This is a genomic window from Nocardioides sp. Z21_20 (assembly GCF_059766585.1).
This window is the reverse complement of sequence record NZ_JCBAJX010000005.1, coordinates 1-55,727: the sequence shown is the minus strand read 5'-3', so window position 1 is coordinate 55,727 and position 55,727 is coordinate 1. Positions and strand designations below refer to the sequence as shown.

Genomic DNA, 55,727 nt, shown 5'->3' with positions numbered 1-55,727 from the left:
CGGGTGGTGCGCAACACCACCGTCTCGGCGCGCGAGGCGACGTACGTCGAGGCCGCGCGAGCGATCGGGGCGCCCCCGTTCACGATCATGCGCAAGTACCTGTTCGGCAACGTGGTGCAGTCGGTGCCGGTGCTCGGCACGCTGAACGCCGCCGACGCGCTGGGCACGCTGGCCGCGCTCGGGTTCCTCGGCCTGGGCATCCAGTCCAACGAGGCCTCCGAGTGGGGCTACGACCTGAGCCGCGCCCTGGATGACGCCGCCGCCGGCAGCTGGTGGCCGGCGCTGTTCCCCGGCCTGGCGATCGTGCTGCTGATCACCGCCCTGACGCTGGTCGGCGAGGGCCTCAACGAGACGGTGAACCCCGCGCTGCGCCGGCGCAGGCTGCGCCCCGTGCAGCTGCCGGCGACCGACGACACGAAGGTGACCCCGTGAGCGACCTGACTCTCACCTCCGACTCCGGCTCCGCCCCGGAGACCGGTCCCGACGCCGACCCTGTGCTCGACGTACGTGACCTGCGGGTCTGGTACGGCACCGAGCGCGGCCCCGTGCAGGCCGTGAACAAGGTGAGCTTCGAGATCCGCAAGGGCGAGATCCTCGGTCTGGTCGGGGAGTCCGGCTGCGGCAAGTCCACCCTGGGCCGCGGCCTGGTGGGTCTGCTGCCCGACGGGGCGGTGCGCGACGGCGAGCTCCACTTCCGCGGGCGCGACATGCTCTCGCTGCGCAAGAAGGAGCAGCACGCGATGCGGGGCAAGGACCTCGCGATGATCTTCCAGGAGCCGCTGACCCGGCTCAACCCGCTGATGCGGATCTCGGAGCACTTCGCCGAGACCCTGCGCACCCACGTGAAGGGGATCAGCAAGGAGGAGATCGAGCAGCGCTCGATGGAGGCGCTGCGGCTGATGGGCATCCCGCCCACCCGCTACCGCGCCTACCCGCACGAGTTCTCCGGCGGCATGCGCCAGCGGGTGATGATCGCGCTCGCCCTCGTGCTGCGCCCGGCCTTCGTGGTCGCCGACGAGCCGACCACCGCCCTGGACGTGCTGGTCGAGGCGCAGATCATCCGCATCCTGCACGACCTGCGCAGCACCTACGAGACGTCGCTGCTGCTGATCACCCACAACCTCGGCATCATCGCGGAGGCCTGCGACCGGGTCGCGGTGATGTACGCCGGGGAGATCGTGGAGATCGGCGACGCCCGCGAGGTCTTCTCCCGCCCCCAGCACCCCTACACCCGTGAACTGCTGCGCAGCACCATCTCGCTGCGCACCACCGGCCTGAACTTCATCGACGGGGCCCCGCCGGACCTCGTGGAGCCCCCGTCGGGCTGCTACTTCCACCCCCGCTGTCCCGACGCGATGCAGGTCTGCGCCACCCGGCACCCGGTCCAGCGCGTGCACGACTCGGGCACCCGCGCCGCCTGCTGGGCCGCCGACCTGCGCGACGGCCAGGTGGACCTCACCGACCACGAACGCGCACCCCTGGTGCGGGAGGAGATCTCCGTTGCCGACGAAGCCTGAGCCACCCGTGACCACTCGCGTGGAGACGCGCTCGGACGCCGTCGTCGACGTCCAGGACCTCTCCGTGCACTTCGAGCTGCGCGGCGGCGCGCTGAGCCGGCTGCTGGGCCTCAAGACGCGTGCGGTGAAGGCCGTGGACGGCGTCTCCTTCAACCTCCGGCGCGGCGAGGTGCTCGGGCTGGTCGGGGAGTCCGGCAGCGGCAAGTCCACGCTCGGCCGGGCGCTGCTCGGGCTGGTGCCGGCGACCAGCGGGAGCATCACCTACCACGACGCCGGGCGTGGGGAGCGGGTCGTCTCCACCATGCGGGGCCGCGAGCTGCGCGAGCTGCGGACCAACCTGCAGATGGTGTTCCAGGACCCGCACGCCGCGCTGAACCCGTCGATGACCATCGAGGACGCCGTCGGACACCCGCTGGTGATCCACAAGATCGCCCAGGGCGAGGAGCTGCGCCGACGCGTGGCCCACGCCCTGGAGCGGGTCGGGCTGGCCCCGGTGGAGCGATTCCTGTCCAAGTACCCCTCGGACCTGTCGGGCGGGCAGAAGCAGCGGGCGGTGATCGCGCGGGCGATCATCCTCGACCCCGAGGTGCTCGTCGCCGACGAGCCGGTCTCGATGCTGGACATGAGCGTGCGCGCCAAGATCCTGCAGCTGATGCTGGACCTCAAGCGCGACCTGGGACTCACCTACATCTACATCACCCACGACCTGGCCAGCGCCAAGTACTTCTGCGACCGGATCGCGATCATGTACCTGGGTCGCGTGGTGGAGATCGGGCCGACCGAGGAGATCTTCCGCAACCCCCGCCACCCCTACACCAAGGCGCTGCTCAAGGCGATCCCGGAGCCGGACCCGGAGCTGATGGTGGCCCGCGACCTGCCCCGCGGGGAGATCCCCGACGCGGCCAACCCGCCGCTGGGCTGCAGCTTCCACCCGCGCTGCCCCGAGGCGACGCCCGCCTGCGGGTGGGAGGCGCGCGACCTCAAGACGCTCCTCGAGGAGCACTGGACCCGCCGCCCGGAGGCCTTCGAGGCCGAGCAGTCGCTGGTCGGCAACCTCGAGGTGCTGGACCGGCCCAGCCAGGTGGCACGGCTCGGGCGCGGCGGCGCCGGCGAGGTCCGCGGGCTGCTGGAGCGGATCCGCGCGGAGAACGCCGACGAGCCGCTGTGGGGAGGGGTCGACCGGATCGAGGACCACGGCGCGGGAGTGGACGTGCACTTCCACGAGGGGGTGGACCCGCGGCTGCGGCGGGCGGGCACCGTCGACGTGGCCTGCGTGCTCTACCCGACGCCGGACTCGCCGCCGGACCCGGTGAGCGGCACCGGCGCCGACTGAGCCACCTCCACCACGGCGGCCTCGGGGGTGGTCGGGGGCAGCGGCGGGGGAGTGCCCCCGAACTCGGGGCAGAGCGCCTGGTGGGCACACCAGGCGCACAGCGCGCTGCGCCGCGGCTGCCAGTCCCCGGTCTCCTCCGCGTGGCGGATCGCGCGCCAGATCGCCTCCACCTTGCGCTCGGTGGCCAGCAGCTCGGCCTCGTCGGGCACGTGGCGCAGGATCTCGCCGCTGCCCAGGTAGACCAGCTGCAGCATCGCCGGGACCACCCCGCGGGTGCGCCACAGCACCAGCGCGTAGAAGCGCATCTGGAACAGCGCCTTCGCCTCGAACGCCTCGCTGGGGGCCCGGCCGGTCTTGTAGTCGACCACGCGCACCAGCCCGTCCGTGGAGACGTCGAGCCGATCCACGAACCCGCGCAGCAGCAGGCGCGAGTCGAGCACCGTCTCGACGTACAGCTCCCGCTCAGCCGGCTCCAGGCGCCGGGGGTCCTCCAGGGTGAAGTAGCGCTCCAGCACCTCGCGGCACCCGGCCAGCCACCCGGCCAGCTCCGGGCCCTCCTCGCCGAGCATCGCGGCGAGCTCGGGCTCGGCCTCCCGCAGGCCCGCCCACGCCGGATCGAGCATCCGGGCGGCCTGCTCAGGGGTGCGCTCGGCGGCCGGCAGGTCGAAGAGGTCCTCGAGCACCTTGTGCACCACGGTGCCGCGCACGGCGTCCGGCGAGGGCGGCTCGGGGAGCCGGTCCACGGTGCGGAAGCGGTAGAGCAGCGGGCAGGTCAGGAAGTCCCCGGCGCGGCTGGGGGAGAGCGCGCCGAGCACCTCGACGCCGTCGACCGGCGTCGAGACCAGATCCGCTGGGGAGTCGTGCGGGGCGCTCATGGCAAAAACCCTAGGCGAGGGCGCCGACAGTGCGGTCGGCTAGCCTCGGCAGCGTGCCTCCTGAAGCCCCCAGCTCCGCTCCGCACCGCCCCCCGGGAACCCTGCGGATCGGCACCATCGCGGGCAGCGACGTCCTGGTCTCCTCCTCGTGGTTCCTGATCGCCGGCCTGATCGCGGTGGTGATGGCGCCCGCCATCGAGCAGGCACAGCCCGGCCTCGGCGCCTGGAAGTACGTCGCCGGAGCGACCTTCGCCGTGGTCCTCTACGGATCGGTGCTCCTGCACGAGGCCTCCCACGCGCTGATGGCGCGCCGCCAGGGCTTCGCCGTACGCGCCATCACCCTGCACTTCCTGGGCGGCGCGACCGAGATCCAGGGCGAGTCGCGCACACCGCGCCAGGAGTTCCTGATCGCCGTCGTCGGCCCACTCACCTCGATCGCGATCGGGCTGCTCGCCCTCGCCGCGGTGCCGGTGACCCCGGACGGGCTGCTGCGCCTGGTGCTGCAGGGGCTGATCGTCGCCAACCTGCTGGTGGGCGTGCTCAACCTGGTTCCCGGCCTGCCCCTGGACGGGGGGCGCGTGCTCAAGGCGGCCGTGTGGCAGCTGACCGGCGACATGCACCGGGGCACGGTCGCCGCCGGATGGGGCGGGCGCCTCGCCGCGCTCGCGGTGCTGCTGTGGCCCGCCGCGCAGCCGGCCGTGCTGGGTCGCGACCCCGACGTCTTCGACTACGTGATCGCGTTCGTGATCGCGCTCTTCCTGTGGACCGGGGCGACCGCGTCGATCGCCTCCGCCCGGATGCGGGCACGGCTGCCGCAGCTGGTGGCCCGCGACATCGCCCGCCGTACGGTCACCGTGCCCGACGACCTCTCGGTGGCCGAGGCGGTACGCCGCGCGCAGGAGGCGCAGGCGGGCAGCGTCGTGACCGTCGCCGGCACGGACACGCCGGTGGGGATCCTCAGCGAGGCGGCCCTGCTCGCGACCCCCGAGGAGCGGCGTCCCTGGCTGCCGGTCTCCAGCATCTCGCGCAGCCTCGAGGCCGGGCTCACCCTGCCCGCCGGGCTGTCGGGGGAGCAGCTGGTGGTCGCCCTGGGGCGCACCCCGGCGTCGGAGTACCTCGTCGTCGACGACGACGGTCGGTTGTTCGGCGTGCTCAGCACCGCCGACGTCGATAGGGCGTTCCGCAGCACCCGCCGATAGTCTTCCGCGCATGCTCGAGGACACCCCGGACCCCCAGACGACGGACCAGGAGGCTCCCGACCAGGAGGCCCCGGACCAGCGCGCGCCGCACGAGAACGCTCCCTGGGAGGACGTCGCCCCCGAGGCCTGGTCGGGGGTGCACCGCGGTCCGCTGCGCGAGGGCGAGTGGGTGCGCCTGGTCGACCAGAAGGGCCGGCGCCACAACATTCGCCTGGAGGCCGGCAAGAGCTTCCACACCAACCGCGGCGGGATGGCGCACGACGACCTGATCGGGCGCGACGAGGGGTTCACCATCACCTCGACGGCCGGCGGCCAGTACCTCGTGTTCCGCCCGCTGCTCTCGGAGTTCGTGGTCTCGATGCCCCGCGGCGCGGCGGTCGTCTACCCCAAGGACAGCGCCCAGATCGTGGCGATGGCCGACATCTTCCCCGGCGCCCACGTCGTCGAGGCCGGCGTCGGCTCCGGCGCGCTCACCTGCTCCCTGCTGCGTGCCGTCGGCCCGCACGGGCGGGTCACCTCCTACGAGCGCCGCGAGGAGTTCGCCGACGTGGCCCGGCGCAACGTCACCCAGTTCTTCGGCGGCGACCACCCGGCGTGGAGCCTCGAGCTCGGCGACCTGGCCGAGGCGCTGCCGGCCTCCGGCGCCCGCGTCGACCGGATCATCCTCGACATGCTCGCGCCCTGGGAGTGCGTCGACGCGGTCGCCGGCGCCCTGGTGCCCGGCGGCATCGTGTGCGCCTACGTGGCGACCACCACGCAGCTGAGCCGGATCGTGGAGACGCTGCGCGCCCACGGCGGCTTCACCGAGCCGCAGGCCTGGGAGTCGCTGGTGCGCGACTGGCACGTCGAGGGGCTGGCCGTGCGGCCGGGACACAAGATGATCGGCCACACGGCGTTCCTGGTCACCGCGCGGCGGATGTCGGCCGGCCAGAGCGCCCCGGTCAAGCGTCGACGCCCCGCTCCCGGCGCCTACGGCGTCGACTACAGCGGTCCCCGCCCGGCCGACCTGCCCCCGCAGGTGGTCGAGGAGCCCTCCTGGGACTGACGCCGCGCGCGTCCCTTCCGTTCCTGGAGGACAGCGGTAGGGTCGCTGGAACACACAGGAGGTGACGCTCATGTCGGCATCGGACAGTGCTTCCAACTTCGGTCGCGGCCGCGAGGAGCTCCTCAGCCAGGTGCGGTTCCTGGAGGCGGAGGTCACCGACCTGCGCCGGCGCCTCGCTGACGGCCCCGCTCACTCACGGGGCATCGAGCTCCGGCTCGCCGACACGCAGCGCTCGCTGGCGGCGGTCACCAGCCAGAACGAGCGGCTGGCCCACACGCTGCGCGAGGCCCGCGACCAGATCCTCAAGCTCAAGGAGGAGGTCGACCGGCTGGCGCAGCCGCCGGCTGGCTTCGGCACCTTCCTGGCCCGCAACGACGACGACTCCGTGGACGTGTTCACCGGCGGGCGCAAGCTGCGGGTCAACGTCAGCCCCTCGGTCGAGCTCGACGAGCTGCGCCGCGGCCAGGAGGTGATGCTCAACGAGGCGCTGAACGTGGTCGCCGCCTTCGACTTCGAGCAGGTCGGCGAGGTGGTGATGCTCAAGGAGCTGATGGCCGACGGCGACCGGGTGCTGGTCATCGCCAACGCCGACGAGGAGCGCGTGGTGCGCCTCGCCGAGCCGCTGCGCACCGAGACGCTGCGCGCCGGCGACTCGCTGCTGCTCGACGCCCGCGCCGGCTACGTCTACGAGAAGGTGCCCAAGTCCGAGGTCGAGGAGCTCGTCCTGGAGGAGGTCCCCGACATCGACTACTCGCGCATCGGCGGGCTGGTCGCTCAGATCGACCAGATCCGCGACGCGGTGGAGCTGCCCTACCTGCACCCCGAGCTGTTCCTCGAGCACGAGCTCAAGCCGCCCAAGGGCGTCCTGCTCTACGGGCCGCCCGGCTGCGGGAAGACGCTGATCGCCAAGGCGGTGGCCAACTCGCTGGCCAAGAAGGTCGCCGCCCGCACCGGGCAGGAGGGGAAGTCCTACTTCCTCAACATCAAGGGCCCCGAGCTGCTCAACAAGTACGTCGGGGAGACCGAGCGCCACATCCGGCTGGTCTTCCAGCGGGCCCGGGAGAAGGCCAGCATGGGCACCCCGGTGATCGTCTTCTTCGACGAGATGGACTCGCTGTTCCGCACCCGCGGATCGGGCGTCTCCTCCGACGTCGAGAACACCATCGTGCCGCAGCTGCTCAGCGAGATCGACGGCGTCGAGGCGCTGGAGAACGTGCTGGTCATCGGCGCCTCCAACCGCGAGGACATGATCGATCCGGCGATCCTGCGGCCCGGGCGGCTGGACGTGAAGATCAAGATCGAGCGTCCCGACGCGGAGTCGGCACGCGACATCTTCAGCAAGTACCTGACCTCCCACCTGCCGCTGCACACCGACGACCTCGCCGAGTTCGGCGGCGACCGCGAGGCGTGCACGGCCGGGATGATCCAGGCCACCGTCGAGCGGATGTACACCGAGACCGAGGAGAACCGCTTCCTCGAGGTCACCTACGCCAACGGCGACAAGGAGGTCCTGTACTTCAAGGACTTCAACTCCGGGGCGATGATCCAGAACATCGTGGACCGCGCGAAGAAGATGGCGATCAAGGACCTGCTCGAGCACCAGCAGAAGGGCCTGCGCGTCCAGCACATGCTCCAGGCCTGCGTCGACGAGTTCAAGGAGAACGAGGACCTGCCCAACACCACCAACCCCGACGACTGGGCGCGGATCTCGGGCAAGAAGGGCGAGCGGATCGTCTTCATCCGCACGCTCATCACCGGCAAGCAGGGCACCGAGCCCGGCCGGTCCATCGACACCGTCTCCAACACCGGCCAGTACCTCTGAGCCGCGGTCAGTCGGCCGGGCGCACCGCCCGGCCGACCGACCCGAACGTCCACGGCCGCAGCAGCGCCGGGCCCGGTAGGTAGAGCTGCTCCAGGTCGACGACGTCGAAACCCGCCTCGCCCAGCAGGGCCGGGACGTCGCGGGTCAGGTGGCAGCCGGCGAAGGCCCGCCGCTGGAACGGTTCGAGCCGGCGCTGCCAGCCGCGCACGGCGTCGTCGGGCGCCTGCCCGTGCTCGAGGAAGTGCAGCGCACCGCCCGGCGCCAGCACCCGGCGCACCTCGGCCAGCGCACGCAGCGGGTCGGGGATCGTGCACAGCGTGAACGTCGAGAGCGCGCTGTCGCAGGACCCGGTCTGCTCGGTGAGCGACTGGCCGTCCAGTCCGGAGCGCTGCACGGACACGCCGCTGGCGGCGCGCCGCGACGCCGAGCGGCGCCACCCCAGGTGCGAGGGATCGACGGCCGCGACCTCGCTCACCGCCTCGGGCAGCCAGGCCAGGTTCAACCCCGACCCGAAGCCCAGCTCCAGGACCCGGCCGCGCAGCCCCCGGCACACCCGCCGGCGCCAGGTCGCCACCTCGTCGCCGCTGAGCGAGGCGTCGGTCAGCCGGGGCACCACGTGGTCGGTCCAGGCACCCATCCGGCGCTCCTCGGTGAGTCGTTGTTGAGCCATCCCCACGGTAGTTCGTTTGCCCCGTGGCAGACACGGGTAGGTCGCCCACGGATGCCGCGGGCTACCGGCGGCCGGGAGGAGGCTGGACTCGTGCTCAAGATCCTGGCGATCGTCCTCGTCGTGCTCGCGATGCTCTACGTCACCAAGATGGTGATGAGCCGTCGGTAGGCTCTGTCCATGAGCGTGCGCCGCGTCATGGGAACCGAGGTCGAGTACGGCATCTCCGTGCCGGGTCAGCCCAGCGCCAACCCGATGGTCGCCTCCTCGCAGGTCGTCAACGCCTATGCGTCGGCCACCGTCAAGGCCCGTCGGGCGCGGTGGGACTTCGAGGAGGAGTCGCCGCTGCGCGACGCCCGCGGCTTCGACCTGTCGAGGGCCGCCGCCGACGCCTCGCAGCTCACCGACGAGGACCTCGGCCTGGCCAACGTGATCCTGACCAACGGGGCCCGGCTCTACGTCGACCACGCGCACCCGGAGTACTCGACCCCCGAGGTCACCACCCCGCTCGACGTGGTGCGCTGGGACAAGGCCGGCGAGCTGGTGATGCTCGATGCGGCGCGGCGCGCGGGGCAGCTGCCGAACGGCTCGCCGATCGTGCTCTACAAGAACAACACCGACAACAAGGGCGCCTCCTACGGCACCCACGAGAACTACCTGATGCGGCGCGCCACGCGCTTCGCCGACATCGTGCGCCACCTGACGCCGTTCTTCGTCAGCCGCCAGGTGGTCACCGGCGCCGGGCGGGTCGGGATCGGGCAGGACGGCCGCGAGCACGGCTTCCAGATCAGCCAGCGCGCCGACTACTTCGAGGTCGAGGTCGGGCTGGAGACCACCCTGAAGCGGCCGATCATCAACACCCGCGACGAGCCGCACGCCGACCCCGAGAAGTACCGGCGCCTGCACGTCATCATCGGCGACGCCAACCTGGCCGAGATCTCGACGTACCTCAAGGTGGGCACCACGTCGCTGGTGCTGGCGATGATCGAGGACGGCTTCATCGACCGCGATCTCAGCGTCGAGCGGCCCGTCGCGGCGCTGCGCGCGGTCTCCCACGACCCGACGCTGCGCCACCTGGTGCGCCTGAACGACGGCCGCACGCTGACCGCGGTCCAGCTGCAGATGGAGTACCTCGACCTGGCCCGCAAGTACGTCGAGGACCGCTACGGCGACCAGGTCGACGCGCAGACCGCCGACGTGCTGGCCCGCTGGGAGTCGGTGCTGACCCGCCTCGAGCAGGACCCGATGCTGTGCGCCGGGGAGCTGGACTGGGTGGCCAAGCTCAAGCTGCTCCAGCAGTACCGCGACCGCGACGGGCTCGACTGGGACGACGCCAAGCTGCACCTCATCGACCTGCAGTACGCCGACATCCGCCCGGAGAAGGGCCTGTACCAGCGTCTGGTCCGCGCCGGGCGCATCGAGCGGCTGCTCGGGGACGCCGAGGTCGTCGAGGCCATGCACGAGCCGCCGCACGACACCCGGGCCTTCTTCCGCGGGCGCTGCCTGGAGAAGTACGCCGCGCACGTGGCCGCCGCCTCCTGGGACTCGGTCATCTTCGACCTGCCCGGTCGCGAGTCGCTGCAGCGGATCCCGACCGTCGACCCGCTGCGCGGCACCCGGGCGCACGTCGGGGAGCTCCTCGACCGCTGTGAGAACGCCCAGCAGCTGATCTCGGCGCTGACGCGCTGAGTCACCGACCCCCAAAGCTCACCGACCCTGGATAGGGTCGGTGGCGACCCCTCACCAAGGAGGACCCCGTGGCCCAGGAGCACAAGCAGCCCCGCAAGTCGACCGAGAGCGAGGCGAAGGCCGAGGAGGCCGTCGAGAGCGACGTCGCCGAGCGCAAGGAGGCCCTCGACGACGACGTGGACGCCATCCTCGACGAGATCGACGACGTCCTGGAGACCAACGCCGAGGACTTCGTGAAGTCGTTCATCCAGAAGGGCGGCGAGTGAGCTCAGTGAGCGACAGCCCCCGCCTCCCCGCGGCCTACCTGATGCCCGGGACGTCCTCGTTCTCGGACTTCCTCGCCGACCAGGCACCCGACCTGCTGCCCTCGCGTCGCGCCGTACCTCAGGGCAACGCGGGCGACCTCGCGCCCCACGGCACCACGATCGTCGCGGCCACCTTCCCCGGCGGGGTGCTGATGGCCGGTGACCGGCGGGCCACGATGGGCAACATCATCGCCCAGCGCGACATCCAGAAGGTGTTCCCCACCGACGAGTACTCCTGCGTCGGCATCGCCGGCACCGCCGGGCTCGCGGTGGAGATGGTGCGCCTGTTCCAGACCGAGCTCGAGCACTACGAGAAGATCGAGGGCACCACGCTGTCGATGGACGGCAAGTCCAACCGGCTGGCGGCGTTGATCCGCTCCAACCTCGGGATGGCCATGCAGGGCCTGGCGGTGGTGCCGCTGTTCGCGGGCTACGACCTGCACACCGAGCAGGGGCGGATCTTCAGCTACGACGTCACCGGCGGACGCTACGAGGAGACCGCGTTCCACTCGGTGGGGTCGGGCTCGCTGTTCGCCCGCGGGTCGCTGAAGAAGCTCTACCGCGACGACCTCACCGCCGAGGAGTGCGTCACGGCCGCCCTCCAGGCTCTCTACGACGCCGCCGACGACGACTCCGCCACCGGTGGGCCCGACATCGCGCGGCGGATCTTCCCCGTGGTGCACGTGGTGACCGCCGACGGGGGCCGCCGGCTGCCCGACGACGAGGTGGCGACCATCGCCGACCGCGTGATCGCCGGGCGGATGAACCGCCCCGATGGCCCCTCCGCGGGCCTGGTCTGAGAGGGAGCCACCATGAGCATGCCGTTCTACGTCTCGCCCGAGCAGATGATGAAGGACCGCGCCGACTTCGCCCGCAAGGGCATCGCGCGCGGCCGGTCGGTGGTCTGCGTGCAGTACGCCGACGGGGTCCTGTTCGTCTCCGAGAACCCCTCCGAGGCGCTGCACAAGGTCTCCGAGATCTACGACCGGATCGCCTTCGCCGCGGTCGGGCGCTACAACGAGTTCGAGAACCTGCGCATCGCCGGGGTCCGGCTGGCCGACATGCGCGGCTACGCCTACGACCGGGGCGACGTGACCGGGCGGGGCCTGGCCAACGCCTACGCCCAGACGCTGGGCACGATCTTCTCCAGCGGGGGCGAGAAGCCCTACGAGGTCGAGCTGTTCGTCGCCGAGATCGGTCACGCGCCGGCCGAGGACCAGATCTACCGGCTCACCTACGACGGGCAGGTCGCCGACGAGCACGGGTACGCGGTGATGGGCGGCGCCGCCGACGTGGTCGCGGGCCACCTCAAGGAGCACTACCGCGAGGGCGGCTCGTTGCAGGACGCCGTGCGGCTCGCGGTGGCGGCGCTGGGGCACTCGGAGTCCAACGACCGGGTGATCCCGATCGAGGACCTCGAGGTGGCCGTGCTCGATCGGACCCGCAGCCAGCCGCGCAAGTTCGCCCGGCTGCGTCCCGCGCGGGTCGTCGAGCTGCTCGGCGAGCGCGGCGCCGTCTCGCCCTCCGAGGCCGGCGACGACACGCCGGCCACGGGCGGTGCCGACACCCCGGCCACGGGCGGGCCGGACACGCCGGTGGCGCCCCCGGTGGCCCCCGAGATCGACCCGGGTGACCCGCTGTCGTGACCGAGCTGCCGCCGGCCCGGCCCGACTGGGTGCCGGTGGGGGAGGACCGCGTCGCCTACGACGGCTTCGTCCGGGTCCTGCACCGCCGGCTGCGTCTCCCCGACGGGCGCGAGGCGCTGTGGGACATCGTCGACACGCCGGCCACCGTCGCCGTGCTGGCGCTCACCCCCGACGACCACGTGGTGATGGTGCGCCAGTACCGGCCGGGCCCCGCCCGCCAGGTCCTCTCCCTGCCCGGCGGCATCGTCGACCCCGGCGAGGACCCCGCGAGCGCCGCCGCCCGGGAGCTGCGCGAGGAGACCGGCTACGGCTGCGAGCGCGTCGAGGTGGTCGCCTCCACGATGTCCGGCAACGGGACGGGGCCCCGCTACGCCGCGATCGCGCGGGGCTGCGTCGCGTCGTACGACCAGCGCCTCGACGAGTTCGAGGACTGCGAGCCCGTCCTGCTCGACCTGCCCACCCTGCGCGCCGAGCTGCGCGCCGGCCGTCTCGGCGTCACCGAGCAGACCTACCTGGCCCTGGACCACGCCGGCCTCCTCTGACCCCTCGCACGCTCCGCCCCGCAGGCTCGGCCCCGCCTCGCCTCGCACGCTCGGCCCCGCCGTTTGGTCCCCAACGGATGACTTTCGGCGCCTCCCGATGCCGTTTGTGACCAATCGGCGTGTGTACGAAACCGCCCGGCGGCCGTGGGCGGCTCGACGTGAGGATCGTTATCCACAGGGTGGGGGTTGGGGGTGTCGGTGGGTGCGGGTGAGACCGATGCTCGCCTGTATGAACGAGGAACCAGCAGCCGACATCGGGGCCGTCCGCGGCGACATCCGGGCGGTCGGCTACCGCCGGGTGGGACACGGCCTGTACCTGCCGGTGCTGCCCGGGGCCGGGCCCGAGGAGGAGACGATCCGGGAGCTGCACGCGTGGCGGTTGGTACTGCCCCAGGGCGCCGTCTTCACCCACCTCACCGCCGCGCGGCTGCTGGGCTGGAGCCTGCCGCGGCTGCCCGAGCGTGTCCCGGTCTTCGCGGCCGTGCAGCACGATGACCCGCGCCCCCGGCGCCCCGCGCTCGTGTGCTCTCGGCTGGCCCGCGCCGCCGAGGTCCAGGAGCATCGAGGGGTCCCGATCGACACGGTCGAGGAGATCCTGCTGCGTGCCGCCCGAGACCTGTCCCTGCTGGATCTCGTCGTCCTGGTGGACGCCGCCCTGCACGCCGGACACACCACCCCCGAGCGCCTGCTGGCACTGTGCAACGCGGCGCCGCGTCCCGGCGTACGGCGACTGCGCCGCGCGGTGCGCTTGTCCGACGCGCGCTCGGAGTCGGCGTGGGAGACGCTCCTGCGGATCTTCCACGTCCTGGTCCGGATCGCGGTCGAACCACAGTTCGAGGTGTTCGACGACGACGGCCTGTTCGTCGCCCGCGCGGACCTGCTGGTCGTCGGCACCTGGTTCCTCCATGAGTACGACGGGGGTGTGCACCGCACGCCGGAGGTGCAAGCGGCCGACCTGCGCCGCGAACGTCGCCTCAGCGGCACGCCGTACCGCCGTCGCGCCTTCACCGCCGACGAGCTCCTCAACCGGCCCACGAGCGTGCTCCAGGAGATCGACCACGCCCTCGGGCGAAAGCACCTGCCCGCCCGGGTCCAGCCCTGGCGGCGGCTGGTGGGGGAGTCCTGCTGGTCGCCGGCGGGCAGGGCTCGCCTGGAGAACCGCTGGCGGAAGGTCAACGGGGTCCCCGATTGGGCACAGACGGCATGACTCGAGCCGGATTTCGCGCCGTTGGGGACCAAACGGCAGCCACCGACGCAGGAGGACGCGGGCGATGTACGCCGCGTGCTAGGTGAGGGGGCCTAGGGTGGCGAAATGGACCGCCGCATCTTCGGTATCGAGAACGAGTACGGGGTCACGTGCACGTTCCGGGGGCAGAGACGCCTTTCGCCGGACGAGGTTGCCCGCTACCTGTTCCGCAAGGTGGTGAGCTGGGGGCGCAGCAGCAACGTGTTCCTGCGCAACGGGGCCCGGCTCTACCTCGACGTGGGCAGCCACCCGGAGTACGCCACGCCCGAGTGCGACGACATCATCGAGCTGGTCACCCACGACAAGGCCGGCGAGCGTGTCCTCGAGGGGCTGCTTCTCGACGCGGAGCAGCGCCTGCACGACGAGGGCATCGCCGGTGACATCTACCTGTTCAAGAACAACACCGACTCCGCCGGCAACTCCTACGGCTGCCACGAGAACTACCTGGTGGGTCGCGCCGGCGAGTTCAGCCGGCTGGCCGACGTCCTGATCCCGTTCCTGGTGACCCGCCAGATCATGGTGGGGGCCGGCAAGATCACCCAGACGCCCCGCGGGGCGACGTACTCGGTCTCCCAGCGCGCCGAGCACATCTGGGAGGGCGTCTCCAGCGCGACGACCCGCAGCCGGCCGATCATCAACACCCGCGACGAGCCGCACGCCGACGCCGAGAAGTACCGCCGCCTGCACGTGATCGTCGGCGACTCGAACATGAGCGAGACCACCACGATGCTCAAGCTCGCCAGCTGCGACCTGGTGCTGCGGATGATCGAGGAGGGCGTGGTGATGCGCGACCTCACCATGGAGAACCCGATCCGGGCGATCCGCGAGATCTCGCACGACCCGAGCGGGCGCCGCAAGATCCGCCTCGCGAACGGGCGCGAGGCCAGCGCGCTGGAGATCCAGGGGGAGTACCTGGCCAAGGCCCGCGACTTCGTCGACCGCCGCGAGCTCAGCACGCCGGTCATCGAGCGGGCGCTGGACCTGTGGGAGCGCACCCTGAAGGCCGTGGACTCCGACGACCTGGGCCTCGTCGACACCGAGATCGACTGGGTCATCAAGTGGAAGCTGATCGAGCAGTACCGCGCCAAGCACAACCTCGCGCTGGGCCACGCCCGGATCGCCCAGATCGATCTGGCCTACCACGACATCCACCGTGATCGCGGGCTGTACTACCTGCTCGAGAAGCGAGGCAAGGTCGCCCGGGTGACCAGCGACCTGCGCGTCTTCGAGGCCAAGTCGGTGCCGCCGCAGACCACGCGGGCTCGGCTGCGCGGCGAGTTCATCAAGCACGCCCAGGAGCGACGCCGCGACTTCACCGTGGACTGGGTCCACCTCAAGCTCAACGACCAAGCCCAGCGCACCGTGCTGTGCAAGGACCCGTTCAAGGCCTACGACGAGCGGGTGCAGCGCCTGATCGACGGGATGTGAGCCGCCGGCCCCGTCCGTTACGGGGCGCCGGATAAGGTGACGACGCCGTTCGCGGCTGACCCGAACCCCGTTTGTCTGGAAGGTAGTCCCCACGTGCGTCGTCGTCCCGGTCGTCTGCTGGCTGTCCCGCTCGCGCTGAGCCTGGCCCTCGGCCTCGCCTCCTGCGGCGAGGAGGAGGAGCCCGGCGCAGCGCTGGACACCGTCAAGGTCTCCGACGACTTCGGCACCGCCCCCGAGGTCACCTGGGACGGTCGCCTGGAGGCCGAGAAGCTCGAGTCGGAGGTCCTCGTCGAGGGCAAGGGCGCGAAGCTGGGCGAGGGCGACGGCGTCTTCGCGCACCTTTGGCTGGGCAACGGCTACACCTCCAAGCAGACGCTGAGCACCTGGGACTCGCAGGTGCCGACCATCCTCTCGATCTCCGACAACCTGCCCGCCTTCCTGCTGGAGGCCCTCGAGGGCCGCAGCATCGGCTCGCGGATCGTCGTCGCCGCGCCGCCCAAGGACGCCTACGGTGAGCAGGGCAACGCCTCGCTCGGCCTGGGCAACGGCGACAGCGTCCTGGTCGTCGTCGACCTCGTCGACCCGGTGCTCTCCGCCCCCGAGGGCGCCGCGCAGAAGGCCCCGGCGACCATGCCGAAGGTGGTCGAGGCCGAGGGCTCGGTCACCGACCTCGACTTCGCCGGCCTCAAGCGGCCCTCCTCGCAGCTGCAGGCCACGACGCTGGTCGCCGGCACCGGCGAGAAGGTCAAGAAGGGCGACGTGATCGCCGTCGACTACTTCGGCAAGGTCTTCGGCGGCAAGAAGCCCTTCGACGAGACCTACACCCGCGAGCCGTACGCCGCCCCGATCGGCGAGGGCGGGTTCGTCAAGGGCTGGGACCTCAAGCTGGTGGGCGTCCCGGTCGGCAGCCGGGTGCTGCTCGCGGTCCCGCCGAAGTTCGGGTACGGCGCCAAGGGCCGCGGCGACATCAAGGGCACCGACACGATGTACTTCGTGGTCGACATCCTGGGCACCACCGACAAGACGGCGGCCCCGGCGGCCCCCGAGGACCCCGCGTCCTCCCCGGCCACGCCCCCCGAGCAGAACGACGACTCCACGCAGTAGTCTCCGCGTCGCCCCGCTGGTCGACAGCGGGGCGACACCACACGCAGGGAAGGGAAGCCGCCATGGCGACGGCGAAGTCGGAGCGGTTGCTCAACCTGCTGATCATGCTGCTGGTCCAGCGCCACTACGTGCCCAAGGATCGGATCCGGGCGATCCTCTACCCCGACGCGAGCACCGACGCCTTCGAGAAGATGTTCGAGCGCGACAAGGAGGAGCTGCGCAGCCTCGGGGTCCCGATCGAGGTGGGCAGCCTGGACGCGTTCTTCGAGGAGCCGGGCTACCGGATCCGTCCCGACGCGTTCGCCCTGCCCGAGATCCGCTTCGAGGCCGACGAGGCCGCGGTGATCGGTCTGGCCACCCGGGTGTGGGAGCACGCCCGCCTCGCCGAGGCCACCTCCGAGGCCCTGAAGAAGCTCGCGGCCGCGGGGCTGCCGGTCGACATCACCGCCCTGGACATCGTGGAGCCGCGGCTGAGCGCCGACGAGCCCGCCTTCGACGCCTTCTGGGAGGCCACCCAGGAGCGCATCCCGGTCTCCTTCGCCTACCGCCGGGCCGGGGCCACCGAGGCCACCACCCGCCATCTCCAGCCGTGGGGGGTGGTCCGCTCCTCGGGGCGCTGGTACGCCGTGGGCCTCGACACCGACCGTGGCGAGGAGCGGGTCTTCCGGCTCTCCCGGGTGGTCGGTCGCGTGCTGCACGACGGACCGCCCCGCTCGTACGCCGTACCGGCCGGCACCGACGTCGGCGCCCTGACCCGTCGCCTGGCGCCCGCCCCGGTCGCCGAGCACGCGGTGGTGCTGGTGCGCGCCGACGCCGGTCACGCCCTGCGCCGGCACGCGATCAGCATCACCCCGGGCGTCGAGGGCCCCGACACCCGCTCGACCTGGGACGAGGTCGTCCTGGGCCAGTCCGGCCCCGACATCGCCGACGAGCTGCTCAGCCACGGCCCCGACGTGTACGTCGTGTCGCCGCCGCGGCTGCGCGAGGAGGTGGTCGCCCGGCTCTCCGCGGTCGTGGCGCGCCAGGTCCCCGGAGGTGCCGCATGAGCCAGCCCCCCGTGCAGCCCAACGCCCGCGAGCAGGTGGCCCGGCTGCTGACGCTCGTGCCCTACCTGCACGCCCACGACGAGGTCCGCCTGGAGGAGGCCGCCGCGGCACTCGGGGTGGAGCCCGCACAGCTGGTGCGCGACCTCAAGGTACTGCTGATGTGCGGCCTGCCCGGCGGCTATCCCGACGACCTGATCGACGTGGACCTCGACGCCCTGGAGGGCCCGGAGGGCGACGGGGTGATCCGGGTGTTCAACGCCGACTACCTGGCCCGTCCGCTGCGCCTGACCACCACCGAGGCCACCGCGCTGATCGTGGCCCTGCGCGCGCTGCGCAACGGGGCCGGAGACGACACCCGGGTGATCGTGGACCGGGCGCTGGCCAAGCTCGAGGCCGCCACCGCCCAGGGCAGCGCCGCCGCGCTGATCGACCCGGGCAGCGACCCCGCCGAGGCCGAGCTGACCCGGCTCAGGGCCGCCCTGGAGGACGCCGTCGCCCGGGGCCGCCAGGTCCGGCTGACCTACTACGTGCCGGCGCGCGACGAGGAGTCCGAGCGCACCGTGGACCCCCGCGGGGTGCTCAGCGCGCACGGGCACTCCTACCTCGACGCCTGGTGCCACAGCGCCGAGGCGCCGCGGCTGTTCCGGCTCGACCGGGTGCACCACGCATCCGTCCTCGACACACCGGTCCGCACCGCCACCCAGGCGCCGCGTGACCTGTCCGCGGGGCTGTTCCAGCCGGCCGCCGGCACCACCCCGGTGACGCTGCGCCTGGCTCCGGCGGCGCGCTGGGTTCCGGAGTACTACCCGGTCGAGGCGGTGCGCCCCCAGGACGACGGGTCGCTGGAGATCGACCTGCTCGTGGCCGACCACCGGTGGCTGCGCCGGCTGCTGCTGCGGCTGGCCCCGCACGCGCGGGTGGTGACCCCCGCCGAGCTCAGCGACGACTTCCTGGAGCAGGGCCGACAGGCCCTCGGGCTGTACAGCTCGGGCGCGTAGGATGATCACTACCCGCAGCACTCCTAGGTGAGGACGCCATGACCACCCCCCTGATCTCCGCCCCCGGCCCGACCGAGCTGATCCTGATCGTCCTGGTCATCGTCCTGCTCTTCGGCGCGAAGAAGCTCCCCGAGCTCGCCCGCGGCACCGGTCGCGCCCTGCGCATCTTCAAGGCCGAGACCAAGGGGCTGATGGACGACGACGAGCTCTCCGACGATGACCGCCCGACCGGCGAGCTGCCGGCCTCGCAGCGCCGGCAGACCCCGCCCCCTGCCGTCACCGACCCGCAGCCGTCGGACGCCCGTCCCGACACCCAGAACCTCTGAGCACCCGTCCGCGGACGGCGTCGAGCTGAGCCACGCCCGTGTCTGTCACCGGTCTCGTCCAGCTCTTCGCGGGCAAGCCGCGCCATCCCGTCGGCCCCGACGGCCGGATGGCACTCTCGGATCACCTGCGTGAGCTGCGCGCCCGGCTGCTGAAGATCGCGGTCTTCCTCGTCTGCGGCCTGGTCGTGTCGCTGTTCTTCTTCGACCCCATCTTCGACCTCGTGCTGACCCCCTACGAGCGGGCCAGCGCGGCGCTGGGCGAGGACGTCGACACCGAGGCCACCATCGGCGGCGTGGGTGGTCCGCTGATGCTGCAGCTGAAGCTGTGCGGGGTGGTCAGCCTGGTCGCCACCAGTCCGCTGTGGCTCTACCAGATCTGGGCGTTCATCCTGCCCGGGCTGCACCGCCACGAGCGCAAGTGGAGCCGGGTCTTCGCCGCCGTCGCCGGTCCGCTGTTCCTGATCGGCGTGGCGGTGGGCTACTGGACCCTGCCCAAGGGCCTGGAGGTGCTGATCGGGTTCACCCAGGACTCGCTGGTCAACCTGGTCGACTTCGGTGACTACCTCAGCTTCTTCACCCGCACGCTGCTGGTCTTCGGCATCGCCTTCGAGATCCCGGTCTTCGTGATCCTGCTCAACCTGGTCGGGGTGCTGCCCGGTCGCGCCCTGGGCACCTACCGGCCGTGGATCGTGATCGGCACGTTCGTCTTCGCCGCCGTGGCGACCCCCTCCACCGACCCGTTCTCGATGCTGTTCCTGGCCCTGCCGATGCTGGGGCTCTTCGTCCTCTCCGAGATCATCGTGCGGATCCTGGACCGGCGGCGCGGGCGCCGCAACACGCTGGCCACGGTCGGCGACGACGAGCTGTCGGCCCTGTGACGGGCGCCCTCCCCGAGGAGGTCGACCCGTTCGACCTGCCCGACTGGCTCGGCGTCGGCGACGTCACCTGGACCACCGAGGTGGGGGTGCGCACCGCCGGGCACCTGGTCTCGGGGCGGCTCACCGGCGTCGAGGATGACCGGGCCTGCGACCTGCCGTGCGACCTGCTGGCCGTGGACGAGGCCTACCCGGCCCCGGTGGCCGCCGACGACGTGCGGCGTCGTACCCACCAGGCCTGGCGGCACGGCCAGGTGTACCTGGTGGAGCGGGAGGGCCGGCTCACGCTCGCGCTGCCCGGGTCCGACCTCGACGCTGACCGTGCCCTCGACGCGATCAGCCGGCTGGCCCGCGCCGTCGGAGCCTCGCCGGAGCGCTACGCCGTGCTGCTGCGGATCGGCACCTCCTCGCCGCGGCGTCCAGGGGCCGCCGGATAGTCTCGCCTGCGTGGCCGTGCAAACGCGAGAGATCGCACTCCTGACGAACCCGGCCGCGGGCCGGGGGCGCGGGCGCCGGCTCCGCGACGCCGCGCTCGACCGGCTGCGCAGCTCCGGGCTCGCGGTGCGCGACCTGCAGGGCCGTGACGCCGACGAGGCCCTCGACCTGGCCCGGGGCTGCGTCAGCGACGGCGTGGAGGCGCTGGTCGTCTGCGGCGGCGACGGGCTGGTGCACGTCGGGGTGCAGGCGGTCGCCGGGACGCCGGTGGCGCTGGGCATCATCCCGGCCGGCTCGGGCAACGACGCGGCGCGCGCGCTGGGGATCGCCACCGGCGACCCGTCCGCAGCGGTGGACCGGGTGATCGCCTCGCGCACCCGCCAGGTCGACCTCGCCCGGTGCGGCACGCGCTACTTCCTCACCGTGCTCGCCGCCGGCTTCGACGCGGTGGTCAACGAACGGGCCAACTCGATGACCTGGCCGCAGGGCCAGATGCGCTACAACCTCGCCACGCTCGCCGAGCTGCGCACCTTCCGGCCGCTGTCCTACAGCCTGGACCTCGACGGCGCGGCCCGCCGGGTCAACGCGATGCTGGTCTCGGTCGGCAACGGTCCGTCGTTCGGCGGTGGGCTGCGCATCGCCGAGGGCGCCTTGCTCGATGACGGCATGCTCGATGTCGTGATCATCAAGCCGGTCAGCAAGGTCGAGCTGGTCCGCACCTACCCGAGGCTGTTCCGGGGTACCCACGTCACGCACCCGCGCTACGAGCACCACCGGGTGCGGCAGGTGACCGTGGCCGCCCCGGGGATCGTCGCCTACGCCGACGGCGAGCGCTTCGGTCCCCTTCCCCTGACGATCGAGTGCGCGCCCGGCGCGCTGAAAGTGCTGGCATGACTGACGACAAGACCGCCGCGGAGCGCTACGCCGACTTCCGCGTCTGGCAGCGCCACCCGGTGCTGCGCGAGTTCACCGGGCTCTACGACTTCGAGCTCGACGACTACCAGCTGCGCGCCTGCCGCGAGGTCGAGGACGGGCGCGGGGTGCTGGTCGCCGCGCCCACCGGCTCGGGCAAGACCATCGTCGGCGAGTTCGCGATCCACCTCGCGCTGCAGACCGGACGCAAGGCCTTCTACACCACCCCGATCAAGGCGCTGTCGAACCAGAAGTACTCCGACCTGGTCAAGCGCTACGGCGCCGACCAGGTCGGGCTGCTCACCGGCGACAACAGCGTCAACGGCGAGGCGCCGATCGTGGTGATGACCACCGAGGTGCTGCGCAACATGCTGTACGCCGGCTCCCGGACGCTGAGCGGTCTGGGCTTCGTGGTGATGGACGAGGTCCACTACCTCGCCGACCGGATGCGCGGGGCGGTGTGGGAGGAGGTCATCATCCACCTGCCCGAGTCGGTCGCGCTGATCTCGCTGTCGGCGACGGTCTCCAACGCCGAGGAGTTCGGCGAGTGGCTCGAGACCGTGCGCGGGGACACCACCACGATCGTGGAGGAGAAGCGCCCGGTCCCGCTCTACCAGCACGTGATGCTCGGGCGGCGGCTGCTGGACCTGTTCGCCGACTCCGACGTCGACGCCAAGGCCGGCTTCGTGAAGGAGGGCGCGCCGGTCAACAACGAGCTGGTCAAGATCGCCCGCGACGAGTGGGCCGCGACCCGGATCAAGGACCGGCGCTCTCCGCGCGGACGCAGCAACGCCCGCGGCCGCGACGACAAGTCCGGCGGGGGGCGCCCGATCGGCAACGGACGACGGGTGTGGATCCCCAGCCGGGTCGACGTCGTGGAGCGCCTGGAGCGCGACGGGCTGCTGCCGGCGATCAACTTCATCTTCAGCCGGGTCGGCTGCGACGCGGCCGTCACCCAGTGCCTCAACGCCAACCTGCGGCTGACCACGCCCGAGGAGCGCGACACGATCTACGCGTTCGTCGAGGCCAAGTGCGCCCACCTGCCGCGCGAGGACCTGCAGGTGCTCGGCTACCACGAGTTCCTCGACGCGCTGACGCGCGGCATCGCGGCCCACCACGCCGGGATGCTGCCCACGTTCAAGGAGTGCGTCGAGGAGCTCTTCCAGCAGGGGCTGTGCCGCATCGTCTTCGCCACCGAGACGCTCGCGCTGGGCATCAACATGCCCGCGCGCACCGTGGTCATCGAGAAGCTCAGCAAGTGGAACGGCGAGACGCACGCTGACCTCTCGCCGGGGGAGTACACCCAGCTCACCGGGCGCGCCGGGCGCCGCGGCCTGGACGTCGAGGGCCACGGCGTCGTGCTGTGGCAGCCGGGGATGAACCCGCGCGAGCTGGCCGGCCTGGCCTCCACCCGCACCTATCCGCTGAAGTCGTCGTTCCGCCCGTCGTACAACATGGCCGTCAACCTCGTGCACCAGTTCGGCCGGGAGCGCGCCCGCAGCCTGCTCGAGTCCTCGTTCGCGCAGTTCCAGGCCGACCGGGCCGTGGTCGGGATGGCCCGCCAGCTGCGCAAGAGCGAGGAGGCGCTGGACGGCTACCGCGAGGCCGCCACCTGCCACCTGGGCGACTTCATGGAGTACGCCGGGCTGCGCCGTGCGATCAACGACGCCGAGAAGGGGGCCGCGCGGGCCCGCCGGCTGGATCGTCGCGAGGAGGCACTGACCTCGCTGAGCAAGCTGCACCCCGGCGACGTCATCGCGGTGCCGACCGGCAAGTACGCCGGGTACGCCGTGGTCATCGACCCCGGCCTGACCGGCGAGGAGCCGCGCCCCTACGTGGTCACCAGCGACCGCCAGGCGCGCCGGCTGGCGATGGTCGACTTCCCCACCCCGGTGCAGGCGCTCTCGCGGGTGCGGGTGCCGCGCAACTTCAACGCGCGCAACCCGCAGATGCGCCGCGACCTGGCCGCCACGCTGCGCTCGGCCACGCACGGGCTGGACCCGCAGCCGCCGCGGAGCAGGTCGGCGCGCGGCGACACCCTGGCCGTGACCCGCCAGGACGCGGAGATCGAGCGGTTGCGCGCCGAGCTGCGCGCGCACCCGTGCCACGAGTGCCCCGAGCGCGAGGACCACGCACGCTGGGCCGAGCGCTGGTTCAAGCTCGACCGTGACGCCAACACCCTGCGGCGCCGCGTGGAGCAGCGCACCAACACGGTGGCCCGGCAGTTCGACCGGGTCTGCGAGGTGCTGACCGCGCTGGACTACCTCGAGGGCGACACCGTCACCGAGCGGGGCCGGCACCTGCAGCGGATCTACAACGACATGGACCTCGTCGCCGCCGAGGCGCTGCGCCAGGGGACGTGGGAGGGGCTGGACGGCTCCGGGCTGGCCGCCGCCCTCTCGGTCCTGGTCTACGAGACCCGACGCGCCGACGACTCCGCCACGCCGCGGGTGCCCGGCGGCGCCATCCAGGACGCGATCGCCCAGACCGTGCACCTGTGGGCCGGCCTCGACGCACTGGAGAAGCAGCACCGGCTGGACTACCTGCGCGAGCCCGACCTCGGCTTCGCCTGGGCCGCGTACCGGTGGGCCGAGGGCGACGAGCTCGACGACGTGCTCACCGCCACCGGGTTGGCCGCCGGCGACTTCGTCCGGTGGGTCAAGCAGCTGCTCGACCTGGCCGGCCAGGTCGCCGACGCCGCCGGCGACGACGCCGCGCTGCGCAGCACCGCCCGCGAGACGGTCAAGCGCCTACGCCGCGGCGTGGTCGCCTACTCAGCCCTCACCGACTAACCCAACTCAGCACAACCCCCGCGCCGAGTCGGCGTGAACTCGCGCGCAGAGGGCGCCGAGTCGGCGTGGGCTCGCGCGCAGAGGGCGCCGAGTCGGCGTGAGCTGGCTCAGCCGGCGACGGCCCGAGCGATCGCGTCGTCGATGCTCAGGTCCCCGGAGACGAGCTCCCACTGGTGCCCGGCGGTGGCGGGGCTGTCCAGGGCAGCGGCGACGACGGCGGCGACGTCCGCGCGCGGGACGCTGCCCCGCTCGACGCGCTCGGCGAGAGTGACGCGTCCGGTGCCGGGCTCGTCCACGAGGGCGCCGGGCCGGATGATCGTCCACTCCAGCGGGCTCTCGCGCAGCGCCGCGTCGGCGTCGCGCTTCGCCTCGACGTACGCCCGCCAGACCGGGGCGGTGTCCTCGGGGATCGACTCGTCGACGCCGATCGCCGAGACCTGGACCAGGCGACCGATGCCGGCCTTGTGGGCGCCCTCGATCGACTTGAGCGAGCCCTCGAGGTCGACCGTGCGCTTGCGCTCGATGTTCCCGTCGGGTCCGCCGCCGGCGGCGAAGACCACCGCGTCGCAGCCCGAGAACGCCTCGGCGAACGCCGTGGCGTCGTCGCGCTCGATGTCGAGGATGCGCACCTGCGCGCCGAGCGCCTCGAGCTCGGGGCGGTACTCCTCCTTGCGGACCAGCGCCACCGGCGTGTGACCGGCGGCGACGAGGAGGGGGTGGAGGTGGAGGGCCACCTGGCCGTGGCCGCCGACGATCGCGATGTGAGTCATGACCTCCAACGTACGCGCCGGGCAAGCACCGCCCCGGTCAGTGGCGAGAGCGAGAGCTCAGCCTTGCAGCGCCTCCACCAGCCGTACGGCGGAGCTGCCGAGCCCCCACCGCTCGTCGAGCGCGACGACGCGGTCGGGGTCGCGAGGGGTGCGGGGCAGGGTCAGGTCGGGGCCGGCGAGGTCGAGGTCACGCACCACCGCGACCACCTGGGGCGCGACCGCGAGGTAGTCGGCGGCAGCCTTGATCTTGCCCCGCGGCCCCGGGCCCATCTCACTGGCCGGGTCCTGCGCGGCCGCCACGATCGTGTCGATGTCGCCGAAGCGCCCCAGCAGGGTGGCGGCGGTCTTGTCGCCCACGCCGGCGACCCCGGGCAGGCCGTCGGAGGAGTCACCGCGCAGCGTCGCGAAGTCGGCGTACTGCCGGGCGTGGACGCCGTACTTGGCCCAGACCCAGTCGTCGGTCACCCGCTCGTGCTTGCCGACCCCGCGCGCGGTGTAAAGCACCCGCACCTGAGCCTCGTCGTCGACGAGCTGGAAGAGGTCCCGGTCGCCGGTGACGATGTCCACGGGCATGCCCGCGCCCGTCGCCAGGGTGCCGATGACGTCGTCGGCCTCGTGCTCGTCGGCGCCGACCACGGCCAGGCCGAAGGCGTCGAGGACCTCCAGGATCACCGGGATCTGCACCTGCAGCGGATCGGGGACCTCCTCCACGTCGGGGTCGCCGGGCACCTCCTCGACCACCCGGTGCGCCTTGTAGGTCGGCAGCAGGTCGACGCGCCACTGAGGGCGCCAGTCGTTGTCCCAGCAGCAGGCCAGGTGGGTGGGCTGGTACTCGGTGACGAGGCGGGCGATGAAGTCCATCAGCCCGCGCACCGCGTTCACCGGCGTTCCGTCCGGCGCCTTGATCGTGTCGGGCATCCCGAAGAAGGCACGGAAGTACAGGCTCGCGGTGTCGAGCAGCATCAGCCGCTGCGGGGACTCAGTCATGGCCGAAGCCTAGGCCTGCGCTCCGACGCTCGCAGCCCCGCGGCGGCCCACGGTGGCCACCCACCGGTGGACCCCGGTGCCGAGGGGGCCAAGTGCCGCTAGTGTGCGAGCGTGGAAGAGACCGACCGGCAGATCCTGACATTGCTGGCAACCGACGGCCGGATGTCCTACACCGACCTCGGGAAGGCCACCGGCCTGTCCACGTCCGCGGTGCACCAGCGCGTGAAACGCCTCGAGCAGCGTGGCCTGATCCTGGGCTACGGCGCGACGATCAACCACGCCGAGATCGGCCTGCCGCTGACGGCGTTCATCTCGATCCGGCCGATCGACCCCTCCCAGCCCGACGACTGCCCCGAGCGGCTGCTGGGGATCGAGGAGATCGAGTCGTGCTGGTCGGTGGCGGGGGAGGAGTCCTACATCCTCAAGATCCGCGTCGCCACGCCACTGGCCCTCGAGGACCTGCTGTCGCGGATCCGGTCGGCGGCCAACGTGGCCACCCGGACCACGATCGTGCTGTCCACGCCGTACGAGAACCGGTCCGTCCTCTGAGGCTCGGCCGCGTCTGTCCCGGCCTGGCTGTCGGTTTCCCCGGCCGACCGGGGAAGCCTGAACTGGGCGGGCGAAACTTCGCCTGACAAGTTCAGCGGTTGCCCTGTGGATCAGGCGATCCGCGACAGCGGGAACAGCATCGCCCGGAGTCGCTGCGCGGTCCGCTCGGGGTGCTCCAGGTCCCACCAGGTGATCCGGATGCAGCGCCAGCCGGTGACCTCGCAGAGCCGCTCCTCACGGCGCTTCTCACGGATCACCAGATTGGCGGCGCTCTCGCCGCCCGCCAGCGGCCCGGCGTACTTCACCGCCCCGTCGAACTCGAGGAAGACTCCGAGCTCCGGCCACGCGAAATCCACTCGCCCGACGATCTCGCCGTGCGCGTCACGCACCACGAACTGCGGCACGGGCGACGGCAGAGAGAAGCGTCGCAGCAGGTCCAAGGTGCGGCTCTCGCCCACGGACTCGACGCGCTCGTCACACAGCGCGAGCACGAGACCGGTGTGCAGGGTCTCAGGCCACCTCTCCATGGCGGCATAACGCGCCAGGAGATCCGCGCGGGTGGTGGCACCACTGTGCAGCAGCGAGTTGACCACCACGAGGCTCCGCTCGACGTCGGCCACCGTGGTGACCTCCAGGGCGGCCCGCGTGGCGGAGGTGCAGCGGATCCCGTCCCGCTCGACCACGTCCCCGTCCAGAATCCTGCCCCGGTGCTGGCGCACCCCGGCCTCGCGACGCCCGGTCCTCCCGTCGAGACGGGTCAGATGCACCTCCTGGAGCGGGAGATCCCAGGCGTCGCAGCCGTGGAAGGGCAGGCTGCTGGTGTGGGACAGCACCACCTGCGCGCGGGCCGTGCGGACGGCCGCGCGGCCCAGCAGCCCGTGTCGCTGCAACGGCGTCGCCTCGGTCCAGAACGGCGCGAGAGTGTAGGCGCCGTGACGCACGTGGATCCACGCCCCGGCCCGCACCTCCCGGGCGATGGCGCGGTCGTGGTAGCCCAGGGCGATCGCCTCGCGCCGCAGGAAGACGCCGTGCCGGCGACAGATTGCCTCGAGGGAGCTGTTCATCCCCCGACTGTCGCGCCTCGACGCTCACCTCACGACGCGGTGGTGCCGCCCTGTGGAGCACGGCGGGTGACGAGGTCCCTGTGGACGCTCACCGGGCCGCCGGGCGTCGCCGTACCCAGCGATGGGCCCGTGCACCTGTCAATCACTGATGTTGTCGGGCGAAGTTTCGGCCGACAACATCAGCGTTCCCCGGCCGACCGGGGATTCCACCCCCCGAGAGCGGCCGCGCCAAGAACGGCCCCGCTCAGCGAGCCTGCAGCGCAGCGGTACGCCGGGAGCCCTGGGCGGCGTCGGCGGCACGTACGGCGGTCTCGTCGCGCCGGCTGTGCTCGGCCCACCACGCCTGGCCCTCGGCGGGCAGGGTGTGGATCGGGTCGTAGTACTGGTAGGTCCGGGTGAGCGCCTCGTCGTCGAGGGACTCGATCGAGGTGCGGTAGTTCTTGGTCCACCCTGAGATCCCGCGGACGGTGTCGTACTCGGTGAGCTGGTGGACCCAGCGCTTGCCGACGAACGGCACGTCGCACACGATCCGCGGCGTCGCGAAGCCGGGCAGGTAGCCCATGATGTGGTGCTGGAGGCGCTGGGCATCGGCGACCGAGACCCGCCAGTGCTCCGAGAACGGGATCATGTCGCACATGTAGAAGTAGTAGGGCATGATCTGCGCGCCGTCGAGGAGTCGGAAGCACAGGTCGAGCAGCGTGTGCGGGTCGGCGTTGACCCCGTCCAGCAGCACCCCCTGGTTGCGTACGTCGCGCACCCCGGCCTCGAGCATCGCCCGGCTCGCGTCCGCCACCAGCGGCGTGATCGAGTTGGCGTGGTTGGCGTGGGTGTGGATCGCCAGCGAGACCCCGCGGGCGTGGGCGGTGCGCGCCACCCGCTCGACCCCGGCGCGCACCTCGTCCTGCAGCCAGTGCTGGGGCAGACCCACCAGCGCCTTCGTGGCCAGCCGGATGTCGCGGATGTTGTCGATCTCCAGCAGCCGGGTCAGGAAGTCCTCCAGGCGCGGCCAGGGCATGTTGGCCACGTCGCCACCGGAGACGACGACGTCGCGGACCTGCGGCGAGCGGCGCAGGTACTCCATCATCGCGTCGAGTCGGTCCACCGGCTTGGCGGAGAACTTCAGCTTCTCGATCACCGGGGTGGAGTTGCCCACCAGGTCCATCCGGGTGCAGTGCCCGCAGTACTGCGGGCAGGTGGGCAGCAGCTCGGCGAGCACCTTGGTGGGGTAGCGGTGGGTGAGCCCCTCGGCCACCCACATGTCGTGCTCGTGCAGGGAGTCGCGCGCGGCGTGCGGGTGCGAGGGCCAGTCGGTACGACGGTCGGAGAACACCGGCAGCATGTAGTGGCGCACCGGGTCGGCGTACAGCGCCTCGGTGAGCGAGCCGGGCCCTGCAGGCACCGCGTGGGGCACCATCGTGTTCATCATCTGCGGCGGCACCAGCATCGACATCGTCGCGCGCTCGGCCTGGTCGCGCTCGAGGTCGGCGTAGAAGCGCTCGTCGACCAGGTCGCCCAGCAGCGCCCGCAGCTGGCGCACGTTCTTGACGCAGTGCGCGCGCTGCCACTGCACCGAGGCCCACTCCTCGGCGGTGACGCCGCGCCAGCCCGGGAACCTGGTCCAGTCGGGCTCGACGAGCTCCACGCGCCGGTAGGGGTAGGGCTGGCCGTCGAGGGTCATGGTGGCTCCTGTGCGGTGGAGGGTTCGCCGGCGCTGTGGCCGGTTGTGTGGCGTACGCGACATCTGCCAAAGTAGGCGGATTAACTGACGCTAGTCCAGCACATAACCGTAGGATTTCCGGCGAAACCCGCTGATTTATGGAGGAATGGCCGTGCAGCCCGTCATCGTGAGCGATCCCCTCGGCCTCCACCGCGTCCTGGAGCCGCCCGGGTCCCTGCCGCAGGCCGCCCAGCGACTCGACACCCGCCGCGAGCTGTGGCCCGACGAGGTGCGGATCCGCGTGGAGCGGCTGAACCTCGACGCGGCCTCCTACCGCCAGCTGGCGAGCCGCCACACCGACGCCACCGGGTCGCTCGACGCCGATAGCCTGCGCGCCGAGGTGCTCGCGATCATCGCCGGGCGGGGCAAGATGCAGAACCCCGAGACCGGCTCCGGGGGGATGCTCGTCGGCGTCGTCGAGGAGGTGGGGGAGCGCTCTGCGCTCGGCCTCGCCGTCGGCGACCGGGTCGCCACCCTGGTCTCCCTGACGCTGACGCCGCTGGTCGTCGAGGACCGACTGGCGCGCTGGGACGGGCGCGGTGAGCAGGTCCCCTGCGACGGCTACGCCGTGCTGTTCGGGCGCTCCATCGCGGCCCGGCTGCCCGAGGACCTGTCCGCCGAGCTCTCGCTGGCGGTGATGGACGTGTGTGGCGCGCCGGCGCTGACGGCCCGTGTGGTGGGTCAGTACGACGCACCGACGGTCGCGGTCATCGGCGGGGCCGGGAAGTCCGGCTCGCTGAGCCTGGCCGCCGCCCGCGAGGCCGGCGCCGCCCGCACGGTGGGAGTGGTGCCGACCCAGGCCGAGGCCGAGCTGCTGCGCGACGCGGGCCTGGCCGACGAGGTCGTGGTCGCCGACGCGCGGGACCCGATCGCGCTGCGCGACGCGGTCCGGGCGGCGGGCGGCCCGGCCGACGTGAGCGTGGTCTGCGTCGACGTGCCGGGCTGCGAGGGCGGAGCCGTGCTGGCCACCGCCGACGGCGGCACGGTCGTCTTCTTCTCGATGGCCACGTCGTTCTCCGCCGCCGCCCTGGGCGCGGAGGGGGTGGCCGCCGACGTCACCATGCTGATCGGTAACGGCTACGTGCCCGGCCACGCGGCGTACGCGCTGGAACTGTTGCGCCGCACCGACGGCGTCCGGAGCCTGTTCGAGCGCCGCCTCGCCGCCGAGACGACCGAGACGACCGAGACGACCGATGCGGCCGATGCGGCCGAGACCGCGCCCGCCCAGAGCACGGAGATCCCCGCATGAGCAAGCTCGACCTCGACCCGGGCACCGTCGCCCGGGCCCGCGACCTGGCGGCCCGGGTGGGGCGCCCCATCGTGGATCTCGCCCAGCAGCACACCACCGTGGCGGTGGAGCGCGCGACCCTGCGCCTGGCCGGGTTGGGTGGCGCCGACGCCGACGGCATCCCCTGGGCCAACCGCCTGCTCGACTGCGTGCGCGGCGACCTGGCCGAGGACGGCGGGCTCGCGCACGGCGTGGCGCTGCCGGTCTGGGACGCGATCGTCCGCGGCGAGGCCCCCGACCTGGCCGTCCTCGCCGAGAAGGCGTCCGCCGGCTCCGTGCGGTTCCGGCTGCCCGCGGGCCGCGACGCCGAGCGGGCGCGCGCCGCGGCCCGGGTCGGCGTGCAGGCCGGCCTACGACGCATCGACGCGCGCCGCACCGAGCGCGAGCAGTTCGTCGCCGGGGTCGGCGACGCGCCACGCACCCCGTGGATCTACCTGATCGTGGCGACCGGTGACATCCACGAGGACATCCCGCAGGCCCAGCAGGCGGCCCGCGAGGGCGCCGACGTGATCGCGGTGATCCGCTCCACCGGGCAGAGCCTGCTGGACTACGTCCCCGAGGGGGCCACCCGCGAGGGCTTCGCCGGCACCTACGCCACCCAGGAGAACTTCCGGCTGATGCGGGCGGCGCTGGACGAGACCAGCCGCGAGCTGGGCCGCTACGTCCGGCTGACCAACTACGCCTCCGGGCTGTGCATGCCGGAGATCGCGGTGCTCGCCGGGCTCGAGCGTCTCGACATGATGCTCAACGACTCGATGTACGGGATCCTCTTCCGCGACATCAACCCGGTGCGGACCTTCGTCGACCAGCGCTTCAGCCGCCAGGTCCACGCCCGCGCGGGGATCATCATCAACACCGGCGAGGACAACTACCTGACCACCGCCGACGCGATCGAGGCCGCGCACACGGTCACCACCAGCCAGCTGCTCAACGAGTTCTTCGCCAAGGAGGCCGGCCTCGAGGACTGGCAGCTGGGCCTGGGGCACGCTTTCGAGATCGACCCCGACGTGCCCGACTCGTTCCGCCTCGAGCTCGCCCACGCCCTGCTCGCGCGCGAGCTGTTCCCCGACGCGCCCCTGAAGTGGATGCCGCCCACCCGGCACATGAGTGGCGACGTGTTCCGCGGGCACCTGCTCGACGGCTTCTTCAACCTGGCCGGCGCGCTGACCGGTCAGGGCATCCTGCTGGTCGGGATGATGACCGAGGCGGTGGTCACCCCGTGGCTCTCCGACCGCGACCTGGCGCTGCAGAACGTGCGCTACGTGCTGCAGGCGGCCGGCAGCCTGCACGAGGACTTCCACCCGGCTCCCGGCGGTGTCATCGTGAGCCGCGCCCACCAGGTCCTGGGGGAGTCCCTGGAGCTGATGGAGCGCATCCTCGAGCACGATGACGGCCTCCTCGACGCCATCGCCGACGGCACCTTCGGGCTGATGAAGCGCCCCGCCGACGCCGGGCGCGGCCTCGACGGTGTCGCCGTCAAGTCGGAGATCTACCACAACCCCGCCACCGAGCTGCTGGAGGAGCGATGAGCATCGTCCGTCCCTACGGGGACACCTCAGGGGACGGCATGGTGCAGATGTCGTTCACGCTGCCGCTGCCCCACGACAAGGTCGCCGAGGGGGCGGCGGTCCAGCTGGCCAACAAGATGGGCATGGATCCCGCGCTGGTGGCGCACGCGCGGCCGCTCGGTGCCGGCTTCACGTTCTTCGTGGTCTACGGCCGGGTCAACCACCTGGTGGACACCAGCAAGGTGGAGGTGGTCGAGCGCGACTACCCGCTGCTGACCCCCAAGGAGGTGAACGCGGCGGTCAAGGAGCGCCTGGCCCGGCGCCTGGTGGTGGTCGGTGGCTGCATCGGCAGCGACGCGCACACGGTCGGCATCGACGCGATCCTCAACATCAAGGGCTTCGCCGGGGAGAAGGGGCTGGAGTACTACCGCGAGATCAAGGTGGTGAACCTCGGGGCGCAGGTCTCGGTGCCGCACCTCGTCGAGCGTGCGCAGGCCGAGCAGGCCGACGCCGTGCTGGTCTCCCAGGTCGTCACCCAGCGCGACGCCCACCTGCTCAACACCCGCGAGATGTCGGCCGCCTTCCGGGAGGCCTACCCCGTCGAGCGGCGCCCGCTGCTGGTGGTCGGCGGCCCGCGCTTCGACGAGCGGATGGCCGGCGAGCTCGGGGTCGACCGGGTGTTCTCCCGGGGCACCACGCCGGGCGAGGTCGCCAGCTTCCTGGTGCACCGGGTGACGACGAGGATGGCCTCATGAGCAGCGCACCGAGCCCGGTCCCTGGCCTGCGGGTCACCCACCGCCGCTACGTCCCCTACTCCCACGCCCACTACGCCGGCAACCTCGTCGACGGCGCCTACTCCCTCGGCCTGTTCGGGGACGTGGCCACGGAGATGTGCATCCTCACCGACTCCGACGAGGGACTGTTCGCGTCGTACGACGACGTGCAGTTCCGCGCCCCGGTCCGGGCCGGGGACGTGCTGGAGGTGAGCGCCGAGCTGATCCGGGTGGGTCGACGCTCGCGGGTGATGTCGTTCGCCGTACACGTGGTGGCGCGTGGCGCCGCGACCCCGCAGGCCCCCGGTGCCGCGAGCGTCCTGGCCGAGCCCCTGCTGGCCACCGAGGCCACCGGCACGGTCGTGGTGCCGCCGCGCTGACGGTGCCGCCCGACGAGGCGGCGTGTCCCGCGCGACACGCCGTTACGTCTCGATAGCCGGCATCGTCACAGCCTCCGGATCCGACGCGCTGACCTGCGCAAACGCGCGTCGTCGCAGGTCAGGAGCCGGTTGACAGGGCGGGCTCGGGCAGACCAAGGTGCCGAGGTCCTCCCACGCAGCTCGCGGTGGGGACACCGGCGTCCGAGTGGCCGTGTCGAAGGGTCGGGTACCACGAACCCTGGCGACATTGTTCACGGAGGTCGGTGCTCCCTCGTGAGGGCGGACACGGAAGGGGCCCGCGCGCCGTAGACAACTTCCCGCCGCCGACAGCCAGTCGGTTCCGGGTTGGTCCGAAGCGTGCGGGCGCCCTTCCGTTACCTGCTCGCCCGAGTCCCCCGAGGTACCGTGGGGGAGTGCTGCTGCGGACCCTCCTCGCCCTGGGCGCCGGCGCTCTCCTCTCGCTCGCCTTCGAGCCGGTCGGCCTGACCCTGCTCGTCCCGGTCGCCCTCGCCGGCCTCGCGCTCTGCCTGCGCGGGCTCCGGGCCCGCCGGGCCTGGCTCCCGGGCCTGGCGTTCGGCGCCGGCTTCTTCTACCCGCTGCTGTTCTGGATGCGGGTGGTGGGGGTGGACGCCTGGCTGGGGGTCGCCGCGGTCGAGGCGCTGTACCTGGGTCTCCTGGGGGCGATCGCCGCGGCGCTGATGCGGCTGCCCGCCTGGCCGCTGTGGTTCGCGGCCGCGTGGACCTCGGTGGAGGCGCTGCGGGGCTCGTGGCCGTTCGGCGGCTTCCCGTGGGGGCGCCTGGCCTTCGCCACCGTCGACACTCCTTTCGCCGGCGCGCTGCCGTGGGTCGGCGCCGTCGGCGTCGGCTTCCTGCTCGCCCTGCTCGGGGCCACGCTCGCCTGGGCGGTGCTGGAGGTGCGGCGGCGGCCCCTGCCGGCGCTGGCCACGCTCACGGCCGTCGCCCTGGTCGCCACCCTGCCCGCCCTCGCGCCGTACGACGTGGAGCCGGTGGACACGGTGGACGTCGCCGCGGTCCAGGGCGACGTGCCCGGGCGCGGCGACGACATCCTGCTCGACCATCGCCAGGTCACCGCCAACCACGTCGAGGCCACCGTGGCACTGGCCGAGGAGACGGGCACCCCCCGCCCGGACTTCGTGGTCTGGCCGGAGAACTCCACCGCCGTGGACCCCTTCGGCGACGGCGGGGTCAACGCCGGGATCCGAGAGGCCTCCGAGGCGATCGGCGTGCCGATCCTGGTGGGCGCCATCGTGGACGGGCCGCAGGAGGGTCAGGTGCTCAACCAGGGCGTCGTCTGGGACCCCGAGACCGGGGGCGGCGACCGGTACACCAAGCGGCACCCGGTGCCGTTCGGGGAGTACATCCCCTTCCGCAACAGCCTGCTCACCCAGGGCGTGAGCCGGCTCGACCTGGTGGCACGCGACATGCTGGCCGGCACCGGGACCACGCCGCTGCGCATCGGCGACGCGTTGGTCGCCGACGCCATCTGCTTCGACGTCGCCTACGACGACGGCATCCACGCCCAGATCCGCGAGGGCGGTCAGCTGTTGGTGGTGCAGACCAGCAACGCGATGTTCATCCACACCAGCCAGATCGAGCAGCAGTACGAGATCAGCCGGCTCCGGGCGCTGGAGACCGGGCGCTACACGGTCGTCGCCGCGGTCAACGGCGTCTCCGGCATCATCGCCCCCGACGGCGAGGTCCTCGAGCAGGCCGACGAGCGCACCCGCACCGTGCTGCGGGCCGAGGTCGGGCTCGTCGACGAGCTCACGCCGGCGGTCCGGATCAGCCCCTGGCTCTCCCGCGCCGCGGTCGCGCTGACGGGGCTCGGCCTGGTGCTGGTGTGGCTGGCGTATCGTCGTAAGTCTCGGGTGTCCGCCAGGGACCCGGGTGACCCAGACGGCACTGCGCAGGAGACAGCGTGAGCAACGAGGAGACGCGCGGTCGCGTCGTGATGGTGGTCCCGACCTACAACGAGGCTGCCAATCTCGAGTCGATCGTGCGCCGGCTGCGCACGGCGTCCCCGACCACGGACGTGCTGGTCGTCGACGACGCCTCGCCGGACGGCACCGGCGACATCGCCGATCGGCTCGCCGCGCAGGACCCGCAGGTGCACGTGCTGCACCGCACCGCCAAGACCGGCCTGGGTGCGGCGTACCTGGAGGGCTTCGGCTGGGCTCTGGACGCGGGCTACGACGTGGTGGGGGAGATGGACGCCGACGGGTCGCACCAGCCCGAGGAGCTGCACCGCCTGCTGTCCGCCCTCAGCGAGGCGGACCTGGTGATCGGCTCGCGCTGGGTGCCGGGAGGATCGGTGGTCAACTGGCCGCGGCGCCGCGAGCTGCTCTCGCGCGGCGGCAACCTCTACGTCCGGCTGCTGCTCGGGATCGGGGTGCACGACGCCACCGCCGGCTATCGGGTCTTCCGCCGCGCCGCGCTGGAGAAGATCGACCTCGCCTCGGTGCAGTCCACCGGCTACGTCTTCCAGACCGACCTCGTCTGGCGCACTCTCGACGCCGGCCTGCGGGTCGCGGAGGTGCCGATCCGGTTCGTGGAGCGCGTCCACGGCGACTCCAAGATGACCGCCCCGGTGGCGGCCGAGTCGCTGCGCCGGATCACTGCCTGGGGTCTGCGCGAGCGAGGACGCCAGCTGCACCAGGCGGTCTCCACGATCCGGGCCAAGGTCGCGCGATGAGCTGGGCGAGCCCCGAGTACGACGCGCCCCGGCGTCGTCGCCGCGGGTGGGTGTGGCTGCTGCTGGCCGCCTTCGTCGTCGTACCCCTGGTGGAGGTCTACGTCCTGATCCAGGTGGGCCAGGTGACCGGCGGATGGTGGACCATCGGGCTGCTCATCCTGGCCGGCGTCGTCGGCAGCTGGCTGATGAAGCACGAGGGCGCCCGGGCCTGGGCGGCGCTGCGTGACGCGCTGGCCAGCGGACGGATGCCGGCACGCGAGCTCGCGGACGGTGCGCTGATCCTGATCGGCGGAACGCTGATGCTCACCCCCGGCTTCGTCAGTGACCTGGTCGCGATGTTCCTCATCCTGCCGGTGACCCGCCCGCTCGCCCGCCGGGCGCTGACCCGCGTGGTCAGCCGCAAGCTGGTCGGGGGAGGCCCCGGACAAGGCAATCGCCCCGGACCCCGGTCCGATGGACCGGTGATCCGGGGCGAGGTGCTCGACGACTGAGTCGAGCGGCTGCCGTGGGCAGGCTCCCTCAGGCGCTCGCCTTGCGCTTCTTCGCGTTGGCCCGGTGCAGGTGCGCCGGACCGATCTCGCCGCCGCGCAGCAGCTCGAGGCGCTCCTTGAGGATGTCCTCGAGCTCCTTCTCGGAGCGACGCTCCAGCAGCATGTCCCAGTGGGTGCGAGCCGGCTTCTCAGCCTTCACCTCGGGCACGATGCCGGAGGTGCTCAGCGCCTCCGCGCCGCACCGCGGGCACTCCCAGTTCGCGGGGATGTCGGCCTCGACCGACATCGTGATCTCGAACTCGTGACCCTGCTTGCACTGGTACCCGACCTGCTGACGCGCCGCGAACTCGATGCCGCGCTCGTCCTCGAAGCTCTGGCCACCGAGCCGAGCCCCACGCAGTGTGCGCTCCGCCATTGAGCCACCTCCAGATGACTGAAAAAACCATGTCCGACATTCGACGACACCCCAGGAGCAGGGCGCACGAGCACCCCTTGCCGTCGTGTCTGTTCAACGGTAGAGGTACCCCGGAGATTCCCGAAATCACGTGATGTGGCCTGCGCAACTACAACTGGGGGTGGGTGACCAGCGCAGAATCCTCCCGGATACGTCCCTTGACGGGGATGAGCAGGGCCAGTCCGAGCGCCAACACCACCATGATCCCGAGGATGCCCCAGTGCTGGGCGTCGTCGATGTGGTCGCCGCCGGTGACGACCATCCCCAGCCACATGGCGCCTGAGAACAGGGCGGGCGCCAGCGGGCTGACCGCGCGGCCGGTGGTGGCGTAGAGACCGAACACCTGCCCCTCCTTGCCCTCGGGGATCAGCCGGGCGAGGAACGTGCGCGACGCGGACTGGGCCGGGCCGACGAAGACGCACAGCGTCAGGCCGAAGATCCAGAACACCATCGACCCGCGGTCGTGGAGCAGGAACACCATCAGGCCCGCGACGATCATCGAGGAGAGCGAGAGCACGATCACCCGCTTGGGACCGAACCTGTCGTCCAGGGCCCCGAAGGCGATGGTGGCGATCCCGGCCACCACGTTGGCGGCGATCCCGAAGACGATGACGCCGGAGTCGCTGAAGCCGAACACCTTGGCGGCGATCACGGCACCGAAGGTGAACACCCCGGCGAGGCCGTCGCGGAACACCGCGGAGGCGCCCAGGAAGTACACGGTGTTGCGGTCGGTGCGCCACAGGTCGGCGACGGTGGCGAACAGCAGGCGGTAGGAGCCGATGAACCCGACCCGCTCACCCCTGTCGGCGCGCCGGGTCTTGTCGTCGCGCACGGTGAGCAGCACCGGCAGCGAGAACAGCAGCGTCCAGCCGGCACAGACCAGCATCGTCACCCGGACGTCGAGGCCCTCGGCGCCGGTGATGCCGAAGACCCCCACCTCGGGGCTGATCAGCCCGAAGTACACGATCAGCAGCAGCACGATGCCGCCGATGTAGCCCAGTCCCCAGCCGAGCCCGGAGACCCGGCCCACGTTGGCCGGGGCCGAGATCTCGTTGAGCATCGCGTTGTAGTTGACCGAGGCGAACTCGAAGAAGATGTTGCCCGCGGCCACCAGCACCAGCCCGAGCCACAGGTAGTCCGGGCTGGGCTTCACCAGGAAGAGCGCCATCGAGGCCAGGATGACCAGCCCGGTGTTCAGCCCCAGCCAGAAGGTACGCCGCCCCGAGCGGTCGGCGCGCTGCCCGGAGATCGGGGCGAAGAGCGCGATCAGCAGGCCGGCCGCCGCGAGAGCCCAGCCGAGCTTCGCGGACGCCCCCGGCCCGAAGTCGTCGGAGGTGATGTAGACCGAGAACACGAACGTGGTGATCACGGCGTTGAAGGCGGCCGACCCCCAATCCCACAGGCCCCACGCGTAGACGGGCCAGCCGAAGCCGCGGCGCGTGGGCGCGGGCCTCTCGTCGGACAGCTGGGTCATGCCTCTCCCCTCCATAGGCCGCGCGCTCGCAGCACGCGCCTGAGTATGTCCGTGCGATCGGTCATCAACCCGTCGACACCACGCTCGATCAGCTGGACCATCTCGCCGGGGTCGTCGACCGTCCAGACGTGGACGTGCTTGCCGGCGGCATGAGCGCGGCGGACGAGGCCCGGCGTGGTCACCGTGAGCCCGCTGTGGCGATGGGGGATCTGCAGCGCCGCCACCCGCCCGCGGGTCAACCGGTCCGCCAGCCGGCCCGAGGGCAGGAACCGGAACGCCAGGACCTCGAGGGCGTGCGCCGAGGTGGGGACCCGGCCCCGGACGATCCTGCGGAAGGCATTGAGCCGCCGGCCGGAGAAGGAGCCGACCAGCACCCGGTCCCAGGCGTCGTGCTCGGCGATGAAGCGGGCCAGGGCCGGCACGGAGCCGGCGGACTTGAGGTCGATGTTGAAGCGCGCCTCGGGGAACCGCTCGAACAGCTGGGCCAGCGTCGGCACCCGTTCGACGCCCCCGATCAACGCCTGCTGCACCTCGGCGTGGGTCAGCTTGGCGATCTCACCCTGGCGGTCGGTGACCCGGTCGAGCACCTGGTCGTGGAAGGCGAGCAGCACGCCGTCCGCGGTCACGTGGACGTCGGTCTCCAGGTGGGTGAAGCCGAGGTCCACCGCGTGCGCGAAGGCGGCCAGCGTGTTCTCCAGCCCTTCGATCTCCGGGTGGTAGGCACCACCCCGGTGAGCGAACGCCAACACCCCGCCCGGGGGGTCGAGGACCGTGTCGAGGAAGGCGTAGCCGGTCCGAGGCGTCGACGGCCGGTGCGCCGTGGGGCGCTGGGGGCTGCTCACCGGGGCAGTATGCCCCGGTCCACTTCTCAGATGTCGCGGAAGGGCTCGATGTTGGCGCCGAGCAGGTTCAGCCGCTCGGCCAGGTCCTCGTAGCCGCGGTGGATGACGTAGGTCGAGCGCAGCACCGACGTGCCCTTGGAGGCCAGCATCGCGAGCAGGATCACGACCGCGGGGCGCAGCGCCGGGGGACAGACGATCTCGGTGCCCGAGAAGTGGGTGGGGCCCTCGATCATCACCCGGTGCGGGTCGAGCAGCTTGACCTGGCCGCCGAGCTTGTTGAGCTCGACCAGGTAGATCGCCCGGTTCTCGTAGACCCAGTCGTGCAGCAGCGTCTGGCCCTCGGCGACCGCGGCGATGACCGCGAAGAACGGCAGGTTGTCGATGTTGAGGCCGGGGAACGGCATCGGGTGGATCTTGTCCAGCGGCGCGTGCAGCTGCGAGGGCTTGGTGGTGAGGTCGAGCAACCGGGTGTGGCCGTTGAGCGCGACGTACTCCTCGGAGCAGCTGTAGACGAAGCCCATCTCCTCCAGCAGGGCAAGCTCGATCTCGAGGAACTCGATCGGCACCCGCTTGATGGTGATCTCGGACTTGGTGACGATGGCGGCGGCCAGCAGCGACATCGCCTCGATCGGGTCCTCGCTGGGCGCGTAGTCGACGTCCACGTCGATCTCCGCGCGTCCGGTCACCCGCAGCGTGGTGGTGCCGATGCCCTCGACGTCGACGCCCAGCTTCTGCAGGAAGAAGCACAGGTCCTGGACCATGTAGTTCGACGAGGCATTGCGGATCACCGTGGTGCCCGGGTGCAGCGCGGCGGCCATCAGCGCGTTCTCGGTGACGGTGTCGCCTCGCTCGGTGAGCACGATCGGCCGGGCCGGCTCGATCGCCCGGTTCACGCTGGCGTGGTACATCCCGTCGCTGGCCTTCACATCGAGACCGAACGGCCGCAGCGCCGACATGTGCGGCTCGACGGTGCGGGTGCCGAGGTTGCAGCCGCCGGCGTAGGGGAGCTCGAACTCCTCCACGCGGTGCAGCAGCGGGCCGAAGAACATGATGATCGAGCGGGTACGGCGCGCGGCGGTCTCGTCGATGTTCGCCAGGTCCAGGTGGGCCGGCGGCACGATCTCGAGGTCGTTGTCCGCGTTCAGCCAGCGGGTCTGCACGCCCAGGCTCTCCAGCACCTCGAGCAGGCGGTTGACCTCCTCGATCCGAGCGACCTTGCGCAGCGTGGTGCGGCCGCGGTTGAGCAGCGAGGCGCACAGCAGCGCGACCCCGGCGTTCTTGGAGGTCTTCACCTCGATCGAGCCGGACAGGGTGGTGGGGCCGGTCACCCGCAGGTGGGTCGGCCCGGCGCCGAGGGCGACGATCTCGGAGTCGAGCGCGGCGCCGATGCGCGCGATCATCTCCAGCGAGAGGTTCTGGTGGCCCTTCTCGATCCGGTTGATCGCGCTCTGGCTGGTGGCCAGCAGCTCGGCGAGCTGGGTCTGGGTGAGCCCCCGGTGCTTGCGGGCGTCACGGATCAGGTTGCCGATACGGCCCTTGTAGTCCTGGGTCATGGGACGACGGTATCTCAGATATGAGATACAGCAACTTCGCCGGGTCACCGGATCCGGGGGCGGATCGGGGCACCCGTGGCAGGATCGGGGCCATGCGAGCCACTACCATCCACGCGCCACGTGACATCCGTCTCGAACAGGTCCCCATGCCGACGATCTCGGCACCGACCGACGCCATCGTACGCGTCACCGCAGCCTGCGTGTGCGGGTCGGACCTGTGGTCCTACCGGGGCGAGAACGACATCACCGCCGGCGCCACCATCGGTCACGAGGCCGTGGGCATCGTCGAGGAGGTCGGCGCGGAGGTCCGCAGCTTCAAGCCCGGGGACTTCGTGATCATCCCGTTCTGCCACTGCGACAACACCTGCGCGCACTGCCGCGCCGGCGTCCAGTCCGCGTGCGAGAACCTCGCGATGACCGCGAGCGGGCAGGCGGAGTACACCCTGGTCCACCAGGCGGACGGCAGCCTGGTCACCACCGACGGCACCCCCGATCCGGCGATGCTGCCCTCGCTGCTGGCGCTGACCGACGTGATGGCCACCGGCTGGCACGCCGCGGTGGCGGCCCGGGTGAAGCCGGGGGACACCGTGGTGGTGGTCGGAGACGGCGCCGTCGGCCTGTGCGGCGTCCTGGCCGCCGCGCAGATGGGCGCGGAGCAGGTGGTCGCGATGTCGCGCCACGAGCCGCGCCAGGCGCTCGCCACCCAGTTCGGGGCCACCCACATCGTCGCCGAGCGCGGCCGCGAGGGCGGGGAGCGGATCAAGGAGATCACCGCCGGCGTCGGGGCCGACGCGGTGCTCGAGTGCGTGGGCACCGACCAGGCGATCAAGACGGCCTTCGGCGTGGCCCGCCCCGGGGCGACCGTGGGGTTCGTCGGCGTCCCGCACGGCGTGGAGCTCCCGGTGCGCCGGATGTTCCAGAAGAACGTCGGCCTGGCCGGTGGGATGGCGCCGGTGCGTCGCTACCTGCCCGAGCTGCTGCAGCTCGTGCAGACCGGGGCGATCGAGCCCGGGCTCGTCTTCGACCTGACCCTGCCGCTGGACGACGTCGCCGAGGCCTACCGCGCCATGGACGAGCGGCGCGCGATCAAGGTCATGCTCCAACCGTGAGGACGTCACGATGACGGGCCTCGTCCTCGGCCCCCTGATGCGCTACGTCGACGAGACCTGCGCGAGCGTCTGGGTGGAGACCGAGAGCGCCGCCACGGTGACGGTGCGTGCCGGGGAGCATCGCGCGCAGGCGGCGACCTTCGCCGCCCACGGCCACCACTACGCCCTGGTCGACCTCACCGGGCTCACCCCCGGAACGGTGACCCCCTACGCCGTGGAGCTCGACGGCACCCAGGTGTGGCCGCCGGCCGACTCGCCCTATCCCGCGCCGGTGATCGCGACGCTGGAGCCCGGCAAGGCGCTGCGTCTCGCGTTCGGGTCGTGTCGCACCAGCGTCAGCCACGACCGCGCGGGCAACCGGACGCACGGTGTCGACGCGCTGCGCGCCTACGCGCTGCGGATGGCGGGGATCACCGAGTCCGGCTCCGACTGCGACGACGGCCGCTGGCCGGACCTGGTGCTCTTCCTCGGTGACCAGGTCTACGCCGACGAGACCACCGCCGAGATGCGCGAGTTCATCAGCTCGCGACGCGACATCGACGAGGAGCCGGGCGCAGAGCTCCAGGACTACGAGGAGTACGCCCACCTCTACCGGCTCGCCTGGAGCGACCCGGCCAACCGCTGGCTGCTCTCGACGCTGCCCAGCGCGATGATCTTCGACGACCACGACATCCGCGACGACTGGAACACCAGCCACACCTGGCGACAGCAGATGGAGGCCACCTCGTGGTGGCACGGCCGGATCGTGGCCGGGCTCGGCTCCTACTGGGTCTACCAGCACCTGGGCAACCTGTCGCCGGCGCTGCGCGCCCAGGATCCGCTGTGGCAGCGGGTCACGTCGTACGACGGGCCCGGCGAGGTGGATCTGAGCGATGACCTGGACGCGTTCGCGGACCGCGCCGATCAGGCCCCGGAGAGCTACCGCTGGAGCTTCGCGCGCGACTTCGGCGAGCAGGCCCGGCTGGTGGTCGTCGACTCCCGGGCGGCACGGGTGCTCGAGCCCGAGCGGCGCTCGATGCTCGCCCCGGCGGAGCAGGAGTGGCTCGACGCGCAGATGCAGGGCGGCTTCGAGCACCTGCTGGTCGGCACCTCGCTGCCGTTCCTACTGGCTCCGGGTCTCCATCACGTGGAGGCCTTCAGCGAGGCGCTGGCGCAGGGCGCCTGGGGCCGGCGGGCCGGCCGGGTGGGGGAGCGGCTGCGCCAGGGGGTCGACCTCGAGCACTGGGCCGCCTTCCGGGAGGGCTGGTCGGCGGTCGCGCGGATGACCCTCGAGGTCGCCGCCGGACGCCGAGGCCCTGCCCCCCGCACCGTCACCTTCCTCTCCGGCGACGTGCACCACAGCTTCGTCTCCGAGGCGGTGCCCGATCCGCGGGTGCCGGCCGGCCGGGTGGAGATCCAGAGCCGGATCATCCAGGCGGTGTGCTCGCCGATCCGCAACCCGCTGCCGCGGTTCATGCGGTGGATCACCGCGGTCCTGTCCTACGGCGTGGCCGGACCGGTCGGGCACGTCGTCTCGCGGCTGGCCAAGGTCCCGCGCCCGATGCTGCGCTGGCGGTTGACCCGCGGGCCCTGGTTCGACAACAACCTGGCCACCCTCGAGGTGACCCCGACCGGCCTGCGGATGTGGTGGTCGCGCGGCGACGTGCGGCACGGACGCCACGACCGGCCCGTGCTGCGCCGGGTGGCGACGATCGAGGTCGAGTCCCCCCTGCCGGACCCCGAGCGCGAGGGGCGCGCTTGGAGCACGCCGCGGCAGAGCACTTAGGGGGCGTGGCTCCGCCGCGGCGCGAACCTGCATTGTGTCGTGTCCGCAGGGGCGACTCGCCGGCTGTGGCCAGGGCGCGGCAGGACTGTGGCAATAATGTGTAAAAGCACAGCAAATTGGGGTATCGGGGTGCCCGAGCGGGTCACCGCGAGCCGGGAGGCGGGCCGCCCGGCCCCAGCTCGGGGAAGACGGCGCGAGCCAGCGCCGTACTGTCCAGCGCGGGCGAGCTGGAGGTCTCGGCCGCCACGTAGACGCCGAACCCCGGGAGGGTGAAGCGGACCAGCCCGTGCCCGGCCGGCTCGATGATCCCCTTCTCGATGAGGCGGTCGCGCGGCGTGCTCAGGGCGCGGGACTCCTTGCCCAGTGCGGCCGCGATCTGGGCGCGCGGCACGGCCTCGGTGCCCGAGGCCGCCATCGCGACCATGAAGTCCTGCTCGGCCGGGGACGCGGCCTTCCAGCGCGCCCGGTAGAGGGCGCGCAGCTGTTCGGCGGCCCCGGGGTAGCCCCGGCGCACGTCGTCGACGCTGATCGTGTCGCCCGCATCGGGGCGCACCGCGTCCCAGGTCGCCGAGCCCACCAGCTGCAGGAAATAGGGGTAGCCGGCGGTGTCGGCCACGACCTGGCGCACCGCCTCGTCGCTCCACGACACGTCCAGCCCGGCGGCGGGCTCCACGATCGCCGCGGCGGAGTCCGTGGCGTCGAGGCGGTGCAGCGGGACGAAGGCGGTGCGCTCCCCGAAGGTCGCGGCGCGGGTCAGCACCTCGGGGGTCGAGGGGAGCCCGGCCGCGAACACGGCCAGCGGGTTGGCCTGGCGCTCCCCGTCGATGTTCTGCAGCGCGTTGAGCAGCACCGCGAGGTCGGCTTGGTTCGCCGCGTGGATCTCGTCGACGAAGACCAGCAGGCCCGCCCCGCCGTGCTGACGCACGAGCGTCGAGGTGTCGTGCAGGAGGTCCTCGAGCGCGCCGATCGGCGCCGACGGGGCCGGGGGCTGCGCCGGTCGCTCGGGGGAGAGCTCCGCGCTCACCTTCGCCCCCGGCAGGCCGACCTCCAGCTGGATCTTGTCCAGCCTGGTGCGCCAGCGCCTGGTCGCGGCGCCCGACAGCGCGTCGCTGCGCGAGATGCTGCGCTCGGTGGCGCGCACCAGCTCGCCGAGCACCGACCCGCGGTGCGCTGCGGCGACCCAGACACTGACGAAGCCGGCCGCGTCCGCGTCGCGCTGCGCCGCTCGCAGCAGCGAGGTCTTGCCGAGCCCGCGCGGGGCGTGGAAGGCGAGCAGGGAGCCGCCGAGCTCCCCGAACGTGGCCACCCGGCCGAGCCGGTCGCGGATCATCGCCCGCTCGTGCTCGCGTCCGGCCAGGACCCGAGGCACCTGCCCCGGGGTGTAGGGGTTGGGCAGCGCCATGCTCGCTCCGATGCTCGCTTCCGATTCTTTGTTATACCTGCCTCAGGTATATCAGTCGATCGGTCCCCGGTCAGTGCCGTGCGTGCGGAGGCTCGTCAGGCACGGACTCGGTGCCGTCGCCGCCGCTGATGATGCACACCGAGACGAGCACCCCCAGACCGACCCCGCCAGCAGGACGCCGGTCAGGTAGCCGAGGGCCACCACGAAGGCGCCGAGCGCGAGCGTGACCCAGGGCCCGCACAGCCATGCTCTGGCCGAGCCCGTAGCCGGTCTTCAACGCGGCCATCGAACGCCGCGACGGGCGTCCCTGGCCTCGCCCCGAGAGCTGAGCGCACGCCCCGAGGGAGCCGAGGCTGGTGGCTCCGGAGCACGACCCAGCTGCTGGGCGGCCCGGGGCCTGGCGGCCTTGTGGCAAGCCCCCGGTGGCGCTATGCGTGGAGAAGGAGGGGGAGCTACCGTCGTGCGATGGCACGCGGCGAGATCTTCGCGATCCTGAACTGCCGGGACCTGGTGGCGACGAGGGCCTTCTACCAGCGGGTCTTCGAGGCCGAGCAGAGTTACGCCTACAGCGCCGAGGGGCGCGAGGTCTACGTCACTCTCGATGTAGGGGCGGGCAAGCTCGCACTCGGGCTGGGCACCGGGCCGGCCATGTACGGCGAGACGCCGCTGCCGGCCTCCGGTCACGCCGTGGACCTGTGCCTGTACGTGCCCGACCTCGACGCCGCCGTCTTGGCCGCGCCCGGCGCCGGCGGCCGCGTCGTCGTACCTCCCCAGGACATGCCCTGGGGAGAGCGCATCGCCTACCTCCAGGACCCGGAGGGCACCATGCTGCTCACCATCCAGGACCCACCCCCCACCTGACCCCCGCCGCCGAAAAGGCCCCTGAACGCCCGCCGTTTGGTCCCCAACGGCGAGGTTTCCCGGAGTTTCGCCGCCGTCTGTGACCAATCGGCGACCTCCCTTCTCCCGGTGCCGGCAGTACGTCGGGCAGAGGTCGGGGCGGGCGTGCACGGGGGAGGCTCAACCGTCCAGATGGACTGTTAAATTTCGGGCCATGACCGTGGTGGAGGAACGTCCCGCACTCGCCGGCCCACGGGAGTGGGCCGCGCTGGCTGTCCTGGTCCTGGTGGTGATGCTGCTCGCCGTCGACGGGACCGTGCTCTACCTGGCGGTTCCCTCGATGACCGCGGACATCGCGCCGACGTCGGCCCAGCTGCTGTGGATCGGCGACGTCTATGGGCTGGTGCTCGCGGGCCTGCTGATCACGATGGGCAACGTGGCCGACCGGATCGGGCGCAAGCGCCTGTTGCTGATGGGCAGCGCCGGCTTCGGGGTCGCCTCGGTGCTGGCGGCGTTCGCCCCCGACGCCGGGACGCTGATCGCGGCCCGCGCCCTGCTCGGCGTCGCCGGCGCCACGCTGATGCCCTCGACGCTGTCCATCGTCCGGGCGATGTTCGCCGACCCCGCCCAACGCACCCGCGCGATCGCACTGTGGGCCGTCGGCGCCACCGCCGGGGGAGCGCTCGGGCCGTTGGTGGGCGGCGTGCTCCTGGAGCACTACTGGTGGGGCTCGGTCTTCCTGATCAACCTGCCGATCATGGTGCTGGCACTGCTCGGCGGGTGGTGGCTGCTGCCGGAGTCCCGCGGAGCGGCCGACCAGCCGGTCGACCTGACGTCGTCGGCGCTCTCGATCGTCGCCATCGTGCCGCTGGTGTACGCCGTGAAGCACTGGATCGGATCGGGATTCGACGCGATCGTGGTGCTCTGCGGCCTGCTCGGCGTGCTGGCGGCCTGGGTCTTCCTGCGCCGGCAGGCTCGGTTGAGGGTGCCACTGCTCGACATCTCGCTGTTCCGGATCCCGGCCTTCGCCGGGGCGGTCGGCGCGAACACCCTGTCCATCTTCGCCTTCCTCGGCCTGCTGTTCTTCTTCTCCCAGTACCTGCAGCTGGTGCGCGACTTCGGCCCCTTGCAGGCGGGCGTCGCCGAGCTTCCCGCGACCATCGCCTCGGTCGCGGTGATCGTCCTGATCGGCACCCTCGTCGCTCGCCTGGGCGCCGGGCGCTCGATCGGGGCGGGTCTCGGCGTGGCGGCGCTCGGCCTGGCCGGGATCGGGCTGACCACGTCCTGGACGTCGTACTGGGGCCTGGGCGCCTCCTTGGCCGTCATCGGCCTGGGCATCGGCATCGCGATGACCCTGTCCACCGACGCCGTCGTGAGCGCCGTCCCCACCCAGCGCGCCGGTGCCGCCGCCGCCATCTCCGAGACCGGCTACGAGTTGGGCGGCGCTCTCGGCATCGCCCTGCTCGGCTCGCTGCAGATGGCCATCTACCGCTCGCGCCTGGAGCTCCCCGCCGATCTCGGCGCGGGGGATACCGCCACGGTCAAGGACTCTCTGGCTTCGACGCTCGCCTCAGTCGAGGACCCGGGGGTGATCGCGACGGCGCAGGAGTCGTTCGCCTCCGCGATGCAGGCGACGTCGTTCGTGGCGGCGGCCGTGCTGTGCCTGGCTGCGGTGATCGCGTGGCGCACGATCCCCTCGCCGCTGCCCGCCACGGCGGTGCGCCACGATGGGTGAGCGACAGCTGGTGCGCGATAGCGAGCGCACGCGGCGCGCCATCCTCGAGGCGGCCGAGCAGGCGATCCTCCAGCGCGGCGCCAAGGTCAGCCTGGCCGACATCGCGGCACTGGCCGGGGTCACCAAGAGTGGGCTGATGCATCACTTCCGGACGCGCGAGGAGCTGACCACAGGGCTCGTCGGGCACACCATCACGCGGATGTGGGAGGAGGTCCGCGCGAACGTCGATCTGAGCGAGGAGCAGCCCGGGACGTTCACCCGTGGCTATGTGCGCGCCCTCACCGGTGGCAGCGAGTACCTCACCCGGGTGCTCAACCCGACCGGGTTGCTCGCCGCCCTGGGCTCGCTGGGCGCCGAGGGCGCAGATCAGCTGGAGCGCGCCGACGCCCAGGCCTGGAACGACGCCTTCGCCTCGGACGGGTTGCCGGCGGGACGGGCCCAGCTCGTCCGCTACGCCGCGGAGGGGCTCGTCGCCTCGGCCCACACTCCCTATCTCACCGCCGAGCAGCTCGACGAGATGCGCGCGCAGCTCCTGGGGCTCACCGAACCAGAACGAGTCCAGTAGCTGCGCGCCACAGGCGGATCAGCCGCACTGCCAGGTGAAGGCGATGTCCGAGCCTCGCGGGACGGTGGCGCCATCGGTGCGCGCCAACCAGTAGAGACACCCGGCGTCGCCCCAGCAGGTGCCGGCGTCGTCGTCACTGCCGACCTGCAGGAGCGGGCGCCAGCGCAGCGCCTCGGCGATGTGGGCGCGGTCGTAGGTCGCCTTGCGCAGCCGAGTCTCGGCTGCCTCGAGCTCGACGGGCCCCTGCACCGGATGGGCCCAGCCGCCGATGCTGTGTCCGTAGACGTCGTCGCCCAGCTCGTCCTCGAGCAGCTCCGCCAGCGCCTCCTCGAACGGGTCGGGGAGCGCGTCGAGGCCGTGTTGTTCCAGCACGGGATGCTCCCACTCCGGCCAGGTGAGCACCTGGACGCCGGTCAGCGTCACCAGCGGGTCCCTCGTCGGCGCGGTGCCGAGGACATGCAGCAGCCGTGACCCGGGCAGCGACTCGGGGTCGCTGCTGTCGACCACGGCGCCTATCCCGTCCGGGTCGTCGAAGTAGAAGGCCAGGTAACGGCCCTCGGACGGCAGCGTGAGACCCGCGTCGAGGCCGGTGGAGGCCACGACCGCCAGGTCGACGTCGGCAACGAGGGCGAGCGGGCCGTACCCGGACCACTCCGGCCACGCCGCGTCGCCGGGCAGGTCGGGGGTACCGCCGAGTCGGGCGACGATCGTGTCACCGCCCCGGGCGGGCATCAGCTGTACGGCGGGGCGGAGCAGTCCCAGCCAGCGCTGAGCCGTGGCGTCGGGGAGATGAGCGTGAGCGAGTCGACTGAGGTGGTCGTACGTGCGTCGGGTCACAGCGCCGCAGTGTGGCAGAAACCGCGGACAGGAGAGTGGGGCAGCGCGTCGCCGACAAGCGACGGCCAGAGGAGCGCAGTTATAGAGCAGATGTTCTGATACCTTTCCCGACACATTCCATCTCGCCTCCGCGAGCCACCGAGAAAGGGGAGTGGGCATGCCCTCCCTCACCAACGACGGCGTCATCTGGCTGCTCGACCTGGGCGCCGACGAGAACCGCTTCTCCCCGGCGCTGCTGGAGACGGTGATGGCGCAGCTCGACGAGCTCGCCACGTCCAGCGAGCCGGCGGTGCTGGTCACCACGGGCACCGGCAAGTTCTTCTCCAACGGCCTGGACCTGGACTGGCTGGGCGCCCACCCCGACGAGCTGGTCTCGTACGTCGCCCAGGTCCACGGCCTGTTCGCCAAGGTGCTCACCCTGCCCATCCCGACCGTCGCGGCCGTGAACGGGCACGCCTTCGGGGCCGGGGCGATGCTGGCGATGGCCCACGACTTCCGGGTGATGCGCAGCGACCGCGGCTACTTCTGCTTCCCCGAGGTGGACATCCACATCCCGTTCACCCCGGGGATGGCCGAGTTCATCCAGTCCAAGCTCACCCCCCAGGCGGCCGTCGAATCGATGACCACCGGGCGCCGGTACGCCGGACCGGAGGCCCTGGCGGCGGGGATCGTGGACGCCACCGCCTCCGAGGCCGAGCTCACCGAGACCGCCAGCGCACTCATCCGCGACCTCGCCGGCAAGGACCGCGCGACGCTGGGGAAGATCAAGGCCACGATGTACGCCAGCGCCGTCGACGCGCTGCGCCGTACCGAGGACTGAGCGTTGGGCCGCCCGCGCGAGCACGACCTGGACGACCTGCTCGACCACGCGCGCGCACTCTGGGTCGAGAAGGGCACCGCCGGCCTGACGATCCGTGCGCTGAGCGCGCGTTCCGGAGTCTCCAGCGGCGCCATCTACCACGCCTTCGGCTCCCGGGAGAACCTGCTGGCACGGGCCTGGGCGCGCGAGGCGCGGGCCTTCCTCGGCTTCCAGTCGACCTCCGTCGCCGAGGCACTGGCACAGGGCGGCGCACCGCGGGGCGTCCTCGCGGCGTCCCTCGCGCTCGCCGACTATGCCGACGCCCATGATGAGGCGGCACGGCTGTTGATGGCCGTCCACGTCGGCACCGTCCTCGACTACGACCTGACGCCGGCGGTCCGAGCCGACCTCGACGGCCTGCGTGCCGAGCTCAGCGCGTTGATCGTCGGCCTCGCGGTGGCGCTGTGGCAGCGCGAGGACACGGTCGCCACCGCGCTGATCACGATGTGCGTCGTCGACCTGCCCGGCAGGCTCCTGCTCGCCAAGGGGCGCCTGGCGAGCCCGCTGGCCCGCCACGCGCTCGCCGCCGCGGTCACCGGCATCACCAGCGCCGAGCCGCCCCCAGCGCCGGGGGAGAGCCCGCGAGGCTGACGCGCCCGAGAACCGAAAGTAAAGGCGCTGCGGTGCTTGCCTACTGGCGGGTCATGGCCGAAGGTGAGCACCCCTTTCAATTCTCGGAACGAAGGACCCCTCTGTGAACACACGTCGCCTCTCCGCGTTCGCCCTCTCCGGGGCGCTCGCACTCTCCGTCGCCGGACTGACCACCGGAGCACCGGTGCAGGCCAAGCCGGTCAACTCCCACTGCGGCACCGAGGCCGGCGGCAACTCCGCCGGCTTCGTCAACCATCGCCAGCTCACCCAGTCGCTCGAGAAGATCGAGCGCACCAGCAAGGGCAACGTCCAGGTCGACGTGATCGGCCGCAGCAACGAGGGCCGGGAGATCTACTCGGCCCGCGTCGGCACCGGTGACACGGTGATGCTGGTGCAGTCGCAGATCCACGGCAACGAGAACCACGGCACCGAGGCACTGCTCAACATGCTGCAGCAGTTCGGCGGCAACAGCCCCGCGGCGCAGGAGATGCGCGAGGGCATCACGATCGTCGCCGTACCGCGGCTGAACGTCGACGGCGGCGAGCACCAGCACCGGCAGAACGACCAGAGCTGGGCGCAGACCGTGCAGCGCTTCCCGCAGCTTGCCGGCTCTACCCCGACCTGGAACTACAACCCCAACGTGCCGGGCTTCGACACCAACCGCGACTTCAATCCCGACCTGGACTACGTGCCGCAGCCTGCGGACGTCCCGGGCGACAGCGGGTCGGTCGGCTGGTACCTGACGCCCGAGGCCCAGACGGTGCGTGAGGTCTACCGCGACCTGGAGCAGGAGTTCGGCACGGTCGACTACTTCGTCGACCTGCACAACCAGGGACCCTGCTACCTGGTCGAGGGCACCAACCGGCTGTCCACGCTCTCCATCTCCGGCCGCTTCATCGACGACCCGGCGCAGCACGGCACGTGGCCGGAGTTCGACTACGACGCCTCGCGCCGCGCCAACGTCGCCATCTACGACGCGCTGAAGGACCGCAGCGGCGCCGGTTCGGGCTTCGGCGACGTCACGCTGTACCCGCAGGACACCAACCTTCCCGGCACCGCACTGGGCTCGTTCGCCCTGCGCGGCAGCGCCACCGTGTTGTTCGAGACCAGCTCGCAGACCCAGTCCACCGGACTCAAGGGCAACGGGATGCTCACCAAGCAGGTCGAGATCGGCCTGCAGGGTCTGATCGACGCGATCGTCGACGGGACGGTGGACACCCTCGACCCGAACGCCTACGAGGCCATCCCCAACCGGATGCCGGTGCCGACGAACTGACCCCTCGAATCGCATAGCCGCCGCCTCGCCCCGGTCCTCAACGAGGTCCGGGGCGAGGTGCGGGCGGGGGGTGGGGGAGCGGCCCCCCGCTCCTCCGTCTAGCGGAGAAGTGCCTCACGCTGCGGGTCGTAGCAGACCAGACCGTGAGCACGGGCCAGCCCAGCAGCGAACTCGGATGCCTCCTCGGCAGCACTCCACACCAACGAGAAGTAGATCGAGTCGCCGCGGGCGTTGGCGATGAGCGGGCCGTCGGCCCAGGGGGAGTCCTCACCGGCGTCGTCGGTGAGGTCGGGCCAGCGCGCCAGAAGGGCGTCGACGTAGGCACGGATGCCAGGCGTCGGCGCTGCATCGCCACCCGCGTGCTCGGCTCGATCCATGAGCTGGGCGAAGATCACGGTGGCCGACTCGTCGTCCTCGGGCAGGACGCCCTCCCACACGGCAAGGTCATAACTCATGGGGGCACCCTGCCACGGATGGCGAGTACGCCCTGCCTGCTGCACGGGTCCGGTCAGACGACGACGAGCTTGCTTCCGTCAGGCTCGTGATCGGCCATCGCGACACTCTGGATCGAGGGGTCGTCGTAGGTGTTCCAGTAGTACGTCTTGGTCCGCGCAGAGAAGAGCCCGGTGTAGATGGTCTTCTCGAACTCGCCGTCGCCCATGGCTGCGCTGCCGTCCACCATGGCGACCTGCTGGAGCGTGTGGAACGCCCTGCTGACGTTCTCCTCCTCACTCGCCTTGTCCGGGTAGTGCGCGTTCACGTAGGCCGCGCGCACGAACCGGGACGGCGAGTAGTAGTCCCCGGGGATCCCTCGCATGTGTGAGCCCGAGCCGAACGGCCCCAGGTGTGCCCGCCCGAGCACGAGCTCCTCGGGAAAGGCGGGTGACGTGTTGAGGTAGTTGCGCAGGTTCTCGTGGTGCCACGAGAAGCCCGGCTGGTTGGCAAGGACGTCGACGTCGTCGTCGAAGACCTGCAGGCCGTCGCTCGTGGACTCCACCACGATGGCGCGACTCGAGTCGCCGATGATCCAGTGCAGGAGCGAGCTCGGGTACTTCTCATTGATGGGCTTGTCGACGATGACGACGTCACCGAGGGCGGCCTCGACCTCGTCGACGCTGGCGAACTGGGAGGCCACCCAGAGCGGGAACTCGAAGGCGGCGACGTTCGTGGCGCCGTCGACCGGCTCCTGCGCGTAGCGCGCGTAGCCCGGGAAGTTGAGGCCCGCCACGGCCAGGCCCGCGTCGTTGCCGCAGTCGAAGTACAGGGGTGTGTCTTCCTCCACGATCCCCATGCCGATGACGGCGTACTGGATGCGCGGCACGGCGCCGAACGGTGAGTTCGTCTCGTATGCGGTGGGTGTCAGCACCACCCGCTCGCCGTAGCCGTACGTCCAGTCGAGGTTGCGTGCGAGATAGAGATTGCTTCCATCGGAGAACCTGATGCTCGTGCACATGTCGTTGCCCCTGCCTGTGGGCAAAGCTGCGACGGCCTCGCGTGACAGTCGCCGCCGGCCCTCGCTCGTCCGGTGCGCCTTGGCCCGATCGGGCCGTGGTGGTTGTCCTTTGCAGCGTAGCCCGGGGGGAAACACCCGGGAATCCCCAGCAATCCCCAGCGAACTGGGGCGTGCCTCCGCGAGCCGAGCGCAGGCGAGGAAGCTGCGAGATAGGGGAGCCTCGTGCCTTGGCGTAGCAGCGTGAGGAAACGATCAGGCCGATGGCTGGCAGCTTGCGACCTCTAGATCGCCAGAGGATTGGCCGCCAAACCCACAAACAGGCCCGTCCCAGATGAGAACAACAGCGGGGTGGCCCATCGCACGTGGAACTCCGGAATGAGCTTTGTCGCCCACTCATACGCCGCCCCCGAAGCCCCATGAGGCCGCGGCCAGCACGAACATGAGAGCAACAAGGTCGTCCACATTCCCCCACGCGCTCTGTGAGAGACCACGTGCCAGATAGAACGTGACCAGTGAGAGAGCCAGACCAACGCCGATGTATCCCATCGGAGCGAACTCGGGACGGTCGTTGCCGCGTCGCAGAGCCGCGATGAGGCACGCGGCGAAGTGCGCGATGGCGAGGATGACGCCAAGGCCGCTGGAAGCGATGGCTAGGCCCGAGAAGACGTCATCCATCAGCCGCACTGCTCCTCGATGGTGTCGATGTCGGCCGCCACTCGTTGGATAGCCGCCACCTCTAGAGCGTCGACCAACTCCCACTCAGCCGTGACGAGGTCCGGCCACGATCGTGAGACTCCTCCAAGAGCGGGCAGTCAATACCCGTGGTTCTGTCTAGGCCCGTTCTAGCGATAGGACCATAGTCCTCTATAAGTCGAGTTCCGACTTTTTTGCTGAGGTGAATGCATCGCTGGGTGGACGACTTCGCCTGCGCCCTTCAAGGGTGAACCCTACAAAGAGGGCACTGAGCCCACTGACTGCAGACGGCGTCACTCGCTGGGACAAATCGATGAGACCAGTCAGGTCCAATGCGATGGCCACCAGCACGACCAGTCCGACGACTGCGGCGCCATAGAGCAGCGAGCGAATGAGTTCCATGCGGACCAGTCTGTACGCCACAGCAGTTTTGTCACACTCGCTTCGCCCCGCGTCAGGCAAAGGAGTGACTGCTGTGGTCCGCCTGCGGTGGAGAAGCTCGCTTGACGAATGCACTTGCGCTTTCCCGCGCGCCCCAAAAGGCGGCTCTGACCAGTGGACATAGCGCCCGAGGCGACCCGCCGATAATATTGCCGTGGTGCGGAGAGGGTGAGGCGGCTCGATTCGAACCAGGGCCACCCCGGCCTGGACGTCACATCTAGCCGATGAGCAGGCCCCGCTGGGAACAGCAGATCAAGATCTGCCGAGCTCGGCCTCAAGGACCACAACGCGGTGGGCTAGTTCTTGGCGTCGATGCTCGATCTTTTGCCTGTCGATCGCAGTCACTCGCCGAAACTGTAGGTTCAGGACCGCGTCTGCCTGCGTCTCGTTGAAGCCGAATCGCTGCGCGAGGGCTCGTCGCGCACTCTCCGGGTCCGAGGCGCACAGCATCGTGTCGAGCGCCGCGTGGGCGTCATCGATGGCGACTGCGAGGGCCTCGTAGACCTGCAACTCGTAGAGCGTGTTCCGCAACTCGACGTCAGCAGTGAGTTCGGGATCCCGGCCAGTCATAGCCGAAGCGTGACATGACCGTGTGAGATAGGCCGGTGAACAACTCGGGGATCGTCTCCGCGATCTAGATAGATCATTCAGCTGGTCGAGCTTTTGCGTCGGACGGGTGGCGTTGGAGACGAACCTGAGCCGGCTGCACCGGCTCCCGGCGGGTCAACTACTCGTTGACCTGCGGAAGGAACACGGCGCGATCAGCCTCGAGATCATCCAGTTGTGGCAACGAGCAATCGGTGAGCGCAACAGGCTTATCCATCGCTTCTTCATCCAGCACATGGAGGCGGAGCGCTTCAACACCGTCGCTGGTTTTCAAAGTGCTGTGTCGGACGCCGACAACATCCGTGTTCTGCTCTCGCGAGCGGCCGAGACGTGTGCGGATGTGCGGCGGACAACGCTCCGAAACGTGCAGCGACTAGTTGGCGAGTCCGACGAGTGACCGGCCTCTGACTAGCAGAACGGCGGGTAGGACTAACCGCCGATAACTTACATTATGTAAGGTAGTCGACTTACGTAGGCACGTTCGAAGGGTGAATCAGCGACCGGAGAGCTCCTGTGTGCAACAAGGCCAGGGCCTTGCGGAGCGTTCAGGGCGCACTAGTTGACACCCGTCGGCGAAGAGCTAGCGGCGTCAAGCGGCCACGCGTCGCGACGCCATCCCACTGGCAATGTGCGCACGATATAATCGTCTATCCCGTCCTTTTCGCGGCGCATCCTCATGTCGCGATCGGCGTCATCACGGTCTGCGTAAACGGCGATGCCCATCGGATCGGCAGCTTCGTTCACCTCGTCGCAGTCTGGGGTCAGCAGCACCGCATGCACAGTTTCGGTGGGGCCGCCGACCACCCGGTGGGCCTCCCACATCACTCGCGCGCCCGGCTCGCGACTCACGACTTGGGTCTCGATTTGAGCTGCCTCATCCTCTGTCCACACCACGGCGACGAGTGGCTCCGGCTGCTGCAAACCCGGGCGGCGGGCGTAGACGAGCTGGACCTCGCGTGAACCCCGATCAAGCGGCGACGTTGACCGAGCACGTCGTCTTTCCCGTGCTCGCCATGGCCAGCGTGCTGCGTCGTCCTTCATGGAGCGACCCCCTGCTCTGCTCTCACCCGCCACAGTTGAGCGTCTTGGCGGCCTGGGACAGCCTGGCATAGTGGCTCATCCCAGTTGAGGGTGTAGCGGCCTTATCCGGGGTGGTCGGCGCGTCAGTGCCCGGATAGGGGTCGAGGTCT

At 71.3% G+C, this 55,727-nt stretch carries 56 protein-coding genes (1 of these 56 running past the window's edge); 38 read left to right on the top strand and 18 right to left on the bottom strand.

The window, feature by feature from the left end:
• The 3 genes in view from AC6EH9_RS10260 to AC6EH9_RS10250 are tightly spaced (at most 7 nt apart) and all read left to right on the top strand, a layout consistent with a single transcriptional unit that may run on beyond the window.
• A protein-coding gene (locus tag AC6EH9_RS10260; RefSeq protein ID WP_498422792.1) for an ABC transporter permease crosses the window boundary here: on the top strand, positions 1-432 show its final stretch. 498 nt of this gene lie to the left of the window's left edge; 432 of the gene's 930 nt are visible here — the last part of the coding sequence; its start codon lies off the left edge, out of view; the stop codon is at positions 430-432.
• The gene (locus AC6EH9_RS10255) at positions 429-1,517 is read left to right on the top strand and encodes an ABC transporter ATP-binding protein (protein ID WP_498422790.1); all 1,089 of its coding nucleotides are present in this window, start codon (positions 429-431) and stop codon (positions 1,515-1,517) included. Before AC6EH9_RS10260 ends, AC6EH9_RS10255 begins: the two co-directional genes overlap by 4 nt.
• 7 nt (positions 1,518-1,524) lie before the next feature.
• A complete protein-coding gene (locus AC6EH9_RS10250) occupies positions 1,525-2,850 on the top strand; it encodes an ABC transporter ATP-binding protein (RefSeq protein WP_498422789.1) in 1,326 nt (441 codons plus the stop codon).
• Here AC6EH9_RS10250 and AC6EH9_RS10245 read toward each other — a convergent pair.
• Positions 2,796-3,725: a RecB family exonuclease gene (locus AC6EH9_RS10245; protein WP_498422787.1), complete on the bottom strand. Its 930-nt coding sequence runs from the start codon at positions 3,723-3,725 to the stop codon at positions 2,796-2,798. The genes AC6EH9_RS10250 and AC6EH9_RS10245 overlap by 55 nt on opposite strands.
• Before the next feature lie 53 nt (positions 3,726-3,778).
• Here AC6EH9_RS10245 and AC6EH9_RS10240 point away from each other — a divergent pair, with 53 nt between their 5' ends.
• The 3 genes from AC6EH9_RS10240 to arc all read left to right on the top strand — a co-directional run bounded on the left by AC6EH9_RS10240 (position 3,779) and on the right by arc (position 7,791).
• A complete protein-coding gene (locus AC6EH9_RS10240; protein ID WP_498422786.1) occupies positions 3,779-4,924 on the top strand; it encodes a site-2 protease family protein in 1,146 nt (381 codons plus the stop codon).
• Between the two features lie 136 nt (positions 4,925-5,060).
• Positions 5,061-5,969, top strand: coding sequence for a tRNA (adenine-N1)-methyltransferase (locus AC6EH9_RS10235; protein ID WP_498423129.1), 909 nt, complete (start codon positions 5,061-5,063; stop codon positions 5,967-5,969).
• A gap of 70 nt (positions 5,970-6,039) precedes the next feature.
• Complete coding sequence (arc, locus tag AC6EH9_RS10230; RefSeq protein WP_498422784.1) at positions 6,040-7,791, top strand: proteasome ATPase; 1,752 nt, start codon at positions 6,040-6,042, stop codon at positions 7,789-7,791.
• A 7-nt stretch (positions 7,792-7,798) separates the two neighbouring features.
• On the opposite strand, the gene AC6EH9_RS10225 is transcribed toward arc, so the two are convergent.
• Positions 7,799-8,428 carry a class I SAM-dependent methyltransferase gene (locus tag AC6EH9_RS10225; protein WP_498422783.1) on the bottom strand — a complete coding sequence of 210 codons (630 nt, stop codon included), beginning with the start codon at positions 8,426-8,428 and terminating at the stop codon, positions 7,799-7,801.
• A gap of 210 nt (positions 8,429-8,638) precedes the next feature.
• Between AC6EH9_RS10225 and dop the strand changes: the two genes are divergently transcribed.
• The 15 genes from dop (at position 8,639) to AC6EH9_RS10150 (ending at position 23,802) form a co-directional block, all read left to right on the top strand.
• Positions 8,639-10,147 carry a depupylase/deamidase Dop gene (gene dop / locus AC6EH9_RS10220; protein WP_498422782.1) on the top strand — a complete coding sequence of 503 codons (1,509 nt, stop codon included), beginning with the start codon at positions 8,639-8,641 and terminating at the stop codon, positions 10,145-10,147.
• A gap of 68 nt (positions 10,148-10,215) precedes the next feature.
• Positions 10,216-10,413, top strand: a complete 198-nt coding sequence (locus tag AC6EH9_RS10215) for a ubiquitin-like protein Pup (protein ID WP_498422780.1) — start codon at positions 10,216-10,218, stop codon at positions 10,411-10,413.
• A gap of 41 nt (positions 10,414-10,454) precedes the next feature.
• On the top strand, positions 10,455-11,252 hold the full coding sequence (gene prcB, locus AC6EH9_RS10210; RefSeq protein ID WP_498423128.1) for a proteasome subunit beta: 798 nt from the start codon (positions 10,455-10,457) through the stop codon (positions 11,250-11,252).
• Between the two features lie 12 nt (positions 11,253-11,264).
• Positions 11,265-12,098 (top strand): proteasome subunit alpha, encoded by an 834-nt coding sequence (gene prcA, locus AC6EH9_RS10205; protein ID WP_498422779.1) that lies wholly within the window; start codon positions 11,265-11,267, stop codon positions 12,096-12,098.
• The gene (locus AC6EH9_RS10200; RefSeq protein ID WP_498422777.1) at positions 12,095-12,640 is read left to right on the top strand and encodes an NUDIX hydrolase; all 546 of its coding nucleotides are present in this window, start codon (positions 12,095-12,097) and stop codon (positions 12,638-12,640) included. Before prcA ends, AC6EH9_RS10200 begins: the two co-directional genes overlap by 4 nt.
• A gap of 229 nt (positions 12,641-12,869) precedes the next feature.
• Positions 12,870-13,847, top strand: a complete 978-nt coding sequence (locus AC6EH9_RS10195; RefSeq protein ID WP_498422774.1) for a PDDEXK family nuclease — start codon at positions 12,870-12,872, stop codon at positions 13,845-13,847.
• Between the two features lie 105 nt (positions 13,848-13,952).
• The gene (gene pafA, locus AC6EH9_RS10190) at positions 13,953-15,314 is read left to right on the top strand and encodes a Pup--protein ligase (RefSeq protein WP_498422773.1); all 1,362 of its coding nucleotides are present in this window, start codon (positions 13,953-13,955) and stop codon (positions 15,312-15,314) included.
• A 93-nt stretch (positions 15,315-15,407) separates the two neighbouring features.
• Positions 15,408-16,418, top strand: coding sequence for an FKBP-type peptidyl-prolyl cis-trans isomerase (locus tag AC6EH9_RS10185; RefSeq protein ID WP_498422770.1), 1,011 nt, complete (start codon positions 15,408-15,410; stop codon positions 16,416-16,418).
• 62 nt (positions 16,419-16,480) lie between these two features.
• The gene (locus AC6EH9_RS10180) at positions 16,481-17,464 is read left to right on the top strand and encodes a helix-turn-helix transcriptional regulator (RefSeq protein WP_498422769.1); all 984 of its coding nucleotides are present in this window, start codon (positions 16,481-16,483) and stop codon (positions 17,462-17,464) included.
• Positions 17,461-18,462 (top strand): helix-turn-helix transcriptional regulator, encoded by a 1,002-nt coding sequence (locus AC6EH9_RS10175; protein ID WP_498422767.1) that lies wholly within the window; start codon positions 17,461-17,463, stop codon positions 18,460-18,462. The genes AC6EH9_RS10180 and AC6EH9_RS10175 overlap by 4 nt, the downstream gene beginning before the upstream one ends.
• A 38-nt stretch (positions 18,463-18,500) precedes the next feature.
• Complete coding sequence (tatA, locus tag AC6EH9_RS10170; RefSeq protein WP_498422766.1) at positions 18,501-18,788, top strand: Sec-independent protein translocase subunit TatA; 288 nt, start codon at positions 18,501-18,503, stop codon at positions 18,786-18,788.
• 38 nt (positions 18,789-18,826) lie between these two features.
• Positions 18,827-19,666 (top strand): twin-arginine translocase subunit TatC, encoded by an 840-nt coding sequence (tatC, locus tag AC6EH9_RS10165; RefSeq protein ID WP_498422765.1) that lies wholly within the window; start codon positions 18,827-18,829, stop codon positions 19,664-19,666.
• A complete protein-coding gene (locus AC6EH9_RS10160) occupies positions 19,663-20,100 on the top strand; it encodes a hypothetical protein (protein ID WP_498422764.1) in 438 nt (145 codons plus the stop codon). The genes tatC and AC6EH9_RS10160 overlap by 4 nt, the downstream gene beginning before the upstream one ends.
• Before the next feature lie 10 nt (positions 20,101-20,110).
• On the top strand, positions 20,111-20,992 hold the full coding sequence (locus tag AC6EH9_RS10155) for a YegS/Rv2252/BmrU family lipid kinase (protein ID WP_498422763.1): 882 nt from the start codon (positions 20,111-20,113) through the stop codon (positions 20,990-20,992).
• Complete coding sequence (locus tag AC6EH9_RS10150; RefSeq protein WP_498422762.1) at positions 20,989-23,802, top strand: DEAD/DEAH box helicase; 2,814 nt, start codon at positions 20,989-20,991, stop codon at positions 23,800-23,802. Before AC6EH9_RS10155 ends, AC6EH9_RS10150 begins: the two co-directional genes overlap by 4 nt.
• Before the next feature lie 107 nt (positions 23,803-23,909).
• Here the strand turns inward: AC6EH9_RS10150 and AC6EH9_RS10145 are convergent, their stop codons facing one another.
• Both AC6EH9_RS10145 and AC6EH9_RS10140 read right to left on the bottom strand, forming a co-directional pair.
• Positions 23,910-24,572, bottom strand: a complete 663-nt coding sequence (locus AC6EH9_RS10145) for an SDR family oxidoreductase (protein WP_498422760.1) — start codon at positions 24,570-24,572, stop codon at positions 23,910-23,912.
• Positions 24,573-24,629: 57 nt separating this feature from the next.
• On the bottom strand, positions 24,630-25,559 hold the full coding sequence (locus AC6EH9_RS10140) for a 5'-3' exonuclease (RefSeq protein ID WP_498422758.1): 930 nt from the start codon (positions 25,557-25,559) through the stop codon (positions 24,630-24,632).
• A 111-nt stretch (positions 25,560-25,670) separates the two neighbouring features.
• On the opposite strand from AC6EH9_RS10140, the gene AC6EH9_RS10135 reads away from it, so the two are divergent.
• Complete coding sequence (locus AC6EH9_RS10135) at positions 25,671-26,108, top strand: Lrp/AsnC family transcriptional regulator (RefSeq protein ID WP_498422756.1); 438 nt, start codon at positions 25,671-25,673, stop codon at positions 26,106-26,108.
• Between the two features lie 110 nt (positions 26,109-26,218).
• On the opposite strand, the gene AC6EH9_RS10130 is transcribed toward AC6EH9_RS10135, so the two are convergent.
• Both AC6EH9_RS10130 and AC6EH9_RS10125 read right to left on the bottom strand, forming a co-directional pair.
• Positions 26,219-27,172, bottom strand: a complete 954-nt coding sequence (locus tag AC6EH9_RS10130; RefSeq protein ID WP_498422754.1) for a type IV toxin-antitoxin system AbiEi family antitoxin domain-containing protein — start codon at positions 27,170-27,172, stop codon at positions 26,219-26,221.
• A gap of 244 nt (positions 27,173-27,416) precedes the next feature.
• Positions 27,417-28,850: a KamA family radical SAM protein gene (locus AC6EH9_RS10125; RefSeq protein WP_498422753.1), complete on the bottom strand. Its 1,434-nt coding sequence runs from the start codon at positions 28,848-28,850 to the stop codon at positions 27,417-27,419.
• A 151-nt stretch (positions 28,851-29,001) separates the two neighbouring features.
• On the opposite strand from AC6EH9_RS10125, the gene kdd reads away from it, so the two are divergent.
• From kdd to AC6EH9_RS10090, 7 genes are all read left to right on the top strand, one after another.
• Positions 29,002-30,138 (top strand): L-erythro-3,5-diaminohexanoate dehydrogenase, encoded by a 1,137-nt coding sequence (gene kdd / locus AC6EH9_RS10120; RefSeq protein ID WP_498422751.1) that lies wholly within the window; start codon positions 29,002-29,004, stop codon positions 30,136-30,138.
• A complete protein-coding gene (gene kamD / locus AC6EH9_RS10115; protein WP_498422750.1) occupies positions 30,135-31,706 on the top strand; it encodes a lysine 5,6-aminomutase subunit alpha in 1,572 nt (523 codons plus the stop codon). The genes kdd and kamD overlap by 4 nt, the downstream gene beginning before the upstream one ends.
• On the top strand, positions 31,703-32,440 hold the full coding sequence (kamE, locus tag AC6EH9_RS10110) for a lysine 5,6-aminomutase subunit beta (RefSeq protein WP_498422748.1): 738 nt from the start codon (positions 31,703-31,705) through the stop codon (positions 32,438-32,440). Before kamD ends, kamE begins: the two co-directional genes overlap by 4 nt.
• On the top strand, positions 32,437-32,838 hold the full coding sequence (kal, locus tag AC6EH9_RS10105) for a 3-aminobutyryl-CoA ammonia lyase (RefSeq protein ID WP_498422747.1): 402 nt from the start codon (positions 32,437-32,439) through the stop codon (positions 32,836-32,838). Before kamE ends, kal begins: the two co-directional genes overlap by 4 nt.
• 413 nt (positions 32,839-33,251) lie before the next feature.
• Entirely contained in the window at positions 33,252-34,781 is a 1,530-nt protein-coding gene (gene lnt / locus AC6EH9_RS10100; protein ID WP_498422745.1) for an apolipoprotein N-acyltransferase, read from the top strand.
• Positions 34,782-34,810: 29 nt separating this feature from the next.
• Entirely contained in the window at positions 34,811-35,551 is a 741-nt protein-coding gene (locus AC6EH9_RS10095; RefSeq protein ID WP_498423126.1) for a polyprenol monophosphomannose synthase, read from the top strand.
• Positions 35,548-36,042 (top strand): FxsA family protein, encoded by a 495-nt coding sequence (locus AC6EH9_RS10090; protein WP_498422743.1) that lies wholly within the window; start codon positions 35,548-35,550, stop codon positions 36,040-36,042. Before AC6EH9_RS10095 ends, AC6EH9_RS10090 begins: the two co-directional genes overlap by 4 nt.
• Positions 36,043-36,070: 28 nt before the next feature.
• Here the strand turns inward: AC6EH9_RS10090 and AC6EH9_RS10085 are convergent, their stop codons facing one another.
• The 4 genes from AC6EH9_RS10085 to AC6EH9_RS10070 form a co-directional block, all read right to left on the bottom strand.
• Positions 36,071-36,457: an RNA polymerase-binding protein RbpA gene (locus AC6EH9_RS10085; protein ID WP_498422742.1), complete on the bottom strand. Its 387-nt coding sequence runs from the start codon at positions 36,455-36,457 to the stop codon at positions 36,071-36,073.
• 148 nt (positions 36,458-36,605) lie between these two features.
• A complete protein-coding gene (locus tag AC6EH9_RS10080) occupies positions 36,606-37,970 on the bottom strand; it encodes an MFS transporter (protein ID WP_498422740.1) in 1,365 nt (454 codons plus the stop codon).
• Positions 37,967-38,812 (bottom strand): glycerophosphodiester phosphodiesterase family protein, encoded by an 846-nt coding sequence (locus tag AC6EH9_RS10075; RefSeq protein WP_498422738.1) that lies wholly within the window; start codon positions 38,810-38,812, stop codon positions 37,967-37,969. The genes AC6EH9_RS10080 and AC6EH9_RS10075 overlap by 4 nt, the downstream gene beginning before the upstream one ends.
• A 26-nt stretch (positions 38,813-38,838) precedes the next feature.
• Entirely contained in the window at positions 38,839-40,365 is a 1,527-nt protein-coding gene (locus tag AC6EH9_RS10070) for a helix-turn-helix domain-containing protein (protein ID WP_498422736.1), read from the bottom strand.
• Between the two features lie 92 nt (positions 40,366-40,457).
• Here AC6EH9_RS10070 and AC6EH9_RS10065 point away from each other — a divergent pair, with 92 nt between their 5' ends.
• Both AC6EH9_RS10065 and AC6EH9_RS10060 read left to right on the top strand, forming a co-directional pair.
• A complete protein-coding gene (locus AC6EH9_RS10065; protein WP_498422734.1) occupies positions 40,458-41,474 on the top strand; it encodes a zinc-dependent alcohol dehydrogenase family protein in 1,017 nt (338 codons plus the stop codon).
• 10 nt (positions 41,475-41,484) lie between these two features.
• On the top strand, positions 41,485-43,239 hold the full coding sequence (locus AC6EH9_RS10060) for an alkaline phosphatase D family protein (RefSeq protein ID WP_498422733.1): 1,755 nt from the start codon (positions 41,485-41,487) through the stop codon (positions 43,237-43,239).
• Between the two features lie 142 nt (positions 43,240-43,381).
• Here the strand turns inward: AC6EH9_RS10060 and AC6EH9_RS10055 are convergent, their stop codons facing one another.
• Positions 43,382-44,641, bottom strand: a complete 1,260-nt coding sequence (locus AC6EH9_RS10055) for a DUF8462 domain-containing protein (RefSeq protein ID WP_498422732.1) — start codon at positions 44,639-44,641, stop codon at positions 43,382-43,384.
• Between the two features lie 465 nt (positions 44,642-45,106).
• Between AC6EH9_RS10055 and AC6EH9_RS10050 the strand changes: the two genes are divergently transcribed.
• The 3 genes from AC6EH9_RS10050 (at position 45,107) to AC6EH9_RS10040 (ending at position 47,781) form a co-directional block, all read left to right on the top strand.
• A complete protein-coding gene (locus tag AC6EH9_RS10050) occupies positions 45,107-45,502 on the top strand; it encodes a VOC family protein (RefSeq protein WP_498422731.1) in 396 nt (131 codons plus the stop codon).
• A gap of 193 nt (positions 45,503-45,695) precedes the next feature.
• Positions 45,696-47,216 (top strand): MFS transporter, encoded by a 1,521-nt coding sequence (locus tag AC6EH9_RS10045; RefSeq protein WP_498422729.1) that lies wholly within the window; start codon positions 45,696-45,698, stop codon positions 47,214-47,216.
• Entirely contained in the window at positions 47,209-47,781 is a 573-nt protein-coding gene (locus AC6EH9_RS10040; RefSeq protein ID WP_498422727.1) for a TetR/AcrR family transcriptional regulator, read from the top strand. Before AC6EH9_RS10045 ends, AC6EH9_RS10040 begins: the two co-directional genes overlap by 8 nt.
• Before the next feature lie 18 nt (positions 47,782-47,799).
• Here the strand turns inward: AC6EH9_RS10040 and AC6EH9_RS10035 are convergent, their stop codons facing one another.
• Positions 47,800-48,618 (bottom strand): YwqG family protein, encoded by an 819-nt coding sequence (locus AC6EH9_RS10035; RefSeq protein ID WP_498422726.1) that lies wholly within the window; start codon positions 48,616-48,618, stop codon positions 47,800-47,802.
• Between the two features lie 157 nt (positions 48,619-48,775).
• Between AC6EH9_RS10035 and AC6EH9_RS10030 the strand changes: the two genes are divergently transcribed.
• The 3 genes from AC6EH9_RS10030 (at position 48,776) to AC6EH9_RS10020 (ending at position 51,344) form a co-directional block, all read left to right on the top strand.
• Entirely contained in the window at positions 48,776-49,438 is a 663-nt protein-coding gene (locus AC6EH9_RS10030; protein WP_498422725.1) for an enoyl-CoA hydratase-related protein, read from the top strand.
• 3 nt (positions 49,439-49,441) lie between these two features.
• Positions 49,442-50,068 carry a TetR/AcrR family transcriptional regulator gene (locus tag AC6EH9_RS10025; RefSeq protein WP_498422723.1) on the top strand — a complete coding sequence of 209 codons (627 nt, stop codon included), beginning with the start codon at positions 49,442-49,444 and terminating at the stop codon, positions 50,066-50,068.
• Between the two features lie 103 nt (positions 50,069-50,171).
• Positions 50,172-51,344, top strand: coding sequence for a M14 family zinc carboxypeptidase (locus AC6EH9_RS10020; RefSeq protein WP_498422722.1), 1,173 nt, complete (start codon positions 50,172-50,174; stop codon positions 51,342-51,344).
• Positions 51,345-51,442: 98 nt separating this feature from the next.
• Here AC6EH9_RS10020 and AC6EH9_RS10015 read toward each other — a convergent pair whose 3' ends face one another.
• The 5 genes from AC6EH9_RS10015 to AC6EH9_RS09995 all read right to left on the bottom strand — a co-directional run bounded on the left by AC6EH9_RS10015 (position 51,443) and on the right by AC6EH9_RS09995 (position 54,501).
• Positions 51,443-51,799, bottom strand: a complete 357-nt coding sequence (locus AC6EH9_RS10015; RefSeq protein WP_498422720.1) for a hypothetical protein — start codon at positions 51,797-51,799, stop codon at positions 51,443-51,445.
• A gap of 53 nt (positions 51,800-51,852) precedes the next feature.
• Entirely contained in the window at positions 51,853-52,797 is a 945-nt protein-coding gene (bsh, locus tag AC6EH9_RS10010) for a choloylglycine hydrolase (RefSeq protein ID WP_498422719.1), read from the bottom strand.
• A gap of 393 nt (positions 52,798-53,190) precedes the next feature.
• Positions 53,191-53,472: a hypothetical protein gene (locus AC6EH9_RS10005; RefSeq protein WP_498422717.1), complete on the bottom strand. Its 282-nt coding sequence runs from the start codon at positions 53,470-53,472 to the stop codon at positions 53,191-53,193.
• A gap of 189 nt (positions 53,473-53,661) precedes the next feature.
• Positions 53,662-53,892, bottom strand: coding sequence for a hypothetical protein (locus AC6EH9_RS10000; RefSeq protein WP_498422715.1), 231 nt, complete (start codon positions 53,890-53,892; stop codon positions 53,662-53,664).
• A 291-nt stretch (positions 53,893-54,183) separates the two neighbouring features.
• The gene (locus AC6EH9_RS09995; RefSeq protein WP_498422713.1) at positions 54,184-54,501 is read right to left on the bottom strand and encodes a hypothetical protein; all 318 of its coding nucleotides are present in this window, start codon (positions 54,499-54,501) and stop codon (positions 54,184-54,186) included.
• Between the two features lie 106 nt (positions 54,502-54,607).
• Between AC6EH9_RS09995 and AC6EH9_RS09990 the strand changes: the two genes are divergently transcribed.
• A complete protein-coding gene (locus AC6EH9_RS09990; RefSeq protein ID WP_498422711.1) occupies positions 54,608-54,934 on the top strand; it encodes a hypothetical protein in 327 nt (108 codons plus the stop codon).
• Between the two features lie 158 nt (positions 54,935-55,092).
• Here AC6EH9_RS09990 and AC6EH9_RS09985 read toward each other — a convergent pair whose 3' ends face one another.
• Positions 55,093-55,578, bottom strand: a complete 486-nt coding sequence (locus AC6EH9_RS09985) for a hypothetical protein (RefSeq protein ID WP_498422710.1) — start codon at positions 55,576-55,578, stop codon at positions 55,093-55,095.
• Between the last annotated feature and the right edge of the window lie 149 nt (positions 55,579-55,727).

Coding starts and splice junctions, on each gene's coding strand:
- AC6EH9_RS10125 (WP_498422753.1), bottom strand. CDS start 28,850: ATGACCCTCGACGGCCAGCCCTACCCCTACCGGCGCGTGGAGCTCGTC.
- AC6EH9_RS10005 (WP_498422717.1), bottom strand. CDS start 53,472: ATGGATGACGTCTTCTCGGGCCTAGCCATCGCTTCCAGCGGCCTTGGC.
- prcA (WP_498422779.1), top strand. CDS start 11,265: ATGAGCATGCCGTTCTACGTCTCGCCCGAGCAGATGATGAAGGACCGC.
- AC6EH9_RS10150 (WP_498422762.1), top strand. CDS start 20,989: ATGACTGACGACAAGACCGCCGCGGAGCGCTACGCCGACTTCCGCGTC.
- AC6EH9_RS10045 (WP_498422729.1), top strand. CDS start 45,696: ATGACCGTGGTGGAGGAACGTCCCGCACTCGCCGGCCCACGGGAGTGG.
- AC6EH9_RS10030 (WP_498422725.1), top strand. CDS start 48,776: ATGCCCTCCCTCACCAACGACGGCGTCATCTGGCTGCTCGACCTGGGC.
- AC6EH9_RS10085 (WP_498422742.1), bottom strand. CDS start 36,457: ATGGCGGAGCGCACACTGCGTGGGGCTCGGCTCGGTGGCCAGAGCTTC.
- AC6EH9_RS10015 (WP_498422720.1), bottom strand. CDS start 51,799: ATGAGTTATGACCTTGCCGTGTGGGAGGGCGTCCTGCCCGAGGACGAC.
- AC6EH9_RS09985 (WP_498422710.1), bottom strand. CDS start 55,578: ATGAAGGACGACGCAGCACGCTGGCCATGGCGAGCACGGGAAAGACGA.
- AC6EH9_RS10225 (WP_498422783.1), bottom strand. CDS start 8,428: ATGGGTGCCTGGACCGACCACGTGGTGCCCCGGCTGACCGACGCCTCG.
- AC6EH9_RS10175 (WP_498422767.1), top strand. CDS start 17,461: ATGAGCCAGCCCCCCGTGCAGCCCAACGCCCGCGAGCAGGTGGCCCGG.
- kal (WP_498422747.1), top strand. CDS start 32,437: ATGAGCAGCGCACCGAGCCCGGTCCCTGGCCTGCGGGTCACCCACCGC.
- kamE (WP_498422748.1), top strand. CDS start 31,703: ATGAGCATCGTCCGTCCCTACGGGGACACCTCAGGGGACGGCATGGTG.
- prcB (WP_498423128.1), top strand. CDS start 10,455: ATGCCCGGGACGTCCTCGTTCTCGGACTTCCTCGCCGACCAGGCACCC.
- dop (WP_498422782.1), top strand. CDS start 8,639: ATGAGCGTGCGCCGCGTCATGGGAACCGAGGTCGAGTACGGCATCTCC.
- AC6EH9_RS10195 (WP_498422774.1), top strand. CDS start 12,870: ATGAACGAGGAACCAGCAGCCGACATCGGGGCCGTCCGCGGCGACATC.
- AC6EH9_RS10140 (WP_498422758.1), bottom strand. CDS start 25,559: ATGACTGAGTCCCCGCAGCGGCTGATGCTGCTCGACACCGCGAGCCTG.
- AC6EH9_RS10070 (WP_498422736.1), bottom strand. CDS start 40,365: ATGACCCAGGACTACAAGGGCCGTATCGGCAACCTGATCCGTGACGCC.
- AC6EH9_RS10180 (WP_498422769.1), top strand. CDS start 16,481: ATGGCGACGGCGAAGTCGGAGCGGTTGCTCAACCTGCTGATCATGCTG.
- tatA (WP_498422766.1), top strand. CDS start 18,501: ATGACCACCCCCCTGATCTCCGCCCCCGGCCCGACCGAGCTGATCCTG.
- AC6EH9_RS10050 (WP_498422731.1), top strand. CDS start 45,107: ATGGCACGCGGCGAGATCTTCGCGATCCTGAACTGCCGGGACCTGGTG.
- AC6EH9_RS10090 (WP_498422743.1), top strand. CDS start 35,548: ATGAGCTGGGCGAGCCCCGAGTACGACGCGCCCCGGCGTCGTCGCCGC.
- AC6EH9_RS10080 (WP_498422740.1), bottom strand. CDS start 37,970: ATGACCCAGCTGTCCGACGAGAGGCCCGCGCCCACGCGCCGCGGCTTC.
- AC6EH9_RS10055 (WP_498422732.1), bottom strand. CDS start 44,641: ATGGCGCTGCCCAACCCCTACACCCCGGGGCAGGTGCCTCGGGTCCTG.
- AC6EH9_RS10245 (WP_498422787.1), bottom strand. CDS start 3,725: ATGAGCGCCCCGCACGACTCCCCAGCGGATCTGGTCTCGACGCCGGTC.
- pafA (WP_498422773.1), top strand. CDS start 13,953: ATGGACCGCCGCATCTTCGGTATCGAGAACGAGTACGGGGTCACGTGC.
- kamD (WP_498422750.1), top strand. CDS start 30,135: ATGAGCAAGCTCGACCTCGACCCGGGCACCGTCGCCCGGGCCCGCGAC.
- AC6EH9_RS10065 (WP_498422734.1), top strand. CDS start 40,458: ATGCGAGCCACTACCATCCACGCGCCACGTGACATCCGTCTCGAACAG.
- bsh (WP_498422719.1), bottom strand. CDS start 52,797: ATGTGCACGAGCATCAGGTTCTCCGATGGAAGCAATCTCTATCTCGCA.
- AC6EH9_RS09995 (WP_498422713.1), bottom strand. CDS start 54,501: ATGACTGGCCGGGATCCCGAACTCACTGCTGACGTCGAGTTGCGGAAC.
- AC6EH9_RS10145 (WP_498422760.1), bottom strand. CDS start 24,572: ATGACTCACATCGCGATCGTCGGCGGCCACGGCCAGGTGGCCCTCCAC.
- arc (WP_498422784.1), top strand. CDS start 6,040: ATGTCGGCATCGGACAGTGCTTCCAACTTCGGTCGCGGCCGCGAGGAG.
- AC6EH9_RS10130 (WP_498422754.1), bottom strand. CDS start 27,172: ATGAACAGCTCCCTCGAGGCAATCTGTCGCCGGCACGGCGTCTTCCTG.
- AC6EH9_RS10000 (WP_498422715.1), bottom strand. CDS start 53,892: ATGGAACTCATTCGCTCGCTGCTCTATGGCGCCGCAGTCGTCGGACTG.
- AC6EH9_RS10060 (WP_498422733.1), top strand. CDS start 41,485: ATGACGGGCCTCGTCCTCGGCCCCCTGATGCGCTACGTCGACGAGACC.
- AC6EH9_RS10095 (WP_498423126.1), top strand. CDS start 34,811: ATGGTGGTCCCGACCTACAACGAGGCTGCCAATCTCGAGTCGATCGTG.
- AC6EH9_RS10040 (WP_498422727.1), top strand. CDS start 47,209: ATGGGTGAGCGACAGCTGGTGCGCGATAGCGAGCGCACGCGGCGCGCC.